The following is a 56,745-nucleotide window of genomic DNA, read 5'->3' as shown; positions in this document are numbered from 1 at the left end:
TACTGCTGTTCCAGCGGCAGGCTTTCGTCCTCCCGGTGGTCGGCGTAGCCCTCGGTGAAGTGCACCTGCTGCAGCAGGCTGCCGCCGAGGGCGACGTTGATTTCCTGGAAGCCGCGGCAGATGCCGAACACGGGCATGCCGCGCTCGATGGCGGCGCGGATCAGCGGCAGCGTGGTGGCGTCGCGCTCGGGGTCGGCCGGGGACTCCGGGTTGTCCAGCGCTTCGCCGTAGTGATGGGGCTCGATGTTGGACGGCGACCCGGAGAACAACAGGCCGTGCACCGAGGCGAGCACGTCGTCCACCGGCGTGCGGGTGCCGAAGGACGGCAGCAGCAGCGGCAGGCAGCCGGCGATCTCGAGCAGGGGGTCGACGTACTTGCGCGCCACCGCGTGCACGGGCTGGCCGCAAAGGGTCTTGATGTCGGTGGCCACCGCCACCAGGGGCACTGCATGGGTCATGGTCCGGGCCTGGCGCGCCCGGCCCGCGGCTCCCTGCGACATGAGGGGCCCGCGGCCGGGACCGCTAGGCCTCAAGTTTCTCGCCGCAGGCCCGAAAGCGCAAGGGCAAACCCTGATGGGGGCAGGACTGTTGCCCCCGGGCTTCAGGCGTGCGCGGCGTGCGCGACCCCGGCAAGCTGCTCCATGCGCGAGGTGTCGGCGCGCAATTCCGCGGCGGTTCCGTCGTAGACCACGCGTCCCTCGCCCAGGACGTAGGCGCGGTCGGCCAATTCCAGGGCCCCGAACACGTTCTGTTCCACCAGCAGCACCGCGATGCCCTCGCTCTTCATGCGGGCCACCGTGCGCATGACTTCCTGCACGATGATCGGCGCCAGGCCCTGCGAGGGCTCGTCGAGGATCAGCAGCTTGGGGTTGAGCAGCAGCGCGCGGGCGATGGCCAGCATTTCCTGCTCGCCGCCCGACAGGCGCCCGCCCTTGCTGGTGCGGCGCTCGTGCAGGCGGGGGAACAGCTTGTACACCCCATCGATGTTCCAGGTTCCTTCCGTCTGGCGCGAAACCAGCAGGTTCTCGTGCACCGACAGGTGGCCGAAGATGCGCCGCCCCTCGGGTACGTAGCCCACGCCGGCGGTCGCCACGCGGTGCGCCGGCGCCCCGGTGGTGTCCTTGCCGAACAGCTTGATGCTGCCCTTGCGCGGCGGCGTCAGGCCCATGATCGAGCGCAGCGTGGTGGTCTTGCCGGCACCGTTGCGCCCGAGCAACGCCACCAGTTCGCCTTCGCGGATGTTCAGGGAGACCCCATCAAGGATGTGGCTTTTCCCGTAATAGGTATGGATCGAATCGACTTCCAGGACCATGCTCATGTTCAGTACCTTGCTGACTTCCCGGCCTCAGGCCTGCTGGCCGAGGTAGGCCGCCTGCACCTTGGGGTTGCTGGCGATTTCCTGGGCGGTGCCCTCGGCCAGGAAGTGTCCGTTGTCGAGCACGGTGATGCGGTCGGCGATGCCGAACACGATCTCCATGTCGTGCTCCACGAACAGCGTGGTGATGCCCTGGTCCTTATTCAGGCGGCGGATCAGCCCGGTCATCATCTGGGTTTCCTCGTCGCCCATGCCGGCCGTGGGCTCGTCGAGCAGCAGCAGCTTGGGCTTGCGCGACAGCGTGATGGCCACTTCGACCACGCGCTGGTCGCCGTGCGAGAGCTCGCCGACGATGCGGTCGTCCTTGCCGGTCAGGCCCACCATGTGCATCAACTCGTCGACGCGTTCCTCCACGCGTTCGCGCTGCGCACGCGACAGCCACGGACGCGCGCTCCAGCCCAGCGAGACCTCGGCCGCGATGCGCACGTTCTCGCGCACGCTCAGCGACAGGAACACCTCGGTGATCTGGAAGGTGCGGATGATGCCGCGGCGCACCAGCGCGGCCGGGTTGACCCGCTGGATGGCCTCGCCTTCGAACACGATCTCGCCGGCACTGGGCGGGAAGAAGCCGCTGATCAGGTTGAACAGCGTGGTCTTGCCGGCCCCGTTGGGGCCGATGACCGCGCGCAGCTCGCCCTGGGCGACCTGGAGGGAGATATCGCTCAGGGCCTGCAGCGCTCCAAAGCGGCGCGACACGGAGCGCAATTCGAGAAGGCTCATGACTGCACCTTGCCCTTGCGTTGCAGGAAGCCCATGACGCCCAGCGGGAAGAACATCACGGACAGGACGAAGATCAGGCCGATCACCGTCATCCAGTTGCTGGTGGCGTTGCTGGCGTAGTCGCGCACCAGCACGAAGATGGCGGCGCCGACGAAGGGGCCCCAGAAATTGCGCATGCCGCCCAGCACCGCGATGATCACCAGGTCGCCCGACAGGTTGTTGCTCAGGCTGTTGGGCGAGGTGAAGTTGTCCAGCAGGGCGTTGAGCCCGCCGGCCAGCGCGACGATGAAGCCGGAGATGGCGAAGGACACGCCGGCGTAGAAGTGCACGTTCACGCCCAGGAAGCGCAGGCGCTTCTGGTTCTCGCGCACCGCCACGAAGCTGTGGCCCAGGGGCGAGTTGAGGATCGCGAAAATGACCCACGCGGCGATCGCGAAGCACAGCAGCACGAGGTAGTAGAAGCCCGTGGAACCCAGGGTCCAGGTCAGGCTCGGCAGCACGTGGATGGCGTGGCGCGAGAAGCCCGTGAGCCCGTCGTAGCCGCCGGTGACCGAGGCCCAGCGGATGGCGACGAAATAGAACAACTGGCCGATGGCGATGGTGATCATCGCGAAATAGATGCCGCGCCGGCGCACGCACAGGGGCGCCAGCACCGAGGCGACGATGCCCCCGGCCAGCGTGCCCGCGATCAGCGCCAGCGGCACGCTGTGGGTGGCGTACTTGAGCATCAGGCCCACCACGTAGGAGCCCAGGCCGAAATACGCCGCGTGGCCGAAGGACAGGCCGCCGGTGAAGCCCAGCAGCAGGTTCAGGCCCATGGCCGCCAGCGCGTAGATCAGCACCCGCGAGACGATGTCGGTGTAGCCGCCGACGTGGGTGACCCACAGCGGCAGGGTGACCAGCAACAGGCCCAGCACCAGCGTGCCGGGGTGGATGCGGTTGGCCGTGCGGCGCCTGCCGGGCGCCGCCGGCAGCTTGGCCGCGGTTTCGCTTGCACTCATTCCAGAAGTCCCTCCTGGCCGAGCAGACCGCGCGGACGCACGATGAGCATCAGCCCCATGAGCAGGTAGATCACGGCTTCGCTGGCCGCGGGATAGAAAGCCGTGGTGAAGCCGGCGGCCAGGCCGATCAGCAGCCCGCCGATCAGCGAGCCCAGCAGCGAGCCGACGCCGCCGACCACGATGGCCACGAAGGCGGGCATCAGCAGGCCGTCACCCATGGTCGGGTCCAGGCCGAGCTGGCCTGCGGCGAGGATCCCCGCGATGCCCGCGAAGATGATGCCGATGACGAAGTTGGCGCTGCGCAGCAGGTAGATGTTGACCCCCAGCGAGGCCACCGTCTCCAGATCGGCGTTGCCGGCGCGGATGCGGATGCCCAGGCGCGTGTAGCGCAGCAGCGCGAACAGCGCGCCGGTGCCGATCAGAGCCACCGCGACCACGAACAGCCGGTAACCCGTGAGGAAGAAGTAGGTCTGGCTCAGCGGATGCGCCAGGGCATCCGGGATGCTCAGCGGCACGCCGACGGGGCCCCAGACGGTGCGGATCATGTCCTGCATGATCAGCGCCAGGCCGAAGGTCATCAGCAGCGAATACAGCGGGTCGCGCTTGTACAGGCGCCGTACCAGCAGCATCTCGACCACCAGGCCGAGCACGCCGGAGAGCAGGGGCGCGACGATCAGTGCGCCCCAGAAGCCCAGGTGGGGCGCCAGGCTGTAGGCGAAATACGCCGACAGGGCCATGAAGGTGCCCTGGGCGAAGTTGATGGTGTTGTTCAGGCCCAGGATCAGCGCCAGGCCCAGCGCCAGCAGCGCGTAGAAGGCGCCGGTGATCAGGCCGTTGAACAAGTTGAAGAAGACTACGACGCTCACGAAGGTGACTCCGCGCGGGCCGGCACGGAAGCACCGGCCTGCGTTGGGTGGAAAAGCCCGATGCGCGGCTGAGTCGTCCGCCCGGGGCCGTGCAAGGCTCCGGGCGGACGCCATCAGGCGATCAGACGGTGGGCATCTTGCAGCCCATCTCGGCCGCCGACTTGGCGATCGAGGCGCCCGCCACGATGTTCGAAACCTCGAACAGGTCGGGGTACTTGCCCCCGGTGTTCACGTGGCCGGGGAACATGCTGATCATCAGCTGGTGGTCCGCGGCGCGGTACACCGGCAGGTGCGGCTGCAGCGCGACCTCGGGCGGCAGCTCCAGGCCTTCGAGCGCCTTGATCACCTTCAAGGTGTCGGTGGACTTGGCCTTTTCCACGGCCAGGCGGAAGGCGTGGGTCGTCGCGTAGCCGAACCACACGCGCGCCGTCGGGTACTCGCCGTTGTTGGCGGCGGCGAAGCGCTTGACGAAGTCCGCCACGTGCGGGGTCTTCGGCTGCTTCCAGTACCACTCCATGGTCCACCAGCCGTACAGGGCCGAGGGCGGAAGCGCCTGCGCCTGCTCGAGCTCGAACAGGGCGCCGCCGACGGCGATGTCCTTGTTGATCCCGAACTGCGCGATCTGCTTCATCGCGTTGACCTGGTCGTTGCCGGCCAGCAGCAGGCACAGCACGTTCGGGGCCTTGGCCTTCACGTCGATCAGGTAGGAGGAGAAGTCGGTGGTGCCCACCGGCGCCAGCGCGCCGCCGACCACCGTGCCGCCCGCCTTCTTGATCTGCGTCTCGTAGTCGGTCTGCTCGGACTTGCCGAAGGCGTAGTCGGTGGTCAGGAAGTACCACTTCTTGCCGAACTTGCTGAACAGGGTCTCGAAGTCCCCGGAGGTCAGCATCCAGGTGGTCGAGCAGGTGCGGAAGGTGAAGGGGTTGCAGGAGGTGCCGGTCAGCGCGTCGACGTGGCCGCCGGTGGCGATGAACACCTTCTTGTGGCGAGCGGCGAATTGCGACACGGCCAGCGAGGCGGCCGAGTTCACCGTGCCCATGAGGAAGTCGACGTTGTTCTGGCTCAGCAGGCGCGAGCACTTGTCGACGGCGGCGCCGGGGTTGCCGGCGCTGTCCTCGACGAACAGCTGCAGCGGACGGCCCATGACGCCGCCGGCCTTGTTGATCTCGGCCTCGGCGAACTTGGCCCCCTTGATTTCACTCTGGCCCAGCGCCGCGAAGGTGCTGGTGATGGGGTCCACCATGCCAATCTTGATGGGTTTCTCGCTGGCGGCCCAGGTGGGCGCCTGGGTCAGGAGGGCGGCCAGGCCGGTGGCGCCGGCGGTCTTGATGAAATCGCGACGGTCGAAATCGCTGCTGCCAAGCCCTTGCTTGCGCGGTTGCTGCATTGCGGTCTCCAATGGTTGTCGTGGGCCTTGGGGAGCCTCTTCTAGGGATGTAGGTAAGATGCACCGCGGATGCTAGAACCCGAAATCCCATTGCGGCATGCGGGTTTGCCGGGGTTGCGCGACGCAAAAAAGTAACAAGGCAAGACCTTGTCGTCAAACAATCAGCAAAGCGACACAAAAAAGCGCTCGAATGCGTCTGTTTGTCACGATGTATGCAGAAAGCAGCCCCATGATGCACCGAAAGCGGCCATCGGTATACGCAACAGGGCCGACAGCGGCAGCGCCGCATGCGGCAGCCCGGCGATGAGATCGAAGTCCGGGCTGGCGCCGGGTCCTCCGAGCAAGGCCTGCGCCGCCAGTTCCCCGGCCATGCCGGAAAGTGCCAGGCCGTGCCCGGAAAAGCCCTGCAGGTACACCGCCGCGGGGCCCAGGCGACCGAAATCGGGCGCGCGGTTGAGGCTGACGTCGATCCAGCCGCCCCAGTCGTGGCTGATGCGCAGGGATTCCCATTGAGGGAACACCCGCAGCATGGCCCGCCGCAGGCGCCGGCGGCGTTCGGCCGGATCGCGCAGCGCGCGCCCGGCCCGCCAATGCGCGCCGCCTCCGAACAGCAGGCGCCCGTCGGCCGAGAACCGGAAATAGTCCGGCACGAATTCCGTGTCGCACACCGCGAAGCCCGCCGGCGGCAGCGCCGCGCCCAGCGGTTCCGTGGCGCATATGCAACTGGCCACCGGCAGGATGCGCGCCTGCAGGCGCCGCAGCGGCAGCCCGGGCACCGCCCCGCCGGCCAGCAGCAGCAGGCGGCAGCGCAGCTGTCCCTGCGGGCAGGCCAGCTGATGGCCGCCGCCGGAGCCGGCCCGCAGGCTCAGCACCGGACTGTGCTCGTGCATGCGCACGCCCAAAGCGCGTGCCGCGCGCGCCAGGCCCAGGGTGTAGTTCAGCGGATGCAGTTGTCCCCCCAGCGGGTCGAGCACGCCGCCCGCGTAGCGCTCGCTGAGCAGGCCGGCGCGCAGTTCCTCGGCGCCCATCCAGCGCAGCTGCTCGGCACCGTAGCGCTGCTGGCGGTGGCGCATCGCGGCCTGCAGGCCCGCGGCCTGGCGCTCGCCGCGGGCGGCCAGCACGGCGCCGTCGCGCCAGTCGCAATCGATGACGTGCTCGCGGATGCGCTCGCGCAGGCGGCTCAGCGCCAGCTGCGAGATCTCCCAGGCACGCTCGGCGCCGGCGGGGCCCAGCCTGCGCTCCAGCGCCTCGATGCCGCAGGCGAAGTCGCCCAGCGCCTGCCCACCATTGCGCCCCGAGGCGCCGGAGCCGACGCGCCGGGCTTCCAGCACCACCACCTGCAGGCCGGCGCGCGCCAGTTCGATGGCGCCGCACAGGCCCGCGATGCCGGCGCCGACCACGCAGGCGTCGGCCTCGGCCGCTTCGCGTAGCGCGGGCAACTCCGGGCGGGCGTGCGCCGTCTCGGCATACAGGCAATGGCCGTCCAGCCGGGGCAGGGGACGGGGCGTGAACGGCGCGTAGGACATCGCGCCGTCCAGCATATGCGGGCGGGCCGGCGGGCGTGGCCGCCGGCCGCGATGACCCCACGCCCGGCCGGCGTGGGGTGGAAAACTCAGGGGCGCAGGTAGGCGAAGCCCGCGTGTTCGAGTTGCATGATGCGCGCGACGCCGGCGGGCACCACGGTGGCTTCCGGCACCACCACCGGCATGTGGCCGATCTTGCGCGCCATCGCCTTCATGGTGTTGTGGCAGGCGTCGAACTCCACGCCTTCACTGTTCTCGGATTCGATGCGCGCGGCCACCGGGCTGTTCTTGAGCAGCATGGGCAGGCCGGGCCCGAAGGCGACCACGACCACGCGGATGTTCTCCTGGCCGAAGAAGTCGAGCAGGTTCTGCGCGTTGTTCAGCACCAGGTTCCAGTAGGTGGGGTCGTTCTCACTCACCTGGATCACCACCTGGCGCGTGGCGAAGGGCAGTTGATGGGCGAAGGTGGGGTGGTCGAAGTCGAACTTGGCCACCGGTTGGGCCGGCGCATCGGCGGCGCCGGCCGGTGCCGCGACGGCCAGGCCGAGACCGAGGGCGAGCAGCGCGGCCCGGAAAGCGCGAATCAGCTTCATGGCAAAAATCTCCTCGAGGGTGGTGCAGCCCAGGCCGGCCGCGGCAGGATCGAATCGATCCATAAACACATGCCTATATAGAAAAACGAAAACGCATTCTGCGCAACAATCCGCAAAAGTCCAATGGATTCTTCCCATGGGTGTTATCGGATTTATCGTTACAAATACCCTGGACGGTATATCCAGGGCGGCGCCCGGACCTGCTCAGCTTTGCACCAGGCGGCGCGAGCGGGCGATGGACAGCAGGATTCCCGTGCCCAGCATCAGCGTGGCCAGAGCCGTGCCGCCGTAGCTGACGAAGGGAAGGGGCACGCCGACCACCGGCAGGATGCCCGAGACCATGCCCATGTTCACGAAGGCATAGGTGAAGAAGATCATGGTGATCGACGCGGCCAGCAGACGCGAGAACAGCGTGGGAGCCTGGGACGCAATGTACAGGCCGCGGCCGATGAAGAACACATAGCTGAGCACCAGGGTCACGTTGCCCACCAGGCCCCATTCCTCGGCCAGCACCGCGAACACGAAGTCCGTGTGGGATTCCGGCACGAAATTCAGGTGGGCCTGGGTGCCGTGCAGGTAGCCCTGGCCCCACACCCCACCCGAACCGATGGCGATCATGGACTGGATGATGTTGAAGCCTGTGCCCAGCGGATCGGACTGCGGATCCAGCAGCATCAGGATGCGCTGGCGCTGGTAATCGTGCATGAAATGCCACAGTACCGGAGCCGCCGCGGCCGCCGCCACCGCGCCGGCCAGCAGCACGCGCCAGGACAGGCCGGCGAAGAAGATGACGAAAAATCCCGTGGACAGCACCAGCATGGCGGTGCCGAGGTCGGGCTGCTTCATGATCAGCCCCACCGGAATGGCCAGCAACAGGCCGGCGATGCCGTAGTCCCGCAGCCGGATCAGGCCTTCGCGCTTCTGGAAATACCACGCCAGCATCAAAGGCATGGCGATTTTCATGATTTCCGAAGGCTGGATCACCACCCCCAGGTCCAGCCAGCGCCGCGCGCCCTTGCGCACCAGACCGAAGGCCGCGGTGGCCACAAGCAGCGCCACTCCCAGCGTGTACAGGGGCACGGCGATCTGCATCAGGCGCTGCGGCGGCACCTGAGCCACCGTGAACAGCACGAGCAGGCCGAACAGCAGATTGCGCAACTGGTCGCTGAAATGGATGGGCTGGCCCTGCAGCGCGGAGAACAGCACGATGCAGCCGATGGCCACCAGCATCAGCAGCGCGCACAGCAGCGGCAGGTCGAAGCCGCTGACGTAGGGGCGCAGGCGCTGACGCAGCGAGGGGCGGTCGATCACCGTGTTCACAGGCGCACTCCTTCGTCCGGCAAGGGGCATTCGTGGGCGGCGCCGAAGCGGCTGAACAGCGGGCCGCCGCCGCATGCCGCGCCAGCGTAGCGCCCTTCCTGCGCCAGCGCGGCGCTGGCGCGCGCCTGCGCGTAGCCGCCCGCGGCGCGGGGTGCTGCCGGGCCGGTCGGGGCAGCCGGCATGGAGGCCGCTGCGGAGGCAACCGCCGGCCAGGGGCGCACCGGAGGCGCCGCGGCGCTGGAGGCCTCGGCCGCGGAGGAAGCCCCCGCCTGGGGCGGCGCGTGGGCGCCGGGCACCGGCGGCAGCCCGTCGCGCACGCCGGCGTAGCGAAAGGGCAGCGGCACGGGCTTGCGCCCGGAGATCTTCTGGATTTCCTCGTCGCTGGGCAGCTTGCCCAGCAGGTGGTAGTCGATCAGCTTGCGCGCGATCGGCGCGGCCGCGCTGGCGCCCCAGCCCGCGTGCTCGACGATCAGCGCGACGCAGATGGTGGGGTTGTCCGCCGGCGCCCATACGGTGTAGAGGGCGTGGTCGAGCAGGTGGCGCGCGAGGTCGGCGGACTCGTAGCGCTGGTGCTGGCCCACCGTGAACACCTGGGCCGTGCCGGTCTTGCCGGCGCTGGTGTAGGGCGCATCCTTGAACACCGCGTAGGCGGTGCCCTGCTTTTCGGCGTTCACGGCCACCATGCCGTCGTGCACCACCTGCCAGTCCGCGGCGTTCAGGTGCAGGCGCTCGGCGACTTCCGCGGGCGTCGGATCGAAGCGGTGCGTGGCCATGTCCTCCACCATGCGCACCACGCGGGGCTTGTGGCGCGTGCCCCCGTTGGCCATGGTGGCCAGCGCGTTGGCCAGCTGGATGGGGGTGAAGCTGTTGTAGCCCTGGCCGATGCCCAGGCTGATGGTCTCGCCCGCGTACCAGCGTTGCAGCGCGGGGGTCTTGTAGGCGTGCTTTTTCCAGGCCTTGGAGGGCAGGATGCCGCGCGCCTCGCCGGGCAGGTCCACGCCGGTCAGGCGCCCGAATCCGAAGTGGCGCGTCCAGTCGTGCATGCCGTCGACGCCCCAGTCGTTGGCCACCATGTAGAAATAGGTGTCGCAGGACACTTCGAGGGCCTTGTGCATGTCCACCTTGCCGTGGCCGCCGGGCACGTCGTCGCGGAACTTGTGGTGCCCGAGCATGAAAAAGCCCGGGTCGTTCAGCGTGTAGCTGGCGGTGCGCAGGCCCAGGCTCAGCGCGCCCAGCGCCAGGTAGGGCTTGTAGGTGGAGCCCGGCGGGAAGGTGCCGCGCAGTACGCGGTCGAGCAGGGGGCGGCGGGGGTCGGTGTTGAGCTGGTTCCAGTTCTGCGGATCGATGCCCTCGACGAACAGGTTGGGGTCGAAGGTGGGCATCGAGGCCATCACCAGCACCTCGCCGCTGCGCGGGTCCATGGCCACGCAGGCGCCGCTGCGCTCGCCGTACAGATCCTCGGCCAGCTTCTGCATGCGCGCGTCCAGCGACAGCACCAGGGTGCTGCCGGGTACCGGCGGCTTGCTGCGCAGCTTGCGCACCGGCTTGCCGGCGACGTTGACCTCCACCTCGTCGAAGCCGATGGTGCCGTGCAGCTGGCGTTCCCAGCCCAGTTCCACCCCGGTCTTGCCGATGTGGTCGGCCCCCTGGTAGTTGGCGGCCTGGTCGGAGTCCTGCAATTGCTGCTGCTCGCCGGCGCTGATGCGCCCGACCATGCCGATCACGTGGCAGCCCAGCGAGCCCAGCGGATAGGAGCGGAACAGCCGGGCGTGCACCTCCACGCCGGGGAAGCGGAAGCGCTGCGCGACGAAACGAGCGACCTCGGCGTCGCTGAGCCGGCTGCGGATGGGGACGGACTCGAAGCTGCGGCTTTGCGACAGCAGCGCGTGGAAGCGCCGTTCGTCGTGCGGGGAGATGGGCACCACCGCGCGCAGCGCGGCGATGGTGGCCGCCAGCCCCACCGTCTTGCTGGGCGTGATCTCCAGCGTGTAGGCGGCGAAGTTGTCGGCCAACACGATGCCGTTGCGGTCGACGATGAGCCCGCGCGAGGGCTGCACCGGCACGATGGCCACGCGGTTGTCCCGCGCCTGCAGCGAGTACTGGCGGTGGCGCAGCACCTGCAGCCACAGCCAGCGTCCGATGAGCAGCCCGAAGGCCAGCACGACACCGCCCACGGCAAGCAGCAGGCGCCGCCTGAAGCGCAGCAGTTCGCGCCCGACGTTCTTCAGTTCCGGGCTGTTCACAGCGGCCGATTCTCGTCGGGCGAGGGTGCGCGCCGCTGCGGGGCCAGCAGCAGCCAGCTCAACAGCGGCCACAACGCCGCCTGCAGCAGCGGCGCGGCCGCGTAGCTCAGGCCCGGCGGCGAGGCGCCGGCCGTCATGGCCACGAGGAACTCGAGCAGGCGCGCGGCCGCGAACAGGGGCAGGATCTGCAGCGCCTGCTGGGGCAGCGAGAACCACACCAGGCGCCGGTGCAGCATGACGGCGAAGAAGGCCAGCAGGCTGTAGGCCAGCGCGTGCTCACCCAGCAGCGCCGCGTGCTGGGCGTCGATCAGCAGGCCGAACACGAAGCCGGAGCCGATGCCCACGCGGCGCGGCTGGTGAACCGCCCAGAACACCAGGGTCATGGCCAGCAGGTCGGGCAGCCAGGGCTGGCGCCCCAGGGGCATGAACTCGAGCACCAGCGCGGCCACCAGCGTGACCCAGATGAACCAGGGTTGCGCCGCCAGCAGCAGCACCTCGCCGCGCGAGGGGCCGTCGCCGGAGGATGGGCGCGGTCCGCGCAGGGAACTCATGTCCGGGCCCTCGCCGTGGCGTTCATCGGCGGCGCGCCGCCGGCGTGGGCGGCTTCGGCGCCGGCTCCAGCGGGCGCTGCGGGGTGAGCACCAGCACGTAGCGCCCGGCGTCCACATGGGCCAGCGGGGTGCACAGCACGCGGGCGAAGGCCGAATCGGGCTCGCGCCGGACCTTGTCGATGCGCGCCACGGCCAGGCCCGCGGGGTAGACCCCGTCGAGGCCGCTGGTCACCAGCACGTCGCCCGGGCGCAGGTCGCCGTCGTTGGCCTGCCACAGCAGTTGCAGCCCGCCGGTGGTGGTTCCGGCGTCGCCCACCAGCACGCCGCGCGCGCGGTTGCGGGCCACTTCCACCGGCACGGCGGAGTCGCGGTCGGTGATCAGCGTGACCTGCGCGCCCAGCGGCGACAGCATGGTCACCTGGCCCAGCAAGCCGTGGGCGTCGATGACCGGAGAGCCGGGCTCGATGCCGGCGGTGGCGCCGCGGTCCAGCAGCAGCTTGCGCGAGAAGGGGTCGCGCGCCTGCGCGACGATCTGCGCGGCCGACGCGTGCACCGGCACCGCCGCGCGCAACTGCAGCAACTGGCGCAATTGCGCGTTCTGGCGTTCCAGGTCGGCTTCGCGCTGCGCCGTCAGCGCCAGTTCCAGGTTGCGCTGGCGCGCCAGCGCCAGTTCGGACTGCGCGCGCTCCAGGGATTCGGTGTGGCCGGCCAGCGCCTGCCAGGCCAGCCAGGGGCTGCGCGCCACCTCCACCACGGGGGCGACGGCCACGTCGATGCCCAGGCGCAGCGGCCCCAGCAGGTGCCAGCGCGCGTCCAGCGCCATGGCCAGCAGCGACAGCGCCGCGTAGAACACCAGCCGGGCGGCGGCCGACGGCCCTTGCCGGAAAAACGGCGGCGGGGAGCGCTCCAGGGTTGCGAAGGCCATCGCGTGATGCGCGCGCGCGGGGCGTGCCCCGCGCGAGTCTTACTCCGAGGTGAAAATCGTGCCCAGGCGGTCCATGCGCTCCAGGGCCATGCCGCAGCCGCGCGCCACGCAGGTCAGCGGGTCCTCGGCGACCAGCACGGGCAGGCCGGTCTCCTCGGCCAGCAGCCGGTCCAGGTCGCGCAGCAGCGCGCCGCCGCCGGTGAGCATCATGCCGCGCTCGGCGATGTCGGCGCCGAGTTCGGGCGGCGTCTGCTCCAGCGCGTTCTTGACCGCCGAGACGATATGGTTGATCGGGTCGGTCAGCGCCTCCAGGATCTCATTGCTGGAAATCGTGAAACTGCGCGGCACGCCTTCCGAAAGGTTGCGGCCCTTGACTTCCATCTCGCGCACCTCGGAGCCCGGGAAGGCCGAGCCGATCTCCTTCTTGATCGCCTCCGCCGTGGGCTCGCCCACCAGCATGCCGTAGTTGCGCCGGATGTAGTTGAGGATGGCCTCGTCGAACTTGTCGCCACCCACGCGCACGCTGCCCTTGTAGACCATGCCGCCCAGCGAGATCACCCCCACCTCGGTGGTGCCGCCGCCGATGTCCACCACCATCGAGCCGCTGGCCTCGCTGACCGGCAGGCCGGAGCCGATGGCCGCGGCCATCGGTTCCTCGATCAGGTACACCTCGCTGGCGCCGGCGCCGAGCGCCGATTCGCGGATGGCGCGGCGCTCCACCTGGGTGGAGCCGCAGGGCACGCAGATGATGATGCGGGGAGAGGGCTTGAACAGCGTGGTCTCGTGGACCATCTTAATGAACTGCTTGAGCATCTGCTCGGTGACCGTGAAGTCCGCGATCACGCCGTCCTTCATCGGGCGGATGGCCTCGATGTTGCCGGGCACGCGGCCCAGCATGGCCTTGGCCTCGCGGCCCACGGCCTGGATGGTTTTCTTGCCATGGGGCCCGCCCTCGTGGCGGATGGCGACCACCGAGGGCTCGTCGAGCACGATGCCCTTGCCGCGTACGTAGATCAGCGTGTTGGCGGTCCCGAGATCGATGGCCAGATCGGTGGAGAAATATCGGCGGAAGAGTCCGAACATGGCGAAATGGGCGTCCCAATACGTCGGTAAAAAGCAACGGATCCGGCGGCTCGACGCGGCAAATCAAGCACCGGGAATCCAGACATGTTACTGGATGACGGGCCGTACAATGGCCTCTTTTGCCTGCTCCGCGCGAAACGCCGCGGACGCGTCCAAACCGGCCATGCCCCTGCAACCCAGCGACATCCAGCGCATCGCAAGCCTTGCCCGGCTGAACCTGGACGCGGCCGAACAGGCCGCGATGCTCGAACAGATCAACGCCTTTTTCACCGAGGTGGTGGAACCGATGCGCGCGGTCGACACCTCCGGCGTGGAGCCGCTGGCCCATCCGCTGGCCGTGCTGCACGAAATGCCCCTGCGCCTGCGCGAGGACGAGGCGCGTCCCCCCGAGGCCCGGCTGCGCGAGGCGGCCCTGGCCAATGCCGCCGCCGCGCAGGACGGTCTGTTCATCGTGCCGAGGGTGGTGGAATGAGCCTCGCCGAACAAGACCTGCGCGGCCAGTTGCAGGCGCTGCGCGACGGCAGCGTGTCCAGCGAGGAACTGGTGCGCCACCACCTGGCGCGCATCGAGCGCCACGCGGGCCTGGGCGCCTTCGTCCATGTGGACGCCGACGCCGCGCTGACGGCCGCGCGCGAGGCCGACGCCGCTCGCGCCTCGGGCTCGGCGGCGCCGCTGCTGGGCCTGCCGCTGGCGCACAAGGACGTGTTCGTCACCCGCGACATGCCCTCCACCGCCGGCTCGCGCATGTTGGCGGGCTACCGCAGCCCCTTCGACGCCACCGTGGTGGTGCGGCTGCGCGAGGCCGGCGCGGTGTGCCTGGGCAAGACCAACATGGACGAGTTCGCGATGGGCTCGGCCAACGAGAACTCGGCCTTCGGCGCGGTGCGCAACCCCTGGGACGCCGGCGCCGTGCCCGGCGGCTCCTCCGGCGGCTCGGCCGCCGCCGTGGCGGCGCGCCTGGTGCCGGCGGCCACCGGCAGCGATACCGGGGGCTCGATCCGCCAGCCGGCGGCATTCTGCGGCATCACCGGCATCAAGCCCACCTACGGGGTGTGCTCGCGTTACGGCATGATCGCCTACGCCTCCAGCCTCGACCAGGCCGGCGCGATGGCGCGCAGCGCCTGGGATTGCGCGCTGGTGCTGGGCGCGATGGCCGGTTTCGACCCGCGCGACTCGACCAGCGTGCAGCACCCGGTGCCCGACTACACGGCCGCGCTGGACGCACCGCGCGAGGGCGCCGACGCCGCGCGCCCGCTGGCCGGGCTGCGCATCGGCCTGCCGCGCGAGTGGTTCGCGCAGGGCCTGTCCGGGGAGGTCGAGCAGGCGGTGCGCGAGGCGCTGGAGCAGTTGCGCGGCCTGGGCGCGCAACTGGTGGACATCGCGCTGCCGCGCAGCGACCTGTCGGTCGCGGCGTACTACATCCTGGCGCCGGCCGAGGCCTCGAGCAACCTCTCGCGCTTCGACGGCGTGCGCTACGGCCACCGCGCCGAGCAGTACGCGGACCTGGCGCAGATGTACGCCAACAGCCGGGCCGAGGGTTTCGGGCCGGAGGTCAAGCGGCGCATCCTGATCGGCACCTACGTGCTGTCCCACGGCTACTACGACGCCTATTACCTGCAGGCGCAGAAGATCCGCCGCCTGATCGCGCAGGATTTCCTCGCCGCCTTCGAGTCCTGCGACCTCATCGCCGGGCCGGTGGCGCCCACGGTGGCGTGGAACCTGGGCGAGCAGACCGATCCGCTGGCCAGCTACCTGGCCGACCTGCACACACTGCCGGCCAGCCTGGCCGGGCTGCCGGCGATGAGCGTGCCGGCCGGCTTCGGCCGCGGCGAGCACGCGCGGCGCCCGGTGGGCCTGCAGCTGGTGGCGCCGCATTTCGGCGAGGCGCGGCTGCTGCACGCCGCGCACCAGCTGCAGCAGGTGAGCGACTGGCACCGGCGCGCGCCGGCCCTTTGAGGGCGCGGCCCCTTTCCTTCCCGCGAGTTCCGAGCGAGCACCATGTCCTCATTCGCCCTTCCCGGCTGGGAAGTCGTCATCGGGCTGGAGACCCACGTCCAGCTGTCCACCGCGTCGAAGATGTTCTCCGACGCGCCCAACCTCTTCGGGCGCGAGCCCAACATGCTGGCCAGCGAGGTCGACCTGGCGCTGCCCGGCACGCTGCCGGTGGCCAATCGCGGCGCCGTCGAGCGCGCGATCCGTTTCGGGCTCGCGGTGGGCGCGGTGGTGGCGCCCCTGTCGGTGTTCGCGCGCAAGAACTACTTCTACCCGGACCTGCCCAAGGGCTACCAGATCAGCCAGTTCGAGATTCCCGTCGTGCAGGGCGGCAAGGTGCCCTACGTGGCCGACGGCGAAGCGCGCGAGGTGCAGCTCACGCGCGCGCACCTGGAGGAAGACGCCGGCAAGTCGGTGCACGGCGTGGACTGGGGCGGCCAGGACGCCACCGGCATCGACCTGAACCGCGCCGGCACGCCGCTGCTGGAAATCGTCAGCGAGCCGGTGCTGCGCAGCCCCTCGGAGGCGGCGGCCTATGCGCGCGCGCTGCACGCGCTGGTGATGTGGCTGGACATCTGCGACGGCAACCTGCAGGAAGGCTCCTTCCGCTGCGACGCCAACGTCTCGGTACGCCGGCCCGGCGCGCAGCTCGGAACGCGCTGCGAGATCAAGAACCTCAACAGCTTCCGCTTTCTGGAGCGCGCCATCGAGTTCGAGGCGCGGCGCCAGGCCGAGCTGATCGAGGACGGCGGCACGGTGCGCCAGGAGACCCGCCTGTTCGACCCCGACCGGGGCGAGACGCGCACGATGCGCACCAAGGAGGACTCGCACGACTACCGCTACTTCCCCGACCCCGACCTGCCGCCGCTGCTCATCGAGCCGGCCTGGGTGGAGCGCGTGCGTGCGCAGCTTCCCGAGCTGCCCGCGCAGATGGCCTCGCGCTTCGAGCGCCAGCACGGCCTGAGCGCGGCCGACGCCGCCTACCTGACCCAGAGTCGCGCGCACGCCGGCTATTTCGAGGCCTGCCTGGATGCCGGGGCGGCGGCCAAGCCGGCCGCCAACTGGATCATGGGCGAACTGGCCGCGGCTCTCAACCGCGACGAGCTCGACATGGCGGTCTGCCCGCTGCCCGCGGCCGAGCTGGCGGCGCTGATCGCGCGCCAGGCCGACGGCACGCTGTCGGGCAAGACCGCGCGCGAGGTGTTCGCGGCGTTGTGGCAGGGCGAGCGCGGCGTGGACGCCATCATCGACGCGCGCGGGCTGCGCCAGATCAGCGACGCCTCGGCCATCGCCGGCGCGGTGGCGGTGGTGCTGGCGGCGAACCCGAAGAACGTCGAGGAATTCCGCGCCGGCAAGGCCAAGGCGCTGAACGCGCTGGTGGGCCAGGTGATGAAGGCCACCGGCGGGCGCGCCAACCCGCAGCAGGTCGGCGAGGCGCTGCGCGCGGCTATCGAGGGCTGAAGCCCGGTCGCTTCGGCCCGGCCCGCGGGGGCCGAGGCCCCGGCAGCTTCAGCCGGGGCTCATTTCGCCGGGGCGTCGTCCCCGGTGGCGCGCTGGCGCGCCCACAGCGGGCGCAGGCGCGCCAGCAGTTCCTGGTAGCGCTGGTCGACGCGGAGGATCTCGCGCTGCTGCGCGATGATCATCTGCTGTTCCTCCGCGCGCTGGGTCTGGTTGATCTGCATGCGCGAGCGCAGGTCGGCGGGGTAGTTGCCGTTGGGGTAGAACTGCGCGTCCAGCGCGTTGTCGTGACGTTCGCGCTCGAGCACCTTCAGGCGCTGGCGCGCCGCGTCGATCAGGGCCTGCACGCTGTGCAGGTCGGCGGCGTGGGCCGACTGCAGCGAGGCCTCGTCCGGGTAGCGGGCCAGCAGCGCGCGCTCCTCGCGCTGGCGCCGCAGCTGGCGATCGCGTTCGGCCTGTTCGCGCTGCTGCGCCTGCTCCTGCTGCGCCTGCTGCTGCTGGGTGAGGATCAGGCGGCGCACGCTGCCGTCGGGGTTGAGTTCCTTGCCCCCGTACTGCAGGCAGTCGGAGCCCAGGTGATCGGTGGTGACGGTGCCGCCGCGTCCGTCATGGCACAGGAACACCGTGGCCTGCGCCTCGGCGGGCAGGCAGGCGCAAAGCGCCGCCCACACGGCCCAGGAGGCGCGGCTGCGAACTGCTTGGCTTTGCATCGGTGCATTCCCTCGTGACTCGGTTCGCCGGCGATCGGAACGGCAGCGGCGATCCCCGACAGAATTTTGCGCCCGGGCGCACAATCGCGGGTCCGCATGCGCAAATCTGCATACGTCGCGCGCCGCCGCGCCACGCCGCAAGTCTATCCAACCGCCCCACGTCTTCGCCATGTCTCGAGCTTCCCCCGCGCCCGCGCTGCGCGTCACCACCCTGAACGCCAACGGCCTGCGCAGCGCGGTCACCAAGGGGCTGGGGCCCTGGTTGCTGGAGCAGGCGCGCCCCGACTGGCTGTGCCTGCAGGAGATCCGGGTGACGCCGGCCGACCTGAGCGACGCCATGCGCGGCCTGGGCGGGCTGCGCGGGGCCTTCCACCATGCCGAGCGCCCGGGCTACAGCGGCGTGGGGCTGTACTACCGCATGGAGCCCGAGGATGTGCGCGTGGGCTTCGGCAGTCCCGAGTTCGACGCCGAGGGGCGTTACCTGGAGGCGCGCTACCGCCTGGCCGGCGGCCGGCGCCTGGCCCTGGTGTCGGTGTACTTTCCCTCCGGGTCCAGCAGCGAGCTGCGCCAGCAGGCCAAGTTCCGCTTCCTGCAGGCCTTCGAGCAGCACATGCGTGAACTGCAGTCGCAGGGCGAGGTGATCCTGTGCGGCGACGTGAACATCGCGCACAAGGAAATCGACCTGAAGAACTGGAAGGGCAACCTGAAGAACAGCGGCTTCCTGCCCGAGGAGCGCGCCTGGATGAGCCACGTCATCGACGACCTGGGCTGGGTGGACGTATTCCGCGCGCTCAACGCACAGCCCGACCAGTACACCTGGTGGAGCAACCGCGGCCAGGCGCGCGCGCGCAACGTCGGCTGGCGCATCGACTACCACCTGGCCACGCCGGGGGTGGCGGCGCTGGCGCGCCGCGGCAGCGAGAGCATCTACGTCGACCAGCGCTTTTCCGACCACGCGCCGCTGTCCATCGATTACGAACTGTCGTTCTGAAGGCGCCGCATGCGAATCCGCGATCTGCTGCTGGCCCTGCTGACGGTGGTCATCTGGGGCAGCAACTTCGTCGTCATGAAGCTGGGGCTGCGCGGCCTGCCGCCGCTGCTGTTCTGTGCCCTGCGCTTTGCCTTCACCGCCTTTCCCGTGGTGTTGCTGGTGCGCCGGCCGGCGCTGCCCTGGTGGCGCGTGGCCGCGTGGGGGATCGCGCAGTTCGCGGTGCTGTTCGGCCTGCTCATGACGGGCCTGAAACTGGGCATGGCGGCCGGCCTGGCGTCGATCGTCATGCAGCTGCAGGCCTTTTTCACCATCGCGCTGGCCTGGGCCCTGCTGCGCGAGAAGGCGCGCCCGGTACAACTGCTCGGCGGGGCGATCGCGCTGGCCGGCATGGGCGTGGTGGCCTGGAACCTGCAGCAGCGCACCTCGCTGGTCGGCCTGTTGCTGCTGATCGTCGCCGCCGCGTCGTGGGCGGTGGCCAACGTGATGGCGCGCCGCCTGGGCCCGGTCAACGCGGTGGCGCTGGCGTCCTGGGCCAGCCTGTACGCGGTGCCTCCGCTGCTGCTGCTGTCGGTGCTGCTCGAGGGCGCCGGCACGGACCTGCGCGCGCTGCGCGACATGGACGCGATGTCCTGGCTGGTGGTGGGCTTCCAGGCCTACCCCGCCACGCTGTTCGGCTTCGGCCTGTGGGCCATGCTGATGCGCCGCTATCCCGCTGCGCAGATCGCGCCGTTCACGCTGCTGGTGCCGGTGAGCGGGATGCTCACCGCCGCGCTGGTGCTGCACGAGCCGCTGCAGGCCTGGAAGCTCGCCGCCGCCGCCATGGTGGTGGGCGGCCTGGCGCTGAACCAGATCCCTTCGCTGCGCCACCGGCTGCTGGCGCAGCGCGCCTGAGCAGGGCCGGCACGCCGTTGCCGGCGCAGTCGCGGCGGGCGCGGCCGTAACGGGCACAATCGCAAAGGGCACAATCGCAGCCTGAACACTGGAGACAGCGGCATGGATCTGCAACTTTCGGGAAAGCGCGCGCTGGTCACCGGCGGCAGCCGGGGCATCGGCAAGGCCGTGGCGCGGGCGCTGGCGCAGGAAGGCGCGCTGGTGGCGCTGCTGGCGCGCCAGGAGCCGGCGCTGCGCGAGGCGGCCGCCGAACTGGCCGCGCAATGCGCCGCCACGGTGGTGGCGGTACGCGCCGACACCACGGACGAGCAGCAGGTGCTCGCGGCGGTGCGCGAGGCCGAGCGCCTGCTCGGCGGCGGCATCGACATCCTGGTCAACGCCGCTGCCGAGCCTTCAGGCTTCGCGGCGCCGCCGACCATCGAGCAGATCCGCGCCGACTACCTGCTGGGCGAGGTGGACACCAAGGTCATGGGCTACCTGCGCTGCGCGCAGGCGGTGGTTCCGGGCATGCGCGAGCGCGGCTGGGGGCGCATCGTCAACGTCAGCGGCCTGGGCGCGCGCCAGACCGGGCACGCGGTGGGCAGCGTGCGCAATGTCGCGGTGTCCGCGCTGACCAAGAACATGGCCGATGAACTCGGCCGCTTCGGCATCCAGAGCTCGGTGGTGCACCCCGGCACCACGCGCACCGAGCGCACGCCCGCGCTGGTGGCGGCGAAGGCGAAGGCGCGCGGCGTCGAACCCGAGGTGATCGAGCAGGAGATGGCCGCCCAGAACTCCATCCGCCACCTGGTGGACGCTTCCGAGGTGGCCGACGTGGTGGCCTTCCTGTGCTCGCCGCGTTCGCGCGCGATCAACGGCGACGCCATCGCCGTGGGCGGCGGCGCGCCGCGCAGCATTCATTACTGAGCGGCGTCCCGCCTCATGTGCGGCGTCGCCGGCCTGCTCGATTTCCGCCAGGCGCCCTCGGCCGAGGTGGTCGGGGCCATGGTGCGCGCGCTGCATCACCGCGGGCCCGACGGCCGGGGCGTGCGCGCCTGCGGCCCCGCCGTGCTCGGGCATACCCGCCTGGCGGTGATCGACCCGAACGCGGGCGCCCAGCCGATGGGCAACGAGGACGCCAGCGTGTGGGTGAGTTTCAACGGCGAGATCTACAACCACGCGGAGCTGCGGCGCCAGCTGCTGGCCCTGGGCCATGTGTTCGCCACCCATTGCGACACCGAGGTGCTGGTGCACGGCTACGAGGCCTGGGGCGACGCCTTGCCCGAGCGCCTGGACGGCCAGTTCGCCTTCGCGCTGTGGGACGCACGCCGGCGGCGCCTGCTGCTGTCCCGGGACCGCACGGGAATTCGCCCGCTGTTCCTGCGCCGCGACGGTTCGCGCCTGGGTTTCGCCTCCGAGGTCAAGGCGCTGGCGGCCATGCCGGGGTGGAGCCCGCGCCTGGATCCGCAGGTGCTGGCGGAGGTGTTCACCACCTGGGGGCCGCTGGCCGGGCACAGCCCCTTCGAGGGGGTGCGCAGCCTGGAGCCCGGCAGCTGCCTGGCCGTGGACGAACAGGGCGAGCGCGCCTGGCGCTACTGGGACTGGAGTTTTCCGCGGCGCGAGGACCCGGCGCGGGATTTCGACGCGGACGCATGCGCGCAGGAACTGCTGCAACGCCTGCAAGCCAGCGTGGACCAGCGCCTGCGTGCCGACGTTCCCGTGGGCGCCTACCTCAGCGGCGGGCTGGATTCGGCGGCGGTGGCGGCGCTGGCCAGGCGCGGCGGCGCGCGGCATCTGCGCACCTTCTCCATCCGTTTCGACGATCCCGAGTTCGACGAAGGCGAACAGCAGCAGCAGCTGGTGCGCGAGCTCGGCTGCGAGCACGAGTCCTGGCGCTGCAGCGACCGCGACATCGCGCAGGCCTTCGCGCAGGCGGTCTGGCATGCCGAGGCCCCGATGCTGCGCACCGCCCCGGTGCCGCTGATGCTGCTGGCGCGGCAGGTGCACGCCGCCGGCTTCAAAGTCGTGCTCACCGGGGAGGGGGCTGACGAGGTGCTGGGGGGCTACGACCTGTTCAAGGAAGCGCGGGTGCGGCGCTTCATGGCGCGCGCACCACAGTCCGCCTGGCGTGCCAGCCTGCTGGGGCGCCTGTATCCCTAGCTCGCCCACTCGCCGACCGCCAGCGCCGCGCTGGCGCGCGGCTTCTTCCGCGCCGACCCGGAGCAGCTCGGCCGCCCCGGCTACGGGCACATGACCCGCTGGAGCACCACCCAGCGTTGCTGGCAGTTGTTCTCCCCCGAGCTGCGCGACACCCTGCGGGGCCGCGACGTGGCCGGCGATCTGGCGCGCGGCCTGCCGGCCGCGTTCGGCGCCTGGGGCCCGCTGCAGCAGGACCAGTACATCGAGTCCACCACGCTGTTGTCGCAGTACCTGCTGTGCACGCAGGGAGACCGCATGGCCATGGCGCACGCGGTGGAAGGGCGTTTCCCATTCCTCGACCATCACCTGATCGAGTTCGCGGCGCGCCTGCCCGCCCGCTACAAGCTCATGGGGCTGAACGAGAAGTGGCTGCTCAAGCGCGCGATGCGCGGGCTGCTGCCCGAATCCGTGCTCTCGCGCTCCAAGCAGCCCTACCGCGCGCCGGACAGCCGGTGTTTTTTCGACAACGGCGCCGAGCTGGACTGGGTGGCCGAACTGCTCAGCGCGGAGTCGCTGAAGGCTGCGGGCTATTTCGACGCGGCGGGCGTGGCGCGCCTGCTCGCCAAATGCCGGGCCGGGCGCGCCATCGGCTTCGCGGACAACATGGCCTTCGTCGGCGTGCTGTCCACCATGCTGCTGCACCGGCAGTTCGTGCTGGGCCGCCCCCCGCGAAGCCGGGAGGACCCCGGCGCCTGAATTCCGTACACTCGCCGGTCGCACCCACCCGGTTCCCGATCCCATGGCCCATCTGCTGCACCAGACTTTCGAGACGCAGGTGCGGCGCATTCCGGACAAGACCGCGCTGGTGCGCGAGGGTCGCCGCAGCAGCTACGCCGACATCGACGGGCTGAGCGCCGCGTTGGCTGCCAGCCTGCGCGCCCAGGGCATCGGCCGCGGCGACCGCGTGGCGCTGTTCCTGGACAACTCCGAGCACATGGTCGCGGCCCTCTACGCGGTGCTGCGCATCGGCGCCGTGTTCATGCCGGTGAACACCCTGACCAAGGCCGACAAGCTGGCCTACGTGCTGGCCGACGCCGAGGCCGCGGCGCTGGTCACGCAGCACGCGCTGGCCGAGGTGGCGCGGCAGGCGCTGGCCCTGGCGCCGGGCGTGCGCAACTGCTGGCTGGCCGACGACGGCTACCCGGCGCCGGCCCAGGCGCTGCCCGGGCAGCTCGCCTACCCGCCGGCAGCCGAGGGCGCGCAGGCGCGGGCCCCGGACGAAGGCGCGACCATCGACCAGGACCTGGCGGCCATCCTCTACACCTCCGGCTCCACCGGCAGGCCCAAGGGCGTGATGCTCAGCCACCGCAACATGCTCAGCGCACTGGGGTCGGTCAGCGGCTACCTGGGGCTGCACGAGCACGACGTGATCACCTGCGCGCTCCCGCTGGCCTTCGACTACGGCCTGTACCAGGTGCTGATGGCCTTCGCGCTGGGAGCCACGGTGCTGCTGGAGCGCTCCTTCACCTATCCGGCGCGCGTGCTGCAGGACATGGCGCGCGAGGGCGCCACCGTGTTCGCCGGCGTGCCGACCATGTTCGCCATGCTGCTGGGCATGGACCTGTCCAGCTTCGATCTGCGCAGCCTGCGCCTGGTGACCAACACCGCGGCGGCGCTTCCGGTGTCGCATATCCGACGCATCCGCGACGCTTTCCCGCAGGCCACCTTGTTTTCCATGTACGGGCTCACCGAATGCAAGCGCGTGAGCTACCTGCCGCCCGAGCAGCTGGACATCCGCCCGCAAAGCGTGGGCCGCGGCATGCCCAACGAGGAACTGTGGCTGGTCGACGAGCAGGGCCGGCGCCTGCCGCACGGCAGCACCGGCGAGCTGGTGGTGCGCGGCAGCCACGTCATGCGCGGCTACTGGAAGCAGCCGCAGGCCAGCGCCGAGCGCCTGCGCCCGGGGCCGCTGCCGGGAGAGATGGTGCTGTACACCGGCGACGTGTTCCGCAGCGACGAGGAAGGCTGGCTGTATTTCGTCGCGCGCAAGGACGACATCATCAAGAGCCGCGGCGAGAAGGTCAGCCCGCGCGAGGTGGAGAACGTGCTGCACGAGTTGGCCGGCGTGCAGCAGGCGGCGGTGGTCGGCGTGCCCGACGAACTGCTGGGCGAGGCGATCAAGGCCTTCGTGGTGCTCGCGCCCGGACAGGTGCTGGACCAGCGCGCGGTGCTGCGGCACTGCCAGGCGCGCCTGGAGAGTTTCATGGTGCCGCGGCAGGTGGAATTCGTTCCCGAGCTGCCGCAGACGGACAATGGAAAAGTGCGCCGCGCCTCGCTGCTCTGAGGACGGCGGCGCGGGGATGCAACCACGGGGGGCATGACGATGGCCACGACCATCCAGCAGCAGGTGCGCGGCTACATCCGCGAGAATTTCCTCATGGGCGCGCAGGACCTGGAGTTCGGCGACGCCGACTCGCTGCTCGACCGACACATCGTGGATTCCACGGGAATCCTGGAGCTGATCCTGTACCTGGAGGAGTCCTTCGGCGTGCGCGTGCTCGACGCCGAGATGGTGCCCGAGAACCTGGACTCCCTGGACGCGATCGCCGCCTTCGTGCAGCGCAAGCGCGAGACCGGGCAGCCGGCCTGAGGCGCGCCGTGCAGGAACTGTCCCCGCGGGTGCTGGAACTCGACTGCGACGCGGAGCTCGGTCGCATCGGGGAATTCCTGCGCGCCTCGCTGGCGCGCATGCACCGGCGCGGCCTCGTGCTGGGCCTGTCCGGCGGGGTCGACAGTTCGGTGTGCGCGGCTCTCGCGGCGCGCGCGCTGGGAGCGCAGCGGGTGGTCGCGCTGCTCATGCCCGAGCGCGAATCGGGCGCGGCGTCGACGCGCCTGGGCGAGCAGGTGGCGCGCGAACTCGGGCTGCGCTGCCTGCACGAGGACATCACGCCGGCGCTGGAGGGCCTGGGCTGCTACGAGCGGCGCGACCAGGCCATCCGCGAGCTGTTCCCCGACTACGGCCCCGGCTGGAAAAGCAAGCTGGCCATCGCCGAGGGCGCGGCCGGCCGCGTGCACTTCTTCGACCTGGTGGTGCAGGATCCGCAAGGCCAGCTGCGGCGCCGCCGCCTGCCGCTGCAGGCCTACCTGCGCATCGTGGCGGCCACCAATTTCAAGCAGCGCGTACGCAAGAACCTCGAATACCACCACGCCGACGCCTTGAACTACGCGGTGCTGGGGACCCCCAACCGGCTGGAGTTCGACCAGGGCTTTTTCGTCAAGAACGGCGACGGCGCGGCCGACCTCAAGCCCATCGCCCACCTGTACAAGACCCAGGTGTACGCGCTGGCGCGCCACCTCGGCCTGCCGCGCGAGGTCTGCGAGGCCCAGCCCACCACCGACACCTACAGCCTGGCGCAGGGGCAGGACGAGTTCTATTTCGCGCTCGCCTGGCCGCAGATGGACCTGGCGCTGTGGGCGCGCGACCACGGCGTGGCGCCGGAGCAGCTGGCCGGCGCGCTGGGCATCGACGCGGCGCAGGCGCGCCATGTGTACTCCGACATCGACGCCAAGCGGCGCGGCACGGCCTACCTGCACTGGCCGGCGCTGCGCCTCGAGGGCGGCGAGCAGGAGACGCAGGCGTGAACTTCGGCGGCGCGCATTCCGGGCAGCTTCTGCAACGCCTGCAGGCTTCGCTGCAGACCCTTCCCGACAAGCCCGAGGAGACGCCCGAGTCGGCGTTGCGCGCGCTGTGGTGCCGCGCCGCGGGGCTGCAGCTGTCGGTGCAGGCGGCGCAACTGCAGGAGCCGCCGGAGCTGGACGCCGCCGGGCTGGAGCGCCTGGACGCGCTGGTGGCGCGCCGCCTGGCCGGTGAGCCGCTGGCCTACCTGCTGGAGCGCCAGCGCTTCATGGACCTGGAGCTGCTGGCCCGTCCCAGCGCTTTGATCCCGCGGCGCGAGACGGAAATGCTGGGCGAGGCGGCGCGCGCCTTGCTGCTGGAAGCCGCCGGCGACGCGCCCTGCTGCATCGACGTGTGCTGCGGCAGCGGCAACCTGGCGCTGGCCATGTCGCGCGCGCTGCCCTCGGCACGGGTGCACGGCGCCGACCTGTCGGCGCAGGCGCTGGAGCTGGCGCGCGAGAACGCCGCGCTGCTGGGCCTGGATGCGCGCGTGCAGTGGCACGAGGGCGACCTGCTGGCGCCCTTCGAGGGCGCCGACTGGGCCGGCGCGGTGGACTTGCTGATCTCGGCGCCGCCCTACATTTCCAGCGCGCGCCTGGACTCCATGCCCCGTGAGATCATCGGCTTCGAGCCGGCGATGGCCTTCGACGGCGGCGCCTTCGGGGTGGGCATCCTGATGCGCCTGCTGCGCCAGGCCCCGGGCCTGCTGCGCGCCGGAGGCTGGCTGTGCGTCGAGGTAGGCCTGGGCCAGGGCCCCGCCATGCTGCAGCTGGCGCGCCGCGAGCGCCGCTACGACGAGGTGCGCGCGGTGCTCGACGCGCAGGGCCACGAGCGCGTGCTGCTGGCGCGCCGCGCGGCGGAGGCGCCAGGTGGCTGAGGCCCCGGCCTCGGGCTATCTCGTGGAGCCGGCGCGCCTGCCCGAGCAGGCCGCGGCGGTCGTCGAGCTGTGGAGCCAGGCCCTGGGCTACGCCGAACGCAGGCCGCTCAAGCTGGACTGGTTCTACCTGCGCAACCCCGCGGGCCAGCCGCGCCTGCTGCTGCTGGTGCACGATCAGCGGGTGGTCGGCGTCACCGGCCTGGGCGGCCGGCACCTGGGCTGGCAGGGCCGCGAACTGGACGCCGCGCTGATGGGCGACTTCGCGGTGGACCGCCACCACCGCACGCTGTACCCCGCCTTGCTGCTGCAGCGCGCCGCGCTGGAGCAGGGCCTGGCGCGCCACGAGCTGTTGTACGGCTTCCCGAACGCCAAGTCGCTGCCGGTGGTTCGGCGCGCCGGCTACCAGGTGCTGCCCGGCATGGGCCGGCACGCGCGGGCGTTGCGCAGCGAGGCCTACCTTCCGGCCGGCTGGCCCCTGGTGTTGCGCCGGGCCGTGGGCGCCGGGCTGGACGCGGTCTTCTCGCTGCGCCACGCGGCGGGGCTGCTGAGCGCCGGCCGTTCCTTGCAGGAGCAGTGGCTGGAAGGCCCGGATGCGCGCTTCGACGAGCTCTGGGCCCGCGCCCGCGCATCCCTGGGAGATTGCGTGCTGGGCCGGCGCGACCTGGCCTTTCTGCGCTGGCGTTTCGAGCCGCGCGCCTGGCACCGCACGCGCTTCGTCGTGCTGGCCGATGCGCGTTCGGGGCGCCTGGCCGGCTACGCCGCCTGCGAGATCGAGGGCGCCGCGATGCACGTGCGCGACCTGCTGGTGCAGCAGCCTTCGGCCCGGCTGGCCGCGCAGCTGCTGCGCCTGGCCGCGCGCAAGGCCCAGGCGCAGGGGCTGCGCAGCCTTTCGATGCAATGCGGCGGCCCGCCGTGGCTGCTGGCCGGGCTGCGCGCGGCCGGCTTGCGCCTGCGCGAGGCCGGCGCGCAGCCCATGATCCTCGCGCTGGCGCCCGGCACGCCGGCGCCGCTGGCGCAGGCCAGCTGGTACCTGACCGGCGCCGACTCCGACGAGTGAAGCCGGCGCGGCCGTTCAGCGCTGTACGCTGATGGCGATGCCGCGCAGCTGCCCGGCCTGCGGCGCCTGCGCCGGGCGCGCGTAGCGCAGCGGGTCGAGGCGGTGAAGCAGTTCGTCGCGCCGCAGGCGCGCGGACTGCACGGCGGCGAGCTTGACGTGGCCGAAGCCGCGGATCTGCTGCGGCAGCGAGGCCAGCGCGATGCCGAGCTCCAGCCTGGAGGCGTCGAGCTGGGGCAGCATCTCGTCGAGCAGCTGCTCGAACTCGGTGATCAGCTCGCGCTCCATGCGCCGCTCGGCGCCGTGGCCGAAGGGGTCCAGCCAGGTGCCGCGCAGGCGCCGCGCGCGCGCCAGCAGCTTGAGCGGGCCCAGCACCCAGGCGCCCACGCGCAGCTTGCGCGGCGCCGCGCCCGCGCGCGGGCGCGCCAGCCAGGGCGGGGCCAGGTGCAGTCGCAGGCGGGCTCCGCCTTCGAACTGCTCGGCCAGGGCCTGCGCGAAGCGCCCGTCGGTGTACAGGCGCGCCACCTCGTATTCGTCCTTGTAGCTCATCAGGCGCAGCAGGCTGCGCGCCGCGGCCTCGGCCAGGCGGCCGTCACCGCTCAGCTCGGCCTCGCGGCGGCGCACGGCTTCCACGCGGCGCGCGAAGCGCTGCGCCCAGGCCTCGTCCTGCCAGGCGCGCAGATGCTCCATGGCCGTGCGCAGCAGGTCGGGCGCCTCGGCGGGGGCCGGCTGCGGCTGCTGCAGGAGTTCGCGGCAGCCCGCCGGGTCGGCGGCCGACAGGCGGCCCAGCGCGAAGGCGATGCGGTTGGCCTGCACCGCCACGCCGTTGAGCTCGATGGCGCGCTCCAGCGCCTGCGCGCTGACCGGAACCAGGCCCAGCTGCCAGGCGTGGCCCAGCGCCAGCACGTTGGCCGCGGTGGTGTCGCCCAGGAATTCCTCGGCCCAGGCCTGGGCGTCCAGCGTGCGCACGTATTCGGCCCCGGCGGCTCCGCGCAGCTTGGCCAGCAGCTGCTCGGCCGGCCACGGCGCGTCGCGGTCGAGCACCGCGTGCGCGGTGGGCGCCGCGTGTTCGTTGACCAGGATGCGGGTGCGCCCGTGGCGCACGGTCTGCAGCGCTTCGGCGCTGGCCGCGGTGACCAGGTCGCAGGCCAGCATGGCGTCGGCCTGCTGGGCGTCGATGCGCACCTGGTGCAGCCGCTCGGCGCGGTCGGCCAGGCGCACGAAGGACAGCACGGCGCCGCCCTTTTGCGCGAAGCCCATGAAGTCCAGCACGCTGGCGTGGTAGTCCTGCAGATGCGCGGCCATGGCCACCAGCGCGCCCACCGTGACCACGCCGGTGCCGCCCACGCCGGTGACCATCAGGTCGTAGGGCGCGTCCCAGACATGGGGCGCGGGCTGGGGGAGGGCGGCGGCGCGCGCCAGCAGCTGCTCGGCCGCCTGCGCCTGCAGGCCCAGGCGGCGCTTCAGGCTGGCGCCCTCGACACTGACGAAACTCGGGCAGAAGCCCTTGGCGCAGGAGTAGTCCTTGTTGCAGGCGGTCTGGTCGATGCGCCGCTTGCGCCCCAGCGGCGTCTCCAGCGGCTGCACGGCCACGCAGTTGCTCTGCACCGAGCAGTCGCCGCAGCCTTCGCAGACCAGCTCGTTGATGAACAGGCGCTGCGTGCGCTCGGGCGCCAGCCCCTTCTTGCGCCGGCGGCGCAGCTCGGCCGCGCAGGTCTGCTCGAAGATGAGCACGGTGACGCCCTCCATCTCGCGCAGCTCGCGCTGCACGGCGTCGAGCTCGTCGCGGTGATGAAAGCGCGTGCCCGGCGGGAAGCGCCCCTGCATGGCGCGGTACGCGGCCACGTTCTCCGACACCACGGCCACGCAGCGCACGCCCTCGCTTTCCACCTGGCGCGCGATGGCGTCGACGCTGAGGGGGCCGTCCACCGGCTGGCCGCCGGTCATCGCCACCGCGTCGTTGAACAGGATCTTGTAGGTCATGCGCGAACCCGCGGCCACGGCCTGGCGGATCGCCAGGTAGCCCGAGTGGTAGTAGGTGCCGTCGCCCAGGTTCTGGAACACGTGCGGCGCGCGTGTGAACATGGAGTGGGACACCCAGTCCACGCCCTCGCCGCCCATCTGGATCAGGCCCTCGGTGTCGCGGTCCATCCAGCTGGCCATGAAATGGCAGCCGATGCCGGCGCGCGCGCTGGAGCCCTCGGGCACCCGCGTGGACGTGTTGTGCGGGCAGCCGGCGCAGAAGTAGGGGATGCGCCGCAGCGCGTCGACCGGGCTGGGCGGCAGTTGCGCGGGCAGGAAGTCGCGCACGTGGCGCCGGTGGTCGTTGAAGGTGGCCTGGTCGGGGAAGTGGCGCACCAGCCAGTCGGCCAGCAGCTCGATCAGGCGCGAGGGCCGCAGCTCGCCGGTGGCGCCCACCAGCGGGCGGCCGTCGCGGTCGTGCTTGCCGATGATCGCCGGGCGGCTTTCGGCCGGCTGGTTGTACAGCAGCTCGCGCAGCTGGCTCTCCACCACCGGCGCCTTCTCCTCCACCACCAGCAGTTCTTCCAGGCCGCGCGCGAATTCCAGCGCGCGCGTCGACTCCAGCGGGAAGGACAGCCCGACCTTGTACAGGCGCACGCCGGCCTCGGCCAGCATGCGCGGGCTGATCTCCAGGCGGCGCAGCGCTTCCATCAGGTCCTGGTGCGCCTTGCCGCAGGTGACGATGCCCACGCGCGCGTGCTCGCTGCGGATGAGCTCGCGGTCGATGCTGTTGACCCGCGCGAAGGCGCGCGCCGCCTGCAGCTTGTCGGCCAGGCGGGTCTCGATGCGCAGCGAGGGCAGGTCGGGCCAGCGGTAGTGCAGCCCGTCGGCCGGGGCCTGGTGTCCGGTGGCGGCCGCCACCGCGGCCGCGTCCAGCCAGGCCACGCGGCGCGCCCGCAGCAGGTCCAGGTCGACGCTGGCGCGGCTTTCCACCACCTCGGACAGGGCTGTCATGCCCACCCAGGCGCCGCAGTAGCGCGACAGCGCCCAGCCGTACAGCCCGAACTCCAGGTACTCGGCCACGCTGGACGGCGCCACCACCGGCATGCCCATGCCCTGCAGCACGAGGTCGCTCTGGTGGGGGAACGAGGAGGACACGCAGCCGTGGTCGTCCCCCGCCACCACGAGCACGCCGCCGTGCGGCGAGGCGCCGTAGGCGTTGCCATGGCGCAGCGCGTCGCCGGCGCGGTCCACGCCCGGGCCCTTGCCGTACCACATGGCGAACACCCCGGCGGCGGTGCGTTCGGGGTCGGTCTCCACGCGCTGCGTGCCCAGCACCTGGGTGGCCGCGAGTTCCTCGTTGACCCCGGGCACGAAACGCACGCCGGCGGCCTCCAGTTCCTTGCTGGCGCGCCACAGTTCCTGGTCCACCAAGCCCAGCGGCGAGCCGCGGTAGCCGCTGACGAAGCCGCGCGTGTCCAGGCCCTGCTCGGCGTCGCTGGCGCGCTGCATCAGCAGCAGGCGCACCAGGGCCTGCGTGCCGGTGAGCAGCACCCGCCCGCGCGAGGCCAGCAGCGCGTCGCGCAACTGGTAGTCGCCGCGCAGCGGCGGGTCGGAGGGCGGGGGGGTGGACGGGGAGGCTGCGGACGCAGCGGAATCGGCGGCGGCGGCGGCGGCAGCGGCAGCGGTGGATGCGGGCAGGACGGTGGACATGGCGGCCTCCAGGAGAGCACAAGAACCATAGTGCCCGGACGGAGAAAAAATCTTTCCGGATTCCCCCGTTTCGGCGCAGAATCGGGAAGGAATTTCGGGGGAATGGGTATGAGCGAGCAATTTGTCCTCGACGCCTACAGCCGGCGCATTCTCGAGGAGCTGCAACGCGATTCGCGCCAGACCGTGCAGCAGCTGGCGGACAAGGTCGGCCTGTCCAGCACGCCGTGCTGGCGCCGGGTGAAGGAACTGGAGGCCAGCGGGGTGGTGCGCGGCTACACCGCGCTGGTGGACCGCGCGAAGGTCGGCCTGAACCTGCTGGTGGTGGCCGAGATCAACCTGAGCCGGCACAGCGAGAGCATCGTCGAGGATTTCGAGCGCTCGGTGCTGGCGGTGCCGCAGATCGTGCGCTGCCTGTCGACCACCGGCCAGGCCGACTACCTGCTGACCATCGCGCAGCCCGACATCGAGAGCTACGAGCGCTTCCAGCACCAGGTGCTGTTCCGCCTGCCGGGGGTCACGCACGTGCGCTCGAGCATCGTGCTCAAGGAGATCAAGGCCGAGGTGCGGCTGCCGCTGGCGCGCTAATCCACCTGCAAGGCCGCCGAGCGCATGAACTGCTCGATCGGCACCGGGCGCCCGAGCAGGTAGCCCTGGTAGAGCTCGCAGCCGTGGTCGCGCAGGAAGCGCAGTTGCGCGTCCGTCTCCACGCCTTCGGCCACGATCTCCAGGCCCAGGCCCCTGGCCATGGCGATGATGGTCTGCGCCACCAGCGCGTCGCTGCGGCTGTCGGGCAGATTGCGCACGAAGGCCTTGTCGATCTTCAGCTGATCCAGCGGCAGGCGCGTGAGGTAGGACAGCGAGGAGCTGCCGGTGCCGAAGTCGTCCAGCGCGATGCGCAGGCCGTGGCTCCTGAGCCGGCCGAGCTTGTGCACGGCGTCGTCCAGGTCGTCCATGACCATGCTCTCGGTCAGCTCCAGCTTCAGGCAGCGCGGATCGATGCCCGAGGCGGCCACCGTGTCGAGGATCTCGGCGACGAAGTCCTCGCGCCGGAACTGCAGCGCACTGAGGTTGACCGACAGCGAGAGTTCGCGCGTCGCGGGCTCGCGCGACCACGCGGCGATCTGCGCGCAGGCCATGCGCAGCACCTCGCGGCCCAGCGCGTCGATCAGCCCCGTCTCCTCCGCCACGCCGATGAAACTGCCGGGCTGCAGCAGCCCGCGCGTGGGATGCTGCCAGCGCACCAGCGCCTCCGCCGCGAGCACCTGGCCTTCCCCGTTCACCTGGGGTTGCAGGTGCAGCAGCAACTGGCCCTGGGAGATGCCGGCGCGCAGGTCGTCCACCAGCCGGCCGCGGGCGTCGAGCTCGGCCTGCATCGAAGGCTCGAACACGCGGGTGATGTTGCGTCCGGCTTCCTGCGCCCGGTACATCGCGGCCTCGGCCTGCGCGAGCAGCGCATCGCTGTCCAGGCGCGCGTCGGTCTCCGGGCCGAACAGGCTCAGGCCGATGCTCAGGCCGACGCCGGGAATGCGCTTGTCCGGCCACTCGAAGGGCGCGCCGGCGGCCTCGCGCATCTGCGCCGCGGCGGCGCCGGCGCGGTGCGTGGCATGCATCCATTCGCCTCCGATGCCTTCCATGAGCACGACGAACTTGTCGCCGGTGAACCGCCCCAGCGCATCGCCGGGGCGCAGCGCCAGGCGCAGGCGCCGGGCCAGCTCCACCAGCACGAGGTCGCCGTGGCGGTGCCCGTGGGCCGCATTGATCAGTGCGAAATGGTCCACGTCGAGCATCATCAACGCGCCCAGCTCGCCGCTCTTGCGTGCCTGCGCCAGCGCGGCGCCGGCCAGCTCGCGCAGGTACTGTCGGTTGGGCAGGTCGGTCAGGGGGTCGTGGCGCGCCAGGCGCTCGGCCTGGCGCCTGGCCTCGCGTTCCTCGGTGATGTCGGTCATGGTGCCGACGTAGTGCTGCACCGTGCCGGCCTCGTCGCGCACGGCGGAGATGGCCACCCGTGCCAGGAAGGCCTCGCCGTCCTTGCGCCGGCTCCAGGTCTCGCCGCTCCAGTAGCCGTTGCGCGCCAGGCCGCGCAAGGGGCCCGCGCCCAGGCCGGGCCGGCGCTGCTCCGGGCGCAGCATGGCCGGGTGGCGGCCGATGGCCTCGGCGGCGCTCCAGCCCGTGATGCGCGAGAAGGCCGAGTTCACACGCTGGATGCTGCCGCGCGTGTCCGTGACCACGATGCCTTCCTGGGACTCGAAGGCGGCCGCGGCGATGCGCAGCTCGCGCTCGGCCTGGCGGCGGGCCGTGATGTCCTGCGAGTACACGACCCGGTAGCGCACCTGCCCTTCGTCGTCGTGCACCAGGGTCATGTCCAGGCTCACGGGAATACGCTGGCCGCCTCGCGTGAGGTGCTCGGACTCGAACACGCAATGCCCCTGCTGGGCGGCGCGCTCCAGCATCTCGCGCGCCTGGTCGCGACGGTCGGCCGGGTAGAGGCGCTCCAGCGGCATGCCGATGAGTTCGTCCACCGCGTAGCCGCGCTGGCGCGCATAGGCGCGGTTGGCCGCCACGATCTGGTCGCTGTGCACGTCGGACACGGCCACGCCGAAGCCGGCATGCTCGAAGGTGTGCGCCCACAGGCGGCGTTCGTTCTCGCTGCGCAGGCGCTCGCTGATGTCCAGCGAATACACGATGCGCCGCTCCGCGCGGCCGTCGTCGTCGAACATCACGGTGACGTCGAGCAGCACCGGGAAGCGTGAGCCGTCCTTGCGCAAGGCCAGCGATTCGTACACCGAGTGGGCCTGTTCGTCGCCGCGCGCGCGGTTGGCCAGATAGCGCGGCAGGATCTCGGCGGGAATCACGCTGGTCACGGGCTGGCCGGTCAGTTCCTCGCGCGTGTAGCCGCGCTGCTGCGCGAAGGCGGGGTTGACGTCCAGGTAGCGGTTGCTGCGCGCATCCGAGATGGACAGGCCGAAGCCGGCGTTGCGGAAGGCCTCCGCCCACAGCCGGATGGTGCTTTCCATGCGCCTGCGCTCGGAGATGTCGCGGGCCACGCCGAGCACGCCCAGGTAGCCCCCGCCGGGAGCGGGCACGGGGATTTTCAGGACCTCGAGCGCGAAGTCTCCGCCGTCCGGATTGGGCAGCGTGGCCTCGCTGCGCACTTCGCAGCCGCCGCGCAGTGCCTCGCGGTCGCCGGCGACGGTGCGCGCGGCGATGTCCTCCGGCAGGAAGTCGCCGTCGCGCCGGCCCAGCACCTGTTCCCGGGTCTTGCCGATGTAGCGCAGCGCGGGTTCGTTGCAATGCAGGTACACGCCGTCCAGGTCCTTCAGCCACATGCCGTCCGGGTTGGTCTCGACCAGGCTGTGCAGGCGCGCGCGCTCCAGTTCGAGCAGGGCCATCTGGCGGCTGAGTTCGGCGGTCTTCGCGCGCACCGCCGCACGCAGGCTGCGCACCCACAAGGCGACCAGCGCGCCCAGCGCCAGCAGGCCGCCGAGGCCGGCGTACAGCCAGCGCGCGTAGTCGGCGAAGTCCAGCGGCTTGCGCAGCCACTTGTCGGCCAGCGCGGCACGCTCCTGGGGCGTGATGCGTGCCATGCCGTCGGAGACGGTGCGCAGCATGGCGGCATCTCCCTTGCGCACGGCCCAGCGGAACTGATCGGTATACAGGGTGAAGGCCTTGGAGTAGCGCAACTGGCTGCGGTAGAGGTACAGGTAATAGTCCGCCGGATCGTTGTCCATGCAGAACATCTTCACCTCGCCGGCTCGGGCCGCCCGCAGCAGCGACGCGTAGTCCGGGAACAGGCGCAGCGAATCCACGCCCAGGGCGCGCAGGTGCGACACGCAGGCGTCGCCCTGCTCGACGCCCACCTGGAAGCCTCGCAGCGCCTGCGGCGAATCGATGCCGTGGAGGCCCTGGTCCACGTAGATGCTCACCGGAAGCGTCGCGTAGGGCTTGGAGAAGTCGTAGTAGGGCTCGCGCTGGGGCGTGCGGAAGATCATGTCGATCACGTCGGCGCGCCCGGCCAGCAGGTCGTGCTGGGCGTCGGCCCAGTGCTCGGCGCTGAACTCGACCGGGATGCCCGTCTTGCGCTGCCAGAGCTTCCAGATCTCGACCTCGTAGCCGCGCAGCGCGCCGTCGGCGCCGCGGAACACGAAAGGCGGGTAGTTGTCGTCCGTGACCACGCGGATTTCCCGCGGCGCCGGCTGCGCGTGCGCCACCGCGCCGGCGGCGGCGGCGAACTGCAGCAGGAACCAGAGGATTCTGCGCATCGGCGTACTCGGAAAGGCTCGCGCTGCAGGCTGCGATCGGAGGAGCCCCGCCCGGCACGCGCGCGCCGGAGCGCCACGCCCGGCGAGGACGCCCTCCCAGCGTACCTTCAGCCGGCCGCCTACGCAAAACTTATGGCGGTTTCATGATGTTTTCACGCCGCGCCCGGCGCGCCGGGGATCCTGGCCCAGCCCCGCCGCGCGCATGCCGGCTCGCGTAAGCTTGACGCCTGGCCCCCGTGCCGGGCTGCCGAGCCGATGTCCACCCCCGCCGCCCCCATCTCCGCCCCCATCTCCGCCCCCACCCCCACGCCGCCCGCGCCGGACACAGCTCCGCCGTCGCGCGACCCGCGTGCGCAGGCCTGGCTGAACGGCTTCGTGCCGCGCCTGCGCGGCGCGCTGCGCCAGGCGGTGGCGCTGGGCACCGCTTCAGGCGTGCTGGTGGTGGCGCAGGCGGGGGTGCTGGCGCGCCTCATCGCCTCCGCAGTCGAGCAGCGTGCGCTGCCGCGCCACGCGCCGGCGTGGCTGCTGGCACTCCTCGTGCTGTATCTGCTGCGCTTCGCGCTGGTGCGCGGCTCCGAGCGGGTGGCCTTCCGGGCCGGAGCCGCGCTGCGCCAGCAATTGCGCGGCGAGCTGCTCGCCCACGTGCAGCGCCTGGGGCCGCTGTGGCTGCGCGGCCGGCAGCGTGGCGACCTGGTCAACAGCCTGGTCAACGGCATCGAGGCGCTGGAAGCCTACTTCGCGCGCTACCTGCCCACCGCCCGGGTGACCGCGCTTGTGCCGGCCGCCATCCTGCTGGCGGTGTTCCCGGTGGACTGGATCAGCGGGCTGGTCCTGTTGTTCACAGCGCCGCTGATCCCGCTGTTCATGTGGCTGATCGGCCGTGGCGCGGAGGACATGAACCAGCAGCAGTGGCTGCGCCTGGCGCGTCTGTCGGCACGCTTCCTGGACACCCTGCAGGGCCTGACTACGCTGCGCCTGCTCGGCGCCAGCCGGCGCGAGGGGCTGGTGGTGCAGCAGGTGTCGGAGGAATACCGCGCGGCCACCATGCGGGTGCTGCGCGTGGCCTTCCTGTCCTCGGTGGTGCTGGAGTTCCTCTCCACCGTGAGCATCGCCATGGTGGCGGTGCTGATCGGCTTTCGGCTGATGTGGGGCCAGATGCATTTTCTGCAGGGCTTTTTCGTGCTGCTGCTGGCGCCCGAGTATTACGCGCCGCTGCGCGCGCTGGGCGGCGTGTACCACCTGCGCATGGACGCCATCGGCGCCGCGCAGCGCCTGCAGCCGGTGTTCGAGCTGCAGCCGCCGGCGCAGGCGGGCGGCCGTGCGCGGCCGCCCGCCACGCCGCCGGCGCTGCGTTTCGACGACCTGCATTTCGCCTACGAGCCGGGGCGCGAGGCATTGCGCGGCTGCGCCTTCGAGGCGCCCGCTGGCCGCGTGACCGCGTTGGTCGGCGCCAGCGGCGCCGGCAAGTCCACGGTGCTGGCGCTGCTGCTCGGGTTGGCCCGCGCGCAGCGCGGGCGCATCGAGGTGGACGGTGTGGCGCTGGAGTCCTTCGACACGCGGGAGTGGCTGCGCGGCGTCGCGCTGGTGCCGCAGCGTGCCCATGTGTTCGCCGCCAGCATCGCCGACAACCTGCGCCTGGCGCGCCCCGATGCGGACCTGCAGGCACTGCGCCGCGCCGCGCGCGCGGCCGGCGCCGAGGCGTTCATCGATGCGCTTCCCGAGGGTTTCGACACCCTGCTGGGCGAGCGCGGAGCGGGCCTGTCGGGCGGGCAGGTGCAGCGCCTGGCGCTGGCCCGCGCGCTGCTGCGCGACGCGCCGCTGCTGCTGCTCGACGAGCCCACCGCGAGCCTGGATGCCGATGCGCAGCAACAGGTGCTGGACGCGCTGCGCGCCGCCGTGCGCGGACGCACCGTGCTGATGGTGACCCACCGGCTGCGCACGCTGGAACTGGCCGACCACGTGGTGGTGCTGGAGGCCGGGCGCGTGGCCGAGCAGGGCAGCCCGGCGCAGCTCGCCGCGGCCGGCGGCGCCCTGGCTCGCCTGCTGCGCACGCAGCGCGGAGAGCCGGCATGAGCGCGGCCGGGGAGGGAGGTGGCGTGACCGAGCACCCGACCGCCTCGCCCGGACGCGGCCGGCGCGACCTGCTGCGCCTGCTACGCCTGATGGCGCCGCAGCGCGGCTGGATGCTGGCCGGTGCCGCGCTGGCCCTGCTGGCGGTGCTGGCCAACGTCGGGCTGCTGGCCGTTTCCGGCTGGTTCATCGCCGCCATGGCGCTGGCCGGCGCCTCCGGCGCGGTGTTCGACTACTTCACGCCGGCCGCGCTGATCCGCGGCCTGGCCATCGCGCGCACCGGCGGGCGCTACCTCGAGCGCCTGGCTACGCACGAGGCCACCTTCCGCATCCTGGCGCGGCTGCGGGTGTGGCTGTACCTGGCCATCGAGCCGCTGGCGCCGGCGCGCCTGGACCTGCTGCGCAGCGCCGACCTGCTGTCGCGCATGCAGGCCGACATCGACACCCTGAACCAGGTCTACCTGCGCCTGCTGCTGCCCGCCGGCGTGGCGGCGGTGGCCAGCCTGGGGATGCTTGCCGCCGTGGCGCTGTTCAGCCCCGCGCTGGCGCTGTTGCTGGGCGCCTGGCTGGCGCTGGCCGGCGTCGGCGTGCCCTGGTGGGCCTGGCGCCGCGGGCGCGACGCGGCCACCGGCGCGCTGCTGCAGCGCAACCAGCTGCGCATCGAGGTGGCCGACGCACTGGCCGGCGCGCTGGACCTGCGGGTCTACGGCGCCGAGGCACTGGCGCTGCGGCGCGTGGACCGCGCCAGCGCCGAGTTGCTGCGCCACCAGCGCCGGCTCAGCGACCTGGCGGGGCTGTCGGGCGCGGCCGTCGGGCTGTGCGCGAACCTGGCCGTGGGCTCGGCGCTGGTGCTGTTGCTGCCGGCCGTGGCGGCGGGGCGCACGCCGCCGGCGCAACTGCCCATGCTGGCGCTGTTCGCGCTGGGCGCCTTCGAGGCGGTAGCGCCCTTGCCGCTGGCCTTCCAGATGCTGGGCGAGATGCTGGCCGCCGCGCGCCGGGTGTTCGAGCTGGCCGACACCCCGCCGGCCGTGTCCGAGCCGACGATCCGGGAAGCGGGGCCGATGCCGGGCAGCGGCGCGCTGGAGCTTCGCGGCCTGCGCATGCGCTACGCCGAGGGCCTGCCCTGGGTGCTCGACGGGCTGGACCTGGACTTGCCCGCGGGTGCGCGCCTGGCGCTGGTCGGCGCCAGCGGCGCCGGCAAGAGCAGCCTGCTGCAGGTGCTCACCCGGCTGCGCGAGTACCAGCAGGGCAGCGTGCGCGTCGGCGGGCGCGAATTGCGCGAGCTGCGCGGCGACGACGCCCGCGCGTTGTTCACCGTGGTCGGCCAGGACGACTACCTGTTTCACGGCACGGTGCTGGACAACCTGCTGCTGGCCGATCCCGACGCTACGCCGGCGCAGGTCTACGCGGCCTGCCGCGCGGCCCAGCTGCACGAGTTCCTCGAATCCCTGCCCGAGGGCTACCAGAGCCCGCTGGGCGAGGGCGGCACGCGCCTGTCCGGCGGGCAGGCGCGGCGCCTGGGCATCGCGCGCGCGCTGCTCCGGGACGGCCCGGTGCTGCTGCTGGACGAGCCCACCGACGCGCTGGACGCGAACACCGAGCGCGAGCTCTACGAGGCACTGTCCGCGGCCATGCGCGGCCGCTCGGTGCTGCTGATCACCCACCGCCTGGGCGCGCTGGCCGCGCTGGTCGACGAGGTCGCCGTGCTGGAGCGCGGGCGCATCGCCTGGCGTGGGCCGGTGGCGCGCTGGCGCGAAGCCGCCCGCGATGCTGGATAGCTAACTAATGGCCTCAGCGGGGCAGCGCTTCGTCCTCGTCCTGCGTGTCCAGCCAGGCGCCGCCGGCGGCGGAGACCAGCACGATCATCACGGTGCCGACGATCCACGCGAAATACCACGAGGCGTAGTCGCCCAGGATCACGCCGAGCACGATGGTGACCAGCGCGATCAGCAGGTAGAGCACGAACAGGAAAAAGGTTTTCATGGCGTTCTCCGAGCTGCCGTTCAATACGCGTGTTCGTCCGATTCCAGCGCCTTCGCATCGACCTCGCCGCGCATGACCCAGAAGGCCCAGCTGGTGTACCAGAGGATCAGGGGCACGAACACGAGCGTGAAGCCGGTCATCCACAGCAGCGTGGTCAGGCTGGACACCGAGTTCCACACCGTCAGGCTCTGCGAGGGATCCAGGCTGGAGGGCATCATGAAGGGGAACAGCGCCACGCCGGCCGTGCCGATCACGCCGATCCAGGCCAGCGCGCCCGACCACCAGGCCAGCGTGGAGCGCCGCGCGCGCACCGAGGCCAGCGCCAGCAGCATGCCCGCGTAGCCCAGCAGGGGCACCGCCCACAGCAGCGGCTGCGCGCGGAAGTTGCCCAGCCAGGCGCCGGCGTGCAGGCTCACCGTCTGCTGCAACGGGTTCTGCGCGGCGGCCGGCGCGGGCCCGGCGTCGAGCACGTAGCCGTGCATGCGCGACACCCACACGCCGCCGGCGGTGAACAGCACGAGCGCCAGCAGCAGCGCGCCCGAGGAGGCCGCGCGCGCGCGACGCGCCACGGCACCGCCGGCGCGCCCCATCAGCATGGCCGCGCCCATGTGGATGGACAGCGTCAGCGACAACAGCCCGCACAGCACCGCGAAGGGGTTCAGCAGGGCCAGGAAGCTGCCCGTGTAGTACGAGCGCATGTTCCAGCTGAAGTGGTAGGGAACGCCCAGCAGCATGTTGCCCATGCCGGCGCCGTAGATGATCATCGGAACCGCGCCGCTGACCAGCAGCGCCCAGTCCCAGGCCTCGCGCCACGCGGGCGAGGCGATCTTGCTGCGGTACTCGAAACCCAGCGGACGCACGATCATGGTCCACAGCAGCAGCAACATCACGATGTACAGCCCCGAGAAGGCCGTGGCGTAGATCAGCGGGAAGGCGGCGAAGATGGCGCCGCCCCCCAGGATGAACCACACCTGGTTGCCGTCCCAGTGCGGGCCGATGGCGTTGAGGCACACGCGGCGCTCGGTGTCGTTGCGCCCCACGAAGCGCAGCAGCGTGCCCACGCCCATGTCCATGCCCACCATGATGGCCAGGCCCATGAGCAGCACGCCCAACAGCAGCCACCACAACACCTTGAGAGCGAGATACAGGTCCATGGCTCAGTCTCCCTTGCGCATCATGGCCGCCGCGGGGGCGAAGCCGCCGCCCCAGGCGGGCCGGTGCGACCCGGCCGCCCCGCCGTCATGCTCGGGCGGGCCCTGGCGGATGAATCGCAGCATCAGGTACATCTCGATGGCGATGAACACCGAATACAGCGTGACGAAGCCGATGAGCGAGAAGGCCATGTAGCCCACGCTGTGGGTGGAGGCGCTCATCCAGGTGGGCAGCAGTCCGTACACCGTCCACGGCTGGCGCCCGAGCTCGGCGGTGAGCCAGCCGAATTCGCAGGCCAGGAAAGGTACCGGGATCATCCACGGCGCCAGGCGCAGGAACCAGCGCTGGCGCTGCAGGTCGCGGCGCAGCGTGAACAGCGTGGACAGCACGAAAAAGCCCAGCATCAGCAGCCCCATGCCCACCATCAGGCGGAAGCTCCAGAACTCGGCGAATACGTCGGGAATGCTGTCCCAGGCGGCCTTGTCGAGGTCGGCCGGGCTCAGGCGCGCCAGGTCGTCGTCCGGCGCGTAGCGCTCGGCGAGGAAGCCGTAGCCCAGGTCGGACTCGTGGGCCTGGAACTGCGCCGTCGCGGCCGCGTCGCCCGGTTTGGCGCTGAGCTGCTTGAGCGCCTGCACCGCCTGCACGCCGCTGACGATGCGCTCCCGGTTGTGCTGCACGATGGCGTCGATGCCCGGCACCGTCTGGTCCATGGTGTGGGTCAGCAGCGGCGTGAGCACGTAGGGAATGCGCAGCGCGAAGGCGTTGTCGTGGCGCTTCTGGTCGGGCCAGGCCACGACGTTGAAGGCGGCCGGCGCCGGCTCGGTCTTCCACATGGCCTCCATGGCCGCCAGTTTCGAGGGCTGCGCGTGGGCGCCCACGAAGCCCAGCGCGTCGCCCAGGGTGATGACGCCGGCCGTGGCCAGCACGCCGAACAGCGCGGCCATGCGGAAGGAACGCCGCGCCAGCTCGACGTGGCGCCCGCGGTACAGGTACCAGGCGCTGATGCCGCACACGAAGATGGAGGCCGTGACGTAGCCGGCGATGCTGGTGTGCACGAACTTGGCCTGCGCGTCGGGGCTGAAGATCAGCGCCGGCAGGCTGGTCAGCTCCATGCGCATGGTCACCGGGTTGAAATGCGCGCCCTGCGGGTCCTGCATGAAGCCGTTGGCCACCAGGATCCACAGCGCCGACAGGTTCGATCCCAGCGCCACCAGGTAGGTCACGAGCAGATGCTGCATCTTGCTCAGGCGCTTCCAGCCGAACACCATGAGTCCGATGAAGGTGGACTCCATGAAAAAGGCCATCAGCCCCTCGATGGCCAGCGGGGCGCCGAAGATGTCGCCGACGAAGCCCGAGTAGAAGGACCAGTTGGTGCCGAACTCGAACTCCATGGTCAGGCCGGTGGCCACGCCCAGGGCGAAATTGATCAGGAACAGCTTGCCCCAGAACTCCACCATGCGCCGGTAGATCTCGCGACCGGTGGTCACGTACACGGTTTCCATGGCCGCGAGCATGAAGGTCATGCCCAGCGTGAGGGGGACGAACAGGAAGTGGTACAGCGCGGTGGCGGCGAATTGCCAGCGCGAGAGTTCCACGACGGTGGGATTGATCATCGCATGCTCCCGGAGCCGCATCGAACAGTGGCGATCCGCGCGGGCGCCGGCCGGCACGGCCGTGGGTCGCTTCCACCCGCAGGATCCTAGGACGGAACCATAGGCCGTGCCGAGGCTGCGCGTCTTGACGGCCCGCAAAGTTCGGGAATACCCCAGGGGGGTGCCTCGGATGGTGTCAAAACAACAAGGCGTGCGCCATCTCATGGGTTGATATGGCAAATCAAAACCGATTCACCGTGATAATCGCGTTAAATTCGGGACAAACCCCGATGCCTGCCTCCGGCTCCTTGCCGCGGCCGGCCATCCGGGATCCGGCGCACGAGAACGCGGAACAACATGGTGAGACCAGTCGCTTCGGGGGGATTCACGCTGATCGAGCTGATGATCGTGGTGGCGATCGTCGCCGTGCTCGCGGCCGTGGGCATTCCGGCCTACAACGCCTACGTCATGCGCGGGTACATGCATGGCGCGCAGGACGCGCTGGTGGAGCAGGCCAACGAAGTGCAGAAGTACGCGCAGGACAACGAGAAATATCCGACGAGCTGCCCCAGCCCGGTGACCGCGACCAACTTCACCATCACCTGCTCGTCGACGACCTCCACCTCCTACACCATCACGGCCACCGGCACCGGGCCGGCGGCCGGATTCATCTTCACCCTGGACGACCAGGGCAGCAGGAAGACCCTGGGCGCGGCTCCGGGCTGGACCGCCAACGCGAACTGCTGGACCCGGGACCAGGAGGGCGACTGTGCGGTGCAATGACCTTCCCCTTCCCCTTCCCGCTTCCCGCCCGGGCGCGGACGCCGCGCAGGCGGGTTTCACGCTGCTGGAACTCCTGCTCACCATGGTGGTCATGGGGGTGCTGCTGGCGATCGCCGTGCCCTCTTTCCAGTCCCTGGTGCAAAGCCAGCACGGCACCGACCTGACCAACCAGTTCGCGCAGGACCTGGCCTGGGCGCAGGGCGAGGCGCTGTCCGGCCAGGCGGTGGTCATGACCCTCAACGCCGACGGCTCCTGGAGCGTCACCGAGGACACGTACGACGCCTCGAGCAGTTCGATCAAGTCGACCGCATTCCCGGGGCACTCCCTGAGCTCGACCCAGTTGCAGGCGGACGCGCCCGGGGTGAGCTGCTCCCTGGTGGGCGGCTCCACCACCAGTTGTGCGGCCACGCTGACTTTCAACTCCATCGGCACCGTCAGCGGCGCGCCGGTCGGCGTGATCCAGTACAAGACCGGCACCACCACCGCGTCCTTCCAGGTCTTCGCCTCCGGCACCCTCGTGCCCAATCCCAGCTATGCATCCTGAGCGCCAGCGTCCGCGTCGCCAGTTCGGGGCCAGCCTGATCGAGGTGCTGGTGGCCCTGCTGATCTTCTCCTTCGGCCTGCTGGGCCTGGCCGGGCTGTACGCGCGCGGCGCGCCCACACCCTTCGCCAACCAGAACGTGATCAACGTGCAGACGGCGGCCGACAGCCTGATGGCCGCGCTGGCCAACAACATGTCGGGCCTGCCCTCCAGCGGAGTCACCAAGGTGAGCGCGCCGGCCAGCATGCCCAGCTGGCTGAAGGACTGGCTGACCCAGGCCCAGGCGCAGATTCCCAGCCTGGCCGTGACCATCGTGCCGGGCAATGACGCTTCGGGTAACAGCTGCTCGTCGACCAGTTGCGGCATCACCGCCACGCTGTACTGGAACGACGGTTCCACCCAACGTTCGCAGGTATTCCATGCGCAGATCGGCATCCACAGCTGAAGCTCCGCGGGCGAGCGGGCGCCGGCGCCAGGCCGGCGTGACCCTGGTCGAGCTGATGGTGGCCATCGCGGTGGCCCTGATCATGTCGCTGTCGATCCTGGGCGTGCTGGTGTTCTCGGCCAGCAGCAGCAAGAACGCCACCACGCTGGGTACGCTGAACAACAACATCCGCGGCGTGCTCACGCTGATGACCCGTGATGCCAACAGCGCGGGCTTCATGCTGGGTGCCGCGCAGGCGCAGTGCGCGCTCACGCTGATGCACGATTCCAGCCTGACCACGCAGCCCCCGAACATCTACCCGGTGTGGGGGCAGGGCCAGACCCACGGCGGCAACCTGCCGTTCACCAACGGCACCACCAGCTATCCGCCCTCGGGCTGGTCCAACAAGACCCAGGTGCTGCTGTTCGCGGCCTCGCCCTCGGTGCCCCAGTACACCACCACCGGCGCCTCGCCCAACGTGCTGCTGCCGTCGCCCATTGCCACCGCGGCCTACGGCAGCAGCTGGTCGAGCACCATGACCAGCGGCACCCTGCAACTGACCACCACCTCGGGCCTGAGCGCCGGCGACGTGGCGATGCTGCAGGTGCCCATGAGCGGCGCCCTGGTGTGCATGCGCATTCCCGTGTCCACCATTTCCGGCACCAAGGTGACCAGCACGCCCGGCTCGAAGCTCATGCCGGCCAACGCCTACAGCGACTTCGCCACCCAGATCACGGGCAATTCCACCAGCTACGGCACGCTGAGCGTGGGCCAGCTGCAGCACGCGCGCCTGCTCGACCTCGGGCAGTCCACCAGCTCGATGCAGATCGTCGAGTACTGGATCGACAACAGCAACGGCTACCCGGTGCTGATGCGCAGCGTGTTCAGCGCCCTGACCGACAGCCTGATCGGCACCGACGCGCTGGCGCCGGGGGTGGTCAGCCTGCAGGCCCTGTTCGGCACCATCCCGCAGGGCACCGCGCCGGGCACCGCCATTCCCACCTTCAAGGCCTGGAGCGACGTGAACCCGGCGACCGACCAGGTGGTCTCGGTGGCGCTGGCCGTGGTCACGCGCACCCTGTACGACGACAGCAGCTACACCGCGCCGTCCAAGATCACGGTACCGCAGCCGGCCAGCGGGCTGACGGCGCCGGACGCCTTCACCGACTACAGCGTGTCCACCGCCGAGAAGCATCGGCATTTCCAGGTCAACACCATCGTGATCGCGCTGAGGGACGCAACATGGGAATGAGCCCCGCACGCGGCCGCGCACCCGGCGCGACGCGCCAGCGCGGCGCCATCCTGGTGTACGCGCTGATCGCGCTGCTGCTGATCTTCCTGGGCGCGCTGTTCGCCCTGCGCGGCGGGCTGACCGACACCGGCCTGACCGACCGCTTCAGCGAGCGCCAGAAGAACACCCAGGCCAGCGACCTGGCGCTGCAGTGGATCTCCACCCAGATCGGCACCACCGGCGCCACCTCCCCGCTGGAGGTGTCCGCGACCTCCCAGGCCTGGTACCTCAACGTCAGCCCGGCCAACGCCGTGACGCCGAGCCCCGACTACTGGCTGACCTGCATCAACAAGGCCACCTCCACGGACACCTGCGCGAAGGCCACCATGCCCACCGGCACGACCCAGACCGCCTGGGTGTTCGTGCAGCCCACCGGGCGCACCGACACCTCGGCCTGCAACACCCAGGGACTGACGGCGGTGTACTACGACGTGTGGGTGCACACGCTGGATGCGCGCGGCCAGGTCGGCACCGATACCGAGGCCGTCTACAAGCTGTGCATACGCTGAGGCGCCGACCCGGTTCGGGCGCGCACGGGAGAGAATGATCATGGGCAAGCCATCGCAGTGGATGTGCGCGGGTCTGGGGCTGTCGGCGCTGATGGCCTGCATGGGCACGGCCGACGCGCAGACCGCGAACGTCGTGCAGGACAACTTCACGGGCCACCAAGCCACCAACAGCTGGGTCGCGCTGGGTGGAGCGTGCCTGACCGCGGGGGACTCCAGCACCACGGTCACCAGCGGCATCGGCGTTCCGGCCTGCATCGGCGATCCCTACTACACCTCGGCCAAGCTGCCCTTCGTGGGCCTGCCTTCGGGCGGGACCGCCGCCGACGCGTCGGGGTCGGGCGCGCTGCGCCTGACCAACGGCGGCTCGCAGGGCGGCAACGAAGCCGGCGCGATCATTTCCACCGTGCCCTTCCTGGCCAACGAGGGCATCCAGGTCACCTTCACCACCTACACCTATGGCGGCAATGCCTACGGGGCGAGCAACGGCACCCACCCTGGCGCCGACGGCATCGGTTTCTACCTGATCGACGCCAGCCAGTACGGCGACGACAGCCCCTACCTGTCTTCGGGTTACTTCGGCGCAGGCGACCTGGGCGCCTTCGGGGGCAGCCTGGGCTACAGCTGCTCCAACGGAAACTCCCCGTACAACGGCATGATCGGCGGCTACGTGGGCCTGGGCATCGACGAGTACGGCAACTACCTGAACTACGCCGACAACACCAACACCGGGCAGACCTCGGTGGCCGCCAACGAGGGCCACCAGAACCCGGGCGAGTTCGGCCTGCGCGGCCCCGGCAGCGTGAACTGGGCCTGGCTGAACACCAACTACCCGCAGTACTACCCGAGTACCCTGACCTCGTCGGACCAGAAGGCCGCGGTCAAGGCCACCTGTTCCACGGGCACGCTGTGGAACTACAACACCACCTCGACGACCTCGCCGCAGGCTGTGCAGACCAGCACCGCCTACAGCTGCCCCGCGGTCACGATTCCGGGGACGACCTACGCGGACCTGAACCAGAAATACTCAACCTACTACCCGCCCCAGCAGAGCGGCAAGGATTCGAGCAGCGGTCCTGGGGCTACCACCGCGCAACAGGGCCTGAACGACACCTGCACGGGCACGTCCAGCTTCCTGTATCGGTACGCCTACAGCAGCTATTACAAGACAGGCTATTGGAACAAGCAGTCGACAAAGATCACCTGCAGCCAGAGCACCACGACCGGCTACAGCACCACCTATGCGAATCTCAGTTCCGCCTACCCGAGCGACTATCCCTCGTCGCTGAGTTCGTCGCTGCAGACCCAGGCGCTGCAGAACACCTGCAGCACGGGCTACGTGTACGACTACTCGCAGTACGCCCTGCCCAGCTCGCCCTACGACACCAGCACTCCGGTCAACGACTACAGCGTGATCCAGTCCTCGGTGGTCACGCTTCCCACGAGCACGCCCATCTCGTCGCAGGAGGGCAGTTCCTCGGCCGTGCGCACCAAGGCGACCCCGATCACCTACAAGGTGATCATCACCTCCGCCGGGCTGCTTTCCTTCTATTACGACTACGGCAACCTGACCAATCCGGACGGCAGCCTGGCGTTCAAGCAGGTGATGAACCAGGTGCCGATTTCCGATACCAACGGAGCGCCTCCGAGCAGCTACCTGTTCGGTTTCGGCGGCTCCACCGGCGGCGGCACCAACGTGCACGAGATCACCTGCTTCGAGGCCTCGCCGGCGGCCCGCACCATCGGCTCGCCGGTGGCGCCGCTGACGGTGACTTCGGGCAGCCTGCTGTACACCCTGACCTCCAACCCCAGCCCGGTGCAGGGCTACGTCAACGCCTACGGCCTGGACGCCGCTGGCAACCCGAGCAGCACGGCGTCCTGGGAGGCCGGCAGCAAGATGACCGACGCGCTGCGCAGCGGCGGGCTGTATTCGACGGGTTCCGACGGCCAGACCGCGACCCTGCTGAGCTCGCTGGACAGCGCGGCCTTCGGCCTGCCCGCCACCCCCACCACCTGCGTGCCCAGCACCTCGGCGGTGGTCAACTACACCGTGGACCCCAACACCAGCTATTCCGCGACGCCCACGGGCTGCAGCGCGCCCTACCTGGGTTCGCGCGCGGTGGGCTCGCTGCTCGACGAATTCTCGCCCGGCGACTACGCCACGCTGCTGAACCCGCCGAACGACCCCACGCTGCTGACCATGCCGGGCTACGCGACCTTCGCGCAGACCGAATCCAAGCGCGCGCCGGCGCTGCTGTTCAGTAACGACGACGGCTTCCTGTATTCGGTGGACGCCAGCACCGGCACGATGAACTGGGGCTGGATGCCGCGCTCCTTCGTCAGCGGCCTGCAGAACTACACCACCTTCCCGTACCAGGACAACTTCGCCGGCAAGTTCGCGGTGGCCGACGCCTACGACACCTCGGCCTCGCCCGCCGCCTGGGGGAGCTACGTGATCGGCAGCGCCGCCGGGGGGGCGCTCTGGTATGACCTGAAGCTGCTCGACGGCACGGCCGGCTCGGGGAGCACCGAAGTGCCGACCCCCTCCAAGGTCATCGCCACCTTCGGGCCCTACCAGGCCACCATGCCGGCCAACACCACCGCGCTGCCCAGCGGCACCACCGTGGGCTACCCGCAACGCCAGGCGCCGGTCGTGGCCTCGATCGGAACCAGCCAGTACGCCGCGTTCCTGGTGAACGCGAGCAGCAGCGGCGGCAGCACCTCCACCTACCTGTACGAGTTCAACATCGCCACCGGGGCGTCGACCAATGCGCTGATCCCGGCCTCGGCCATCGGCAGCACCGGGCAGTACGTGACCAGCAACCTGTTCTACGACGGCAGCTCCGGGGTGATGTATTTCGGCACCTCCGACGGCAAGGTGTACTCGATGTCCTTCACCGGCGACGCGTCCACCGACATCGGCAACATCGGCCAGCTGGGCAGCACCGAGGACCAGCAGGCGGTGCAGTTTGTCGGCTACCAGCAGTACAAGAACCAGCCCTACCTGTGGGCCACCAGCACCACCGTGATCACGGTGTTCGGCATCAACAATGCCGGCTGGAACCCGCTGTGGGCCAGCGGCCCGGGCAAGAGCTACTCCTGGGGCACCTCGGGGTGGACCCAGTTGTCGAGCAGCACCACGCCCGCACCGCTGCAGACCGGCGCCACCATCTCCGACCTGCCGCTGGTGGTCAACGGGGTGCTGGTGGTGCCGATCTACGTGCCGCCGTCGGCGGTCGCGCAGGCCTGCAACGTGGCGGGCGAGGGCTACTACGACTTTTTCGACCTGCCCTCGGGCACCTTCCCGCTCAACAAGGTCGAGCAGAACGGCAAGTACCTCACCGCCAACCTCGACCTGGGCGAGGGCAAGGCCTATTCGCCCAGCATCTCGATCTCCGGCACCGCGCTGCCCCTGTACGGCAGCACCCAGCAGACCCAGAACCCGCAAAGCCCGCTGTTGTTCAGCCGCTCAGGACTGAACACCATCGTGCAGTGGCGCATCCATTGAGTCACTTGCGCGGCCCCGCGCCGGCGTCCGCCGTCCACAGGTGCAAGGCCGCGTAGGCGCGCCAGGGGCGCCACGCGGCGGCCCGGGCGAGCAGCTCGGGCGCACCGGGGCGCCGGCCGTCCACCGCGACGGCCCGCGCCAGGCCGACGTCGCCGGCGGGAAAGGCGTCCGGCTGGCGCAGCGCGCGCATCGCGATGTACTGCGCCGTCCAGTCGCCGATGCCGGGCAGCGCGCGCAGCCGCGCCAGCGAGGCTTCCAGCGCCTGCGTGCCCGTGCCGTCGCCGAGCAGCCCCGGGTCCTGCGCCGCCGCGCGCGCGAGCCCGCATAGCGCGGCGGCGCGGGCGCGGGGCATGCGTAGCGCCAGGCCCAGCTCCTGCGCCTCGGCCACCCGCGCGGCGCGGGGGAACAGGCGATCGATGCCGGCGAACACCGCATCCGGCGGGGCCGGCAAGGCTTCGCCGTGCAGCGCCACCAGGCGTGCGGCCAGGGTGCGCGCCGCGCCCAGCGTGACCTGCTGCCCCAGCACCGCGCGCACGCCGAGTTCGAAGCCCTCCCAGGCGCCCGGAACCCGCAGCCCGGGGCGCGCGGCGACCAGCGGCTCCAGCAGCGCGTCGCGTCCGAGGTGGGCGAGCATGGGTCCGGGATCGGTGTCGAGGTCGAACAGGTGGCGCAGGCGGGCGAGCAGCCGGGGGCCCGGGCTGCCCTGGACCAGATGCAGCTCGGCGCGCAAGGCCGATTCGCGCGGCGCCGGGCGCACCAGCATCCAGCCGCGCGCATCGTCCACGCGGATGCTGCGCGCGTAGGCCTCGCCGTGCACGGCCTCCACGCCGGGAATCGCCCGCAGCGCCAGGAAGCCGAGCATGGCCGGCCAGTCGTAGGGCGGCCGCAGCGGCAGGTCCAGCAGGAAGCGGCGCGCCCCGGGCCCGGCCGCCGGATCGGTGTTCATGGCCCGCCGAACCCCGGCCCGCGCGCGTGCACGGCCTCAGCCGTCCACCGGCCGCGCCGGCGTGTCCAGCAGCAACTCGTAGAAGGCCAGGTCCAGCCAGCGGCCGAACTTGAAGCCGACCTGCGGCAGCGTGCCCACGTGGCGGAAGCCCAGGCTGTCGTGCAGGGCGATGCTGCCGGCGTTGGAGGCGTCGATGCCGCCGATCATCGCGTGCAGGCCCTGCTCGCGCGCGGCCTCGATCAGGCGCCGCATCACCAGGCGCCCGAGCCCGCGGCCGCGCTGATCCTTGTGCACGTACACCGAGTGCTCCACCGTGTACTTGTAGGCCGGCCACGCGCGAAAGCTGCCGTAGCTGCCGAAGGCCAGCAGGGTGCCGGCGGCGTCCTCGGCGCCGATCACCGGGAAGCCGCCGCGGCGCTTGGCGTCGAACCAGGCCACCATGCTCTGCGGCTCGCGCGCCTTGTAGTCGTACAGCGCGGTCGAGTGCTCGATCGCCTCGTTGAAAATGTCCAGGATCGCTCCCGCGTGGCGCTCGAAGCTGCAACCCACGATCTCGACTGCATCCATCGCCTGTTTCCCCTGCTGGTTCCCTTGCATCGAAGCCCTCGATGCTAAGTCACCGCGGGCCCGCGCCCGCCTTCCGGCGGCGCGCGCTCAGGCGCCGCGCGCCACCTGCTGCCCCGCGTGCGGGTGCAGCGCGAAGCTGTCGCGCACGCCGAGCAGCGACACCGCCGCCACCAGCACGAAGGCGATGCGAAAGGCGAAGGCCGGCGCTGCCTGCGGCGCCAGCAGCGTGCCGGCGTGCCAGGCCACGGCGCCCAGCGCCACGCCCAGGCCCATGGCCAGCTGGAACACCGCCGAGAACAGGGTGTTGGCCGCCGTCATGGCCCGCGGCTCGATGTCGGCGAATGCCAGGGTGTTGAAGGCGGTGAACTGCATCGAGCGGGTCATGCCCCCGGCGAACAGGACCGCGCACACCAGCGCCAGGGGCATGCCCGGCCCGAGGCCCGCGCAGGCGGCGATGGCGCAGGCGTTGAGCAGGCCGTTGACCACCAGCACGCGGCGAAAGCCGAAGCGGCGCAGCACCTGGGTGGTGCCCAGTTTCATCAGCAGGTTGCCGGCGAACACGGCCATCAGCATGCCGCCGGCCTGCAGCGGCGTGTAGCCGAAGCCCAGCTGGAACATCAGCGGCAGCAGGAAGGGCACCGCGCTGACCCCCATGCGGAACAGCGAGCCGCCGCGCACGGTCACGGCGAAGCTCGGCACCCGCAGCGCCGACAGCCGCAGCATCGGATGCGGGCTGCGCTGGAGGTGCCGCACGCCCAGGAACAGCAGCGCCAGCCCGCAGGCCGCCGCGCCCGTGGCGGGGATCCAGGGCACGCGCGGGCCGGCCAGCATGTCGGCCACGCTCAGCAGCGCGAGCAGGGCGCCCGCGCACAGCACGAAGCCGCGCCAGTCGAAGGGCTCGCCCGCCTGCCCCCGCGTGTCGGGCACCAGCAGCAGGGCCGCCGGCAGCGCCAGCAGGCCCAGTGGCAGGTTGAGGTAGAAGATCCAGCGCCAGTTCGCCTGCTGCGCCAGCAGCCCGCCCAGCGGCGGGCCCAGCACCGGGGCCACCAGCGCCGGCCAGGTCAGCGTGGCGATGGCCTGCACCAGGCGCTGCTTGGGGGTCACGCGCAGCACCACCAGTCGTCCCACCGGCACCATCAGCGCCCCGCCGATGCCCTGCAGCACGCGCATGGCGACGAATTCGGCGAGCCCGCCGGCGTGGCCGCACAGCCAGGAGGCGAGGGTGAACAGCACGATCGCCGAGGCGAACACCCTGCGCGCGCCGAAGCGATCAGCGATCCAGCCGCTGGCCGGAATGAACACGCCCAGGGTCAGCATGTAGGCGCTCACCCCGGTGTTCAGCGCCACCGGGGGCACCGCGAAGCTGGCGGCCATCTGCGGAATGGCCGGAGTGATCACCGTGGCGTCCAGGTTCTCCATGAAGAAGGTGCCGGCCACCAGCAGCGCCACCGCGCCGAGGCCGCGTTGCCGGAACTCCTCGGAATCCGTCGAATTCATGGGGACGAAGCGTCCGGGGGGCGGCGAGCCGAGACGGGGTGACCGGCGCCGGGCGTCGCCGCGGGCGCTTCAGCGCTCGCCGAAGGCCGGTACCGGCGCCGGTGCCAGCGGGGGCTTCGCCCGCACCAGCAGGATGGCCAGCGCGGCACCCAGGCAGGCGATGCCGGCGATGAACAGCGAAGGCGAGTAGGTGTCGAGCAGCGAGCGCATCAGGCCGGCGCCATAGGCGGCGGTGGCCGCGCCCAGCTGGTGCGCCGCGAACACCCAGCCGAAGATCAGCCCGGCGCGCTCCGGGCCGAAGCGCGCGCCGGCGAGTTTCACGGTGGGCGGCACGGTGGCGATCCAGTCCAGCCCGTAGAACACGGCGAACAGCGCCAGGCCCGACAGCGTGAACTGCAGGTAGGGCAGCCACAGCAGCGACAGGCCGCGCAGGCCGTAGTACATGAACAGCAGCTTGCGGTTGTCGAAACGGTCCGACAGGTAGCCCGACAGCGTGGTGCCGACCAGGTCGCAGGCGCCCATCATGGACAGCACCGAGGCCGCCGGAACCGGCCCCAGGCCGTGGTCGCCGCACAGGGAGATGAAGTGGGTCTGCACCAGGCCGTTGGTGCTCAGGCCGCAGATGAAGAAGGTGGCGGCCAGCACCCAGAACGTGGGCACGCGCACGGCTTCGGCCAGGGTGCGGAAGGGCAGGCCCCAGTCGGCGCGCGGCGCGCTGGCCGCCGGGGCGGTGCCCGGCGCGGCGCCGTAGGGAAGCTGGCCCACGGCCTCGGGGCTGGAGGCCACGAACAGCAGCGCCAGCACGGAGACGAGGGCGGTGGCGGCCACCACCGGCAGCAGGGCCATGCGCCAGCCGTGGTGCTCGATCAGCCAGGCCGCCAGCGGCAGGAACACCAGCTGCCCGGTGGCGCTGCTGGCCGCCAGCAGGCCCATGACCAGGCCGCGGCGCTGCACGAACCAGCGGTTGACCACGGTGGCGCCCAGCACCATGGCCGTCAGCCCCGAGCCCACGCCCAGCCCCAGGCCCCACAGCACGAAGGCCTGGTCGATGTCGTGCATGCGCGTGCCCAGCAGCAGCGCGACGGCGATCAGCGCGGTGGCGAAAGCCACCACGCGCGCCACGCCGTAGCGCAACAGCACGACGGCGGCGAAGGGGCCCAGCAGGCCGTACAGCGCGAAGCGGGTGGCGAACACGGCCGACAGTTCCGCGGTGCTCCAGCCGAATTCGCGCGACAGGGGCTGCAGCAGCACCCCCGGCATGCCCAGCGCGGCCGAGGTCACCAGCATGGCCACGAAGGTGATCGCCGCCACGGCCCAGGCGTAGTGGATGCCGCGGCGTTCCAGGCGGGCGGCAAGGCGGTTGGCGAGCATCGGCGGGGTTCCTGGCGGGAAGGCGTTCGCGCCGCGCGCATGCGCGGCGACCCTGGGAACCGAGATGCTATTCGGCCTTGGCCGGAAATGCAGGGGGCGCTTCGGCCCGCGGGTCGTGGCCGCCCAGGCGCAGCGTGCAGGCCAGCCCGGCGGTGATCACCGCGCACAGCGCCAGCGGCGCGATGCCGCTGAGCGAGGAGCGGGTCCAGTCCCACAACTGGCCGCTGAAGATCGACACCGCCATGGCCCAGCCGTAGCTGATGGTGAACATGCCGGCCGAGGTGCGCGGCACGTCCGCCGGCGCGCACAGCAGCGAGGGCAGCGCGAAGGCCAGGATCAGGGTGATGGAGTTGGAAAAGCCCAGCACCGCGCACCAGACCACGATGCCCTCGCCGCGCGAGGCGATGATGCCCAGCACGCTGAGCAGGGACAGCGAGGCGGTGGCCACGTAGGCCCAGCGCCGCGTGGCCAGGCGCCCGGCCAGCGCGAGCATCAGGAAGGAGGCCGGAAGCTGCGCCACGTTCAGCGCCGTCAGCGCGCTTTCGATGAGTTCCGGGTGGCCGGCGGCGGTGGCGAAATCGGGCAGGAAGGCGTTGGCGACGAAATACATGGCGTTGACCCCGCCGAGCAGGAAGCCCAGGCGCCAGATCAGCGGGTGCTTCCAGTCGGGGATCCACTGGCGCGCGTTGGCAGCCGGGCGCCCCTTCGGCACCAGGTGGCGCCCGTAGGCCAGCACCAGCACGGCGGTGAGCAGCACCGGCAGCGCCCACAGCGCCACCGCGCCGCGCCAATGCTGCCCCACCAGCGGCAGCACCAGCGGGCGGGTCAGCGAGGCGGAGAGGATCTCGCCCACCAGCAGTCCGTTGGTGTACACGGCGGTGGCGAAGCCGATGCGCCGGGGAAAGCGGTTGCGCACCAGCGGGGGCAGCGCGGGCTGGGTGACGGCCACTCCGGCGGCCATCAGCGCGGTGGTCGCGTACAGGAAGTCCACGTGCGGCACCAGGCCGCGCGCCGCCGAGGCGAGGGCATTGAGCGCGAGCCCGGCGAGCAGCGTGGCGCCGATGCCGAAGCGCGCCACCAGGAAGGCCCCGGGAATCGCCGCCAGCGCGAACATCAGCGAGGGCAGCGAGGACAGCAGGCCGACCTGGCCTTCGCTCAGGTGCAGCTCCGCGTGCAGCAGGGGCATCAGCGGCGGCACCGCCAGGATGGTCATGCGCAGGCAGGCGCCCACCAGCCACAGCACGGCCAGGGCCACGAGGTCGTTGTCCTGCTCGGCGCTACCAGGAAGGGGCTGGGTCAAGGCGGACTCCGCGAAGGCGCGAAATGTCCGCGATCTTAGATGCGTCGGCAGCCGGACGCCGGATCCCCATCGGCATAGACTCGCGGGCTGATTCCCCGATGGAGCGACCGGCGATGTTCCCGAAATCCGCGATCCTGGCCCTGGCGCCGGGCGGCCGCCTGCGCGCGGCGATCAACCTGGGCAACCCGATCCTGGCCGGGCGCGATCCCGGCACCGGCGAGGCCCGCGGCGTGTCGGTGGATCTGGCGCGGCGCCTGGCCGGCCAGCTCGGGCTGGAACTGGACCTGGTGGTGGTGGACACGGCTGGCAAGTCGGTGGAGGTGGTCGCGCGCGGCGAGGCGGACGTGGGCTTTTTCGCTATCGACCCGGTGCGCGGCCGGGACATCGCCTTCACCGCCCCCTACGTGCTGATCGAGGGCTGCTACCTGGTGCGCGAGGCCTCCCCGATCCGCGCCAACGAGCAGGTCGACCGCGACGGCATCAGCGTGGTGGTGGGCCAGGGCAGCGCCTACGACCTGTTCCTCACGCGCGAACTGCGCCACGCCGACATCGTGCGCGCGCCGAGCTCGCCCGCCGTGGTGGACGTCTTCGTGGCGGGCGAGGGCGACGTGGCCGCCGGCGTGAAGCAGCAGCTCGAGGCCGACGCCGGGCGCGTCGGCGGGCTGCGCCTGCTGGACGGGCGTTTCATGGTCATCCAGCAGGCGATGGGCCTGCCCAGGAGCGCCGGCGCCGACGCGGCAGCGCTGCTGGCGGATTTCGTGGAGCAGGCGAAGTCCGACGGCTTCGTCGCCGAGGCGCTGGCGCGCCACCGCGTGCAGGGCGCCTCGGTGGCGCCGGCAGCGATCGGCTGATGCCGCGCTGCTTGCGCCACATCAGCATCCGGGTCGCGGCCGCTGCCCCGGGCTGCGGCAGGAGCCCTACATTGGTTCTCGTGCGGCGGGCCGACGCATAGGCATCGCGGCTCCGGAAGTGCGGGAGCCGGGCTGCAGCAAGGCGCAGACGGGATCTCCCCGTGCGTGTCGCCGGTCCCGCCGCACCCAGGATCTCGAAGCCATGGAGCCTGCATCGGAGCGCCCGAAGCCGCCGCAGTCGCGCGAGCTGCGGATTCCCGCGGGCGATGCCGTGCTGCAAGGCACGCTGGACCTGCCGCCCGCTGCCGTGGGACTGGTGGTGTTCGCTCATGGCAGCGGCAGCAGTCGCAACAGTCCGCGCAATCTGTACGTGGCGCGGCGCCTGTGGCAGGCGGGCCTGGGAACCTTGCTGTTCGATCTGCTGACTCCGGACGAGCAGGCGCTCGATCGCCGCGGCGCCGCCCTTCGCTTCGACATCGGGCTGCTCGCACACAGATTGGTGGACGTGGTGGACTGGCTGCAGCGGGGCGAGTCCGTGCCGGGGGCATGCCTGGGCTTGTTCGGAGCGTCCACCGGTGCCGCGGCGGCGCTGCTTGCCGCGGCACGCAGGCCACGACTGGTCACGGCCGTGGTCTCGCGAGGCGGCCGGCCCGACCTGGCCGGCGCGGAGCTCGCCCAGGTGCTCGCTCCGACCCTGCTGATCGTCGGCGGGCTCGACACCGAGGTGATCGAGCTCAACCGCCTGGCGGCCGGGCAGCTGAGCTGCGAGCACGACTTGCGCATCGTGCCGGGGGCGACCCACCTGTTCGAAGAGCCGGGCAAGCTGGGCGAGGTCGCCGAGCTTGCCGCCGCGTGGTTCCAGGCGCACGCCGGTGCCCCTTGCGGTCACTGACTGGTCGCTGATCGGGCGACCGATCGAGCCCGTCGCATCCGTCTCCCGGGCTGGGTCCCGAAGCGGGGCGCGCCTTTGGCCGCCCGGCAGGCATCGCGCAGGGTCGCGATTTCCCGCAGACACACGACCCATCAGGGTAATCCCCGGGCGGTGAATCCATGATTCTGCATAAGATCATGTATA

48 protein-coding genes (1 of these 48 only partly in view) are annotated in these 56,745 nt (G+C 71.1%); 24 read left to right on the top strand and 24 right to left on the bottom strand.

Annotated elements, in window-relative coordinates; translation table 11 throughout:
* From D466_RS0109145 to D466_RS0109085, 13 genes are all read right to left on the bottom strand, one after another.
* A protein-coding gene (locus D466_RS0109145; protein WP_156004149.1) for a gamma-glutamyl-gamma-aminobutyrate hydrolase family protein crosses the window boundary here: on the bottom strand, positions 1-458 show its 5' portion. It extends 364 nt beyond the left edge of the window; only the first 458 of its 822 coding nucleotides appear in the window; it begins with the start codon at positions 456-458; its stop codon lies off the left edge, out of view.
* A 143-nt stretch (positions 459-601) separates the two neighbouring features.
* Complete coding sequence (locus tag D466_RS0109140; protein ID WP_026285072.1) at positions 602-1,318, bottom strand: ABC transporter ATP-binding protein; 717 nt, start codon at positions 1,316-1,318, stop codon at positions 602-604.
* Between the two features lie 27 nt (positions 1,319-1,345).
* Positions 1,346-2,095 (bottom strand): ABC transporter ATP-binding protein, encoded by a 750-nt coding sequence (locus tag D466_RS0109135; RefSeq protein WP_018913412.1) that lies wholly within the window; start codon positions 2,093-2,095, stop codon positions 1,346-1,348.
* Complete coding sequence (locus D466_RS0109130) at positions 2,092-3,096, bottom strand: branched-chain amino acid ABC transporter permease (protein WP_018913411.1); 1,005 nt, start codon at positions 3,094-3,096, stop codon at positions 2,092-2,094. The genes D466_RS0109135 and D466_RS0109130 overlap by 4 nt, the downstream gene beginning before the upstream one ends.
* Entirely contained in the window at positions 3,093-3,962 is an 870-nt protein-coding gene (locus D466_RS0109125; RefSeq protein WP_018913410.1) for a branched-chain amino acid ABC transporter permease, read from the bottom strand. The genes D466_RS0109130 and D466_RS0109125 overlap by 4 nt, the downstream gene beginning before the upstream one ends.
* Positions 3,963-4,083: 121 nt before the next feature.
* The gene (locus tag D466_RS0109120) at positions 4,084-5,349 is read right to left on the bottom strand and encodes an ABC transporter substrate-binding protein (RefSeq protein WP_018913409.1); all 1,266 of its coding nucleotides are present in this window, start codon (positions 5,347-5,349) and stop codon (positions 4,084-4,086) included.
* Between the two features lie 203 nt (positions 5,350-5,552).
* Positions 5,553-6,875, bottom strand: a complete 1,323-nt coding sequence (locus D466_RS21240) for an FAD-binding oxidoreductase (RefSeq protein ID WP_196803456.1) — start codon at positions 6,873-6,875, stop codon at positions 5,553-5,555.
* Positions 6,876-6,961: 86 nt separating this feature from the next.
* Complete coding sequence (locus D466_RS0109110) at positions 6,962-7,465, bottom strand: DsrE family protein (protein ID WP_038165829.1); 504 nt, start codon at positions 7,463-7,465, stop codon at positions 6,962-6,964.
* Between the two features lie 204 nt (positions 7,466-7,669).
* Positions 7,670-8,785, bottom strand: coding sequence for a rod shape-determining protein RodA (gene rodA, locus D466_RS0109105; protein ID WP_018913406.1), 1,116 nt, complete (start codon positions 8,783-8,785; stop codon positions 7,670-7,672).
* On the bottom strand, positions 8,782-11,028 hold the full coding sequence (gene mrdA, locus D466_RS0109100; protein ID WP_018913405.1) for a penicillin-binding protein 2: 2,247 nt from the start codon (positions 11,026-11,028) through the stop codon (positions 8,782-8,784). Before mrdA ends, rodA begins: the two co-directional genes overlap by 4 nt.
* Positions 11,025-11,579, bottom strand: a complete 555-nt coding sequence (gene mreD, locus D466_RS0109095) for a rod shape-determining protein MreD (RefSeq protein ID WP_018913404.1) — start codon at positions 11,577-11,579, stop codon at positions 11,025-11,027. Before mreD ends, mrdA begins: the two co-directional genes overlap by 4 nt.
* Positions 11,580-11,601: 22 nt before the next feature.
* Positions 11,602-12,504: a rod shape-determining protein MreC gene (mreC, locus tag D466_RS0109090; protein ID WP_018913403.1), complete on the bottom strand. Its 903-nt coding sequence runs from the start codon at positions 12,502-12,504 to the stop codon at positions 11,602-11,604.
* 39 nt (positions 12,505-12,543) lie between these two features.
* On the bottom strand, positions 12,544-13,587 hold the full coding sequence (locus D466_RS0109085) for a rod shape-determining protein (RefSeq protein ID WP_018913402.1): 1,044 nt from the start codon (positions 13,585-13,587) through the stop codon (positions 12,544-12,546).
* A gap of 163 nt (positions 13,588-13,750) precedes the next feature.
* Between D466_RS0109085 and gatC the strand changes: the two genes are divergently transcribed.
* Genes gatC through gatB form a run of 3 tightly spaced genes read left to right on the top strand, consistent with a single transcriptional unit; the run spans position 13,751 to position 17,040 of the window.
* Positions 13,751-14,059 carry an Asp-tRNA(Asn)/Glu-tRNA(Gln) amidotransferase subunit GatC gene (gatC, locus tag D466_RS0109080; protein ID WP_018913401.1) on the top strand — a complete coding sequence of 103 codons (309 nt, stop codon included), beginning with the start codon at positions 13,751-13,753 and terminating at the stop codon, positions 14,057-14,059.
* Entirely contained in the window at positions 14,056-15,543 is a 1,488-nt protein-coding gene (gatA, locus tag D466_RS0109075; RefSeq protein WP_018913400.1) for an Asp-tRNA(Asn)/Glu-tRNA(Gln) amidotransferase subunit GatA, read from the top strand. Before gatC ends, gatA begins: the two co-directional genes overlap by 4 nt.
* Before the next feature lie 42 nt (positions 15,544-15,585).
* A complete protein-coding gene (gene gatB, locus D466_RS0109070) occupies positions 15,586-17,040 on the top strand; it encodes an Asp-tRNA(Asn)/Glu-tRNA(Gln) amidotransferase subunit GatB (RefSeq protein WP_018913399.1) in 1,455 nt (484 codons plus the stop codon).
* 59 nt (positions 17,041-17,099) lie between these two features.
* Here the strand turns inward: gatB and D466_RS0109065 are convergent, their stop codons facing one another.
* Complete coding sequence (locus D466_RS0109065) at positions 17,100-17,747, bottom strand: hypothetical protein (RefSeq protein ID WP_018913398.1); 648 nt, start codon at positions 17,745-17,747, stop codon at positions 17,100-17,102.
* 169 nt (positions 17,748-17,916) lie between these two features.
* Here D466_RS0109065 and D466_RS0109060 point away from each other — a divergent pair, with 169 nt between their 5' ends.
* The 10 genes from D466_RS0109060 (at position 17,917) to D466_RS0109020 (ending at position 27,357) form a co-directional block, all read left to right on the top strand.
* Complete coding sequence (locus D466_RS0109060) at positions 17,917-18,738, top strand: exodeoxyribonuclease III (protein WP_018913397.1); 822 nt, start codon at positions 17,917-17,919, stop codon at positions 18,736-18,738.
* A 9-nt stretch (positions 18,739-18,747) separates the two neighbouring features.
* A complete protein-coding gene (locus tag D466_RS0109055) occupies positions 18,748-19,629 on the top strand; it encodes an O-acetylserine/cysteine exporter (RefSeq protein WP_018913396.1) in 882 nt (293 codons plus the stop codon).
* A gap of 102 nt (positions 19,630-19,731) precedes the next feature.
* On the top strand, positions 19,732-20,535 hold the full coding sequence (locus D466_RS0109050) for an SDR family NAD(P)-dependent oxidoreductase (RefSeq protein WP_018913395.1): 804 nt from the start codon (positions 19,732-19,734) through the stop codon (positions 20,533-20,535).
* Between the two features lie 15 nt (positions 20,536-20,550).
* A complete protein-coding gene (asnB, locus tag D466_RS24770) occupies positions 20,551-21,768 on the top strand; it encodes an asparagine synthase (glutamine-hydrolyzing) (protein ID WP_018913394.1) in 1,218 nt (405 codons plus the stop codon).
* Between the two features lie 90 nt (positions 21,769-21,858).
* On the top strand, positions 21,859-22,503 hold the full coding sequence (locus D466_RS24765; protein WP_018913393.1) for an asparagine synthase C-terminal domain-containing protein: 645 nt from the start codon (positions 21,859-21,861) through the stop codon (positions 22,501-22,503).
* 43 nt (positions 22,504-22,546) lie between these two features.
* A complete protein-coding gene (locus D466_RS0109040; RefSeq protein ID WP_018913392.1) occupies positions 22,547-24,091 on the top strand; it encodes a class I adenylate-forming enzyme family protein in 1,545 nt (514 codons plus the stop codon).
* Between the two features lie 39 nt (positions 24,092-24,130).
* Positions 24,131-24,397, top strand: a complete 267-nt coding sequence (locus tag D466_RS0109035) for an acyl carrier protein (RefSeq protein ID WP_196803455.1) — start codon at positions 24,131-24,133, stop codon at positions 24,395-24,397.
* A gap of 8 nt (positions 24,398-24,405) precedes the next feature.
* On the top strand, positions 24,406-25,389 hold the full coding sequence (gene nadE / locus D466_RS0109030) for an NAD(+) synthase (protein ID WP_018913390.1): 984 nt from the start codon (positions 24,406-24,408) through the stop codon (positions 25,387-25,389).
* Positions 25,386-26,300 (top strand): class I SAM-dependent methyltransferase, encoded by a 915-nt coding sequence (locus tag D466_RS0109025; protein WP_018913389.1) that lies wholly within the window; start codon positions 25,386-25,388, stop codon positions 26,298-26,300. Before nadE ends, D466_RS0109025 begins: the two co-directional genes overlap by 4 nt.
* On the top strand, positions 26,293-27,357 hold the full coding sequence (locus tag D466_RS0109020; protein ID WP_018913388.1) for a GNAT family N-acetyltransferase: 1,065 nt from the start codon (positions 26,293-26,295) through the stop codon (positions 27,355-27,357). The genes D466_RS0109025 and D466_RS0109020 overlap by 8 nt, the downstream gene beginning before the upstream one ends.
* Before the next feature lie 15 nt (positions 27,358-27,372).
* On the opposite strand, the gene D466_RS0109015 is transcribed toward D466_RS0109020, so the two are convergent.
* On the bottom strand, positions 27,373-31,029 hold the full coding sequence (locus D466_RS0109015) for an indolepyruvate ferredoxin oxidoreductase family protein (RefSeq protein ID WP_018913387.1): 3,657 nt from the start codon (positions 31,027-31,029) through the stop codon (positions 27,373-27,375).
* 108 nt (positions 31,030-31,137) lie between these two features.
* Here D466_RS0109015 and D466_RS0109010 point away from each other — a divergent pair, with 108 nt between their 5' ends.
* Positions 31,138-31,614, top strand: a complete 477-nt coding sequence (locus tag D466_RS0109010; protein ID WP_018913386.1) for an Lrp/AsnC family transcriptional regulator — start codon at positions 31,138-31,140, stop codon at positions 31,612-31,614.
* Here the strand turns inward: D466_RS0109010 and D466_RS22765 are convergent.
* The gene (locus D466_RS22765; RefSeq protein ID WP_051083721.1) at positions 31,611-35,288 is read right to left on the bottom strand and encodes a PAS domain S-box protein; all 3,678 of its coding nucleotides are present in this window, start codon (positions 35,286-35,288) and stop codon (positions 31,611-31,613) included. The genes D466_RS0109010 and D466_RS22765 overlap by 4 nt on opposite strands.
* A gap of 255 nt (positions 35,289-35,543) precedes the next feature.
* On the opposite strand from D466_RS22765, the gene cydD reads away from it, so the two are divergent.
* Entirely contained in the window at positions 35,544-37,361 is a 1,818-nt protein-coding gene (cydD, locus tag D466_RS0109000) for a thiol reductant ABC exporter subunit CydD (protein WP_018913385.1), read from the top strand.
* On the top strand, positions 37,358-39,136 hold the full coding sequence (gene cydC, locus D466_RS0108995; RefSeq protein WP_018913384.1) for a thiol reductant ABC exporter subunit CydC: 1,779 nt from the start codon (positions 37,358-37,360) through the stop codon (positions 39,134-39,136). The genes cydD and cydC overlap by 4 nt, the downstream gene beginning before the upstream one ends.
* 13 nt (positions 39,137-39,149) lie before the next feature.
* Here the strand turns inward: cydC and D466_RS0108990 are convergent, their stop codons facing one another.
* Genes D466_RS0108990 through D466_RS0108980 form a run of 3 tightly spaced genes read right to left on the bottom strand, consistent with a single transcriptional unit; the run spans position 39,150 to position 42,106 of the window.
* Positions 39,150-39,341: a hypothetical protein gene (locus D466_RS0108990; protein ID WP_038165819.1), complete on the bottom strand. Its 192-nt coding sequence runs from the start codon at positions 39,339-39,341 to the stop codon at positions 39,150-39,152.
* Positions 39,342-39,361: 20 nt separating this feature from the next.
* Entirely contained in the window at positions 39,362-40,495 is a 1,134-nt protein-coding gene (gene cydB / locus D466_RS0108985; RefSeq protein WP_018913382.1) for a cytochrome d ubiquinol oxidase subunit II, read from the bottom strand.
* A gap of 3 nt (positions 40,496-40,498) precedes the next feature.
* Positions 40,499-42,106 carry a cytochrome ubiquinol oxidase subunit I gene (locus D466_RS0108980; RefSeq protein WP_018913381.1) on the bottom strand — a complete coding sequence of 536 codons (1,608 nt, stop codon included), beginning with the start codon at positions 42,104-42,106 and terminating at the stop codon, positions 40,499-40,501.
* A gap of 336 nt (positions 42,107-42,442) precedes the next feature.
* On the opposite strand from D466_RS0108980, the gene D466_RS24760 reads away from it, so the two are divergent.
* From D466_RS24760 to D466_RS0108950, 6 genes are read left to right on the top strand one after another with little or no spacing between them, the layout of a single operon-like run.
* Complete coding sequence (locus D466_RS24760; RefSeq protein WP_018913380.1) at positions 42,443-42,868, top strand: type IV pilin protein; 426 nt, start codon at positions 42,443-42,445, stop codon at positions 42,866-42,868.
* Positions 42,855-43,412: a prepilin-type N-terminal cleavage/methylation domain-containing protein gene (locus tag D466_RS0108970; RefSeq protein WP_018913379.1), complete on the top strand. Its 558-nt coding sequence runs from the start codon at positions 42,855-42,857 to the stop codon at positions 43,410-43,412. Before D466_RS24760 ends, D466_RS0108970 begins: the two co-directional genes overlap by 14 nt.
* Positions 43,402-43,854: a prepilin-type N-terminal cleavage/methylation domain-containing protein gene (locus D466_RS0108965; RefSeq protein WP_018913378.1), complete on the top strand. Its 453-nt coding sequence runs from the start codon at positions 43,402-43,404 to the stop codon at positions 43,852-43,854. The genes D466_RS0108970 and D466_RS0108965 overlap by 11 nt, the downstream gene beginning before the upstream one ends.
* Positions 43,829-45,085: a PilW family protein gene (locus D466_RS0108960; protein WP_196803454.1), complete on the top strand. Its 1,257-nt coding sequence runs from the start codon at positions 43,829-43,831 to the stop codon at positions 45,083-45,085. Before D466_RS0108965 ends, D466_RS0108960 begins: the two co-directional genes overlap by 26 nt.
* A complete protein-coding gene (locus tag D466_RS0108955) occupies positions 45,076-45,633 on the top strand; it encodes a hypothetical protein (protein ID WP_196803453.1) in 558 nt (185 codons plus the stop codon). The genes D466_RS0108960 and D466_RS0108955 overlap by 10 nt, the downstream gene beginning before the upstream one ends.
* 40 nt (positions 45,634-45,673) lie before the next feature.
* Positions 45,674-49,138 (top strand): hypothetical protein, encoded by a 3,465-nt coding sequence (locus tag D466_RS0108950; protein ID WP_156004147.1) that lies wholly within the window; start codon positions 45,674-45,676, stop codon positions 49,136-49,138.
* A gap of 1 nt (position 49,139) precedes the next feature.
* Here D466_RS0108950 and D466_RS0108945 read toward each other — a convergent pair whose 3' ends face one another.
* The 5 genes from D466_RS0108945 to D466_RS21220 all read right to left on the bottom strand — a co-directional run bounded on the left by D466_RS0108945 (position 49,140) and on the right by D466_RS21220 (position 54,819).
* Complete coding sequence (locus tag D466_RS0108945) at positions 49,140-50,084, bottom strand: DNA-3-methyladenine glycosylase (protein WP_018913374.1); 945 nt, start codon at positions 50,082-50,084, stop codon at positions 49,140-49,142.
* A 36-nt stretch (positions 50,085-50,120) separates the two neighbouring features.
* Positions 50,121-50,651 carry a GNAT family N-acetyltransferase gene (locus D466_RS0108940; protein ID WP_018913373.1) on the bottom strand — a complete coding sequence of 177 codons (531 nt, stop codon included), beginning with the start codon at positions 50,649-50,651 and terminating at the stop codon, positions 50,121-50,123.
* Positions 50,652-50,738: 87 nt separating this feature from the next.
* Positions 50,739-52,148 (bottom strand): MFS transporter, encoded by a 1,410-nt coding sequence (locus tag D466_RS0108935; RefSeq protein ID WP_018913372.1) that lies wholly within the window; start codon positions 52,146-52,148, stop codon positions 50,739-50,741.
* 69 nt (positions 52,149-52,217) lie between these two features.
* A complete protein-coding gene (locus D466_RS0108930; RefSeq protein ID WP_018913371.1) occupies positions 52,218-53,519 on the bottom strand; it encodes an MFS transporter in 1,302 nt (433 codons plus the stop codon).
* Positions 53,520-53,586: 67 nt separating this feature from the next.
* A complete protein-coding gene (locus tag D466_RS21220; protein ID WP_018913370.1) occupies positions 53,587-54,819 on the bottom strand; it encodes a CynX/NimT family MFS transporter in 1,233 nt (410 codons plus the stop codon).
* 113 nt (positions 54,820-54,932) lie between these two features.
* Here D466_RS21220 and D466_RS0108920 point away from each other — a divergent pair, with 113 nt between their 5' ends.
* Both D466_RS0108920 and D466_RS0108915 read left to right on the top strand, forming a co-directional pair.
* On the top strand, positions 54,933-55,670 hold the full coding sequence (locus D466_RS0108920; protein WP_018913369.1) for an ABC transporter substrate-binding protein: 738 nt from the start codon (positions 54,933-54,935) through the stop codon (positions 55,668-55,670).
* Between the two features lie 202 nt (positions 55,671-55,872).
* On the top strand, positions 55,873-56,562 hold the full coding sequence (locus tag D466_RS0108915) for a dienelactone hydrolase family protein (RefSeq protein WP_018913368.1): 690 nt from the start codon (positions 55,873-55,875) through the stop codon (positions 56,560-56,562).
* Positions 56,563-56,745: the final 183 nt, after the last annotated feature.

The sequence above is a fragment of the Thiomonas sp. FB-6 genome, from assembly GCF_000377645.1.
In the GTDB taxonomy this organism is placed as follows: Bacteria; Pseudomonadota; Gammaproteobacteria; order Burkholderiales; family Burkholderiaceae_C; genus Thiomonas_A.
Note: the sequence above shows the minus strand (reverse complement) of the source record. Positions and strands in the feature narration are given on the sequence as shown.

Coding starts and splice junctions, on each gene's coding strand:
- D466_RS0108960 (WP_196803454.1), top strand. CDS start 43,829: ATGCGCAGATCGGCATCCACAGCTGAAGCTCCGCGGGCGAGCGGGCGC.
- D466_RS0108945 (WP_018913374.1), bottom strand. CDS start 50,084: ATGAACACCGATCCGGCGGCCGGGCCCGGGGCGCGCCGCTTCCTGCTG.
- gatA (WP_018913400.1), top strand. CDS start 14,056: ATGAGCCTCGCCGAACAAGACCTGCGCGGCCAGTTGCAGGCGCTGCGC.
- cydD (WP_018913385.1), top strand. CDS start 35,544: ATGTCCACCCCCGCCGCCCCCATCTCCGCCCCCATCTCCGCCCCCACC.
- D466_RS0109130 (WP_018913411.1), bottom strand. CDS start 3,096: ATGAGTGCAAGCGAAACCGCGGCCAAGCTGCCGGCGGCGCCCGGCAGG.
- D466_RS0109120 (WP_018913409.1), bottom strand. CDS start 5,349: ATGCAGCAACCGCGCAAGCAAGGGCTTGGCAGCAGCGATTTCGACCGT.
- cydB (WP_018913382.1), bottom strand. CDS start 40,495: ATGGACCTGTATCTCGCTCTCAAGGTGTTGTGGTGGCTGCTGTTGGGC.
- D466_RS0109015 (WP_018913387.1), bottom strand. CDS start 31,029: ATGTCCACCGTCCTGCCCGCATCCACCGCTGCCGCTGCCGCCGCCGCC.
- D466_RS0108955 (WP_196803453.1), top strand. CDS start 45,076: ATGGGAATGAGCCCCGCACGCGGCCGCGCACCCGGCGCGACGCGCCAG.
- asnB (WP_018913394.1), top strand. CDS start 20,551: ATGTGCGGCGTCGCCGGCCTGCTCGATTTCCGCCAGGCGCCCTCGGCC.
- D466_RS0108940 (WP_018913373.1), bottom strand. CDS start 50,651: ATGGATGCAGTCGAGATCGTGGGTTGCAGCTTCGAGCGCCACGCGGGA.
- gatC (WP_018913401.1), top strand. CDS start 13,751: ATGCCCCTGCAACCCAGCGACATCCAGCGCATCGCAAGCCTTGCCCGG.
- D466_RS0109060 (WP_018913397.1), top strand. CDS start 17,917: ATGTCTCGAGCTTCCCCCGCGCCCGCGCTGCGCGTCACCACCCTGAAC.
- D466_RS0108915 (WP_018913368.1), top strand. CDS start 55,873: ATGGAGCCTGCATCGGAGCGCCCGAAGCCGCCGCAGTCGCGCGAGCTG.
- D466_RS0109085 (WP_018913402.1), bottom strand. CDS start 13,587: ATGTTCGGACTCTTCCGCCGATATTTCTCCACCGATCTGGCCATCGAT.
- D466_RS21240 (WP_196803456.1), bottom strand. CDS start 6,875: ATGTCCTACGCGCCGTTCACGCCCCGTCCCCTGCCCCGGCTGGACGGC.
- D466_RS0108935 (WP_018913372.1), bottom strand. CDS start 52,148: ATGAATTCGACGGATTCCGAGGAGTTCCGGCAACGCGGCCTCGGCGCG.
- D466_RS0109065 (WP_018913398.1), bottom strand. CDS start 17,747: ATGCAAAGCCAAGCAGTTCGCAGCCGCGCCTCCTGGGCCGTGTGGGCG.
- D466_RS0109035 (WP_196803455.1), top strand. CDS start 24,131: ATGGCCACGACCATCCAGCAGCAGGTGCGCGGCTACATCCGCGAGAAT.
- D466_RS0108920 (WP_018913369.1), top strand. CDS start 54,933: ATGTTCCCGAAATCCGCGATCCTGGCCCTGGCGCCGGGCGGCCGCCTG.
- D466_RS0109140 (WP_026285072.1), bottom strand. CDS start 1,318: ATGAGCATGGTCCTGGAAGTCGATTCGATCCATACCTATTACGGGAAA.
- D466_RS0109055 (WP_018913396.1), top strand. CDS start 18,748: ATGCGAATCCGCGATCTGCTGCTGGCCCTGCTGACGGTGGTCATCTGG.
- D466_RS0108930 (WP_018913371.1), bottom strand. CDS start 53,519: ATGCTCGCCAACCGCCTTGCCGCCCGCCTGGAACGCCGCGGCATCCAC.
- mreD (WP_018913404.1), bottom strand. CDS start 11,579: ATGAGTTCCCTGCGCGGACCGCGCCCATCCTCCGGCGACGGCCCCTCG.
- D466_RS0109110 (WP_038165829.1), bottom strand. CDS start 7,465: ATGAAGCTGATTCGCGCTTTCCGGGCCGCGCTGCTCGCCCTCGGTCTC.
- D466_RS0108950 (WP_156004147.1), top strand. CDS start 45,674: ATGGGCAAGCCATCGCAGTGGATGTGCGCGGGTCTGGGGCTGTCGGCG.
- gatB (WP_018913399.1), top strand. CDS start 15,586: ATGTCCTCATTCGCCCTTCCCGGCTGGGAAGTCGTCATCGGGCTGGAG.
- D466_RS0109050 (WP_018913395.1), top strand. CDS start 19,732: ATGGATCTGCAACTTTCGGGAAAGCGCGCGCTGGTCACCGGCGGCAGC.
- D466_RS0109010 (WP_018913386.1), top strand. CDS start 31,138: ATGAGCGAGCAATTTGTCCTCGACGCCTACAGCCGGCGCATTCTCGAG.
- D466_RS0108990 (WP_038165819.1), bottom strand. CDS start 39,341: ATGAAAACCTTTTTCCTGTTCGTGCTCTACCTGCTGATCGCGCTGGTC.
- D466_RS22765 (WP_051083721.1), bottom strand. CDS start 35,288: ATGCGCAGAATCCTCTGGTTCCTGCTGCAGTTCGCCGCCGCCGCCGGC.
- D466_RS24760 (WP_018913380.1), top strand. CDS start 42,443: ATGGTGAGACCAGTCGCTTCGGGGGGATTCACGCTGATCGAGCTGATG.
- D466_RS24765 (WP_018913393.1), top strand. CDS start 21,859: ATGACCCGCTGGAGCACCACCCAGCGTTGCTGGCAGTTGTTCTCCCCC.
- D466_RS0108965 (WP_018913378.1), top strand. CDS start 43,402: ATGCATCCTGAGCGCCAGCGTCCGCGTCGCCAGTTCGGGGCCAGCCTG.
- D466_RS0108980 (WP_018913381.1), bottom strand. CDS start 42,106: ATGATCAATCCCACCGTCGTGGAACTCTCGCGCTGGCAATTCGCCGCC.
- cydC (WP_018913384.1), top strand. CDS start 37,358: ATGAGCGCGGCCGGGGAGGGAGGTGGCGTGACCGAGCACCCGACCGCC.
- mreC (WP_018913403.1), bottom strand. CDS start 12,504: ATGGCCTTCGCAACCCTGGAGCGCTCCCCGCCGCCGTTTTTCCGGCAA.
- D466_RS0109135 (WP_018913412.1), bottom strand. CDS start 2,095: ATGAGCCTTCTCGAATTGCGCTCCGTGTCGCGCCGCTTTGGAGCGCTG.
- D466_RS0109040 (WP_018913392.1), top strand. CDS start 22,547: ATGGCCCATCTGCTGCACCAGACTTTCGAGACGCAGGTGCGGCGCATT.